Here is a 55420-nt window from a genome sequence, read left to right as displayed (position 1 = left end):
GACCAAGATGATGACGCTGTATCTGGCCTTCAACGCGATTGAGCGGGGCCAGGTCCGGCTGGACAGCAAGTTTCTGGTCTCCAGCAATGCCGCAGCGCAGCCGCCGTCGCGCCTTGGACTCAAGGCAGGCCAGCGGATCGAGCTGCGCTACCTGATCCGCGCGGCGGCGGTGAAATCCGCCAATGATGCCGCAACCGCGATCGGCGAGGGGCTTGCCGGGTCCGAGGCGAAATTCGCCGCCCAGATGACGCAGATGGCGCGCGCCTTGGGCATGAACAACACGCAGTTTCGCAATGCCAACGGGCTGACCGTTCAGGGGCATTATTCGACCGCGCGCGACATGTCGACGCTGGGGCGGCGGCTGTTTTACGATTTTCCGCAGTATTATTCCCTGTTTTCGCGCCGTTCGGCCGATGCGGGAATCGCCAAGGTCGCCAATACCAATCGCCGTTTCCTCGACAGTTACGAGGGCGCGGACGGGATCAAGACCGGCTACACGCGCGCCGCGGGTTTCAACCTGACCGCCTCGGCCAAGCGCGGATCAAAGCGCATCATCGCCACCGTCATGGGCGGCAAATCGACCGCTCATCGCAATGCCGTGATGGCGCAGCTTCTCGATGCCGGTTTCGGCAAGGCGCCGACCCGCGTTCGCGAAGTCAAACCCGCGCCGCCGCAATATGTCGCGCAGAAAAAGGTGCGGCGCTCGGTTCAGGTGTCGCGGCAACAGCCAAGCGCAGCCCAGCCACTGGTCCGGCTTTCACGTTCGGACCGGCCGCAGGCCCGCGCCTCGACCGTGGCGGTGGTCACGCCGGCGGCGATTACCGCCGCCGTCACGCGCGCCCAGGCGATGGCGGAGCGGGCACCTGCGACCGGGACCAGCTTGACCGCCAGCGCAAGGCCGATCCGCAAGCCCGGCTCTGACCGGCAGGTTGCCCGGGCCGAAATGCCGGACGCGGCTGCTTCATCCCTGCGCCCCGACTCCCGGCCCGAGGAAGGCGACATGTCGGAAACCACTGCGGCGCTGTCCGGCTCGGCCCGTCCGACGCCGGCGCCCCGCAACGATAAATCGGTCAGCCTTGCACCTTCGCAGGGTCCGGGCTCGCCGTCGCTTTTCGTCCAGACCGCCACGGCCCAACCCGAAACCGTCGCACTCCTGGCCTCGCCCGCGCCGGCGGGACGCTCGGACACCATCATCCTGACCTCGCTTCAGCCGGATCAGGGCGCCGCGCCCGAAGCTGTCGAAATCGTGACCCGGGACGGTTCGGGCAGCAAGAATTGGGGGGTTTCGCTGGGCCTCTATCGCTCGCAGCGCGAGGCTGAGCAGCTGCTTTTGCGCACCGCCTTGCAGGAAAGCGCGTCTCTGGACAGCGCGCTGAGCCGTGTCGCCAATACCAAACGCGGGTTCGAGGCGAATTTTGTTGGCATGAGCCGGGAAACGGCAGAGCTTGCCTGCAATCGTCTGACCGCCCGCCAGCAACCATGCAATGTGATCGGCCCCTGATCAGGCGACGCGCATGCGAACTCCGTGCCTTGCGGGATCGTCGATTTTGGGCGCCCTCAGCGCAGGGATTTGAAGCATTTCCTCTCAGCCCGCCTGTCGCGCCAGCGGCAGGCGCTCACTGCTACGCGGAAATGGATCAAACCTTGGCCCAAACGCTTGGGCCATGTCATTCCATCGCGGCAGCGGGTCCGCGGGTCCGGGCCTTACGATTTGGGACGGTCGTCCCATTCCTTGCTGAGAATGCGCTCGGCGTCACCCTTCGGGTCCTCGTACTGCCGGCCCTTGAGTGTCCAGATGAAGGCGGCAAGGCCGATCCCGCCAAGCGCGAGCGATACCGGGATCAGGATACCGAGGATCTCCATGCTGTCTCCTATCGCAGCCGCAGGGCGTTCAGCGTGACGCTGACCGAACTGGCCGACATGGCGAGCGCTGCCATCAGCGGCGTGGCGAAACCCGCGATGGCAAAAGGCACCGCGACGATATTGTAAAGCACTGAAATACCGAAATTCTCCTTGATCCGGGCGCGGGCGCGGCGGGCGATATGCAGCGCCTCGGCCACCGGTGACAGGTCATTTCCCATCAGCACCATATCCGATGCCGTCCGCGCCGCATCCAGCGCCGAGGCCGGCGAGATCGAGACATGCGCCCGCGCCAGCGCGGCCGTGTCGTTCAGACCGTCCCCGACCATCAATACCCGCGCCCCCGCCTGTCCAAGCTCCTGCACGGCATCCGCCTTTTCGGTCGGGGTAACGCCGGCGCGCCATTCCGCGACACCCAACCGCGCGGCCAGTTCCTCGACCACGGGCGCAGCGTCCCCCGACAGCAGGATGACCCGGCGCCCCGAGGCGATCAGCGCCCTGACACATTCGTCCGCGCCCGGCCGCAGCCGGTCGGTGAATTCCAGGCGGATCGGCATCCCCTGGCCCAGCGACAGCCAGCTTGCCGAAATGCGGCTGTCACCATGCCGCGCGCCCAGCCAGTCGGCGCGACCCAGCCGGATGCTCTGGCCCTGCCAGCTTGCCTCGACGCCATGGCCGGGCATTTCGCGAAGGCCATCCAGCGCGCAGGGGCGAACACCGGCATCGCTCAGCGCCTGCGCCAGAGATTGCGATAACGGATGCGCAGAACCCTGGGCCAGCGCCAGCGCCGCCGGCCGCGCGGCGGGCGGGATCGCCTCGATCGAGGCGATCTGCGGCACGCCCATGGTCAGGGTTCCGGTCTTGTCGAAGACCACGCAATCGACTTCGGCCAGACGCTCCAGCGCGGTGCCGTCCTTGATCAGCATGCCGCGCCGGAACAGCCGCCCCGAGGCGGCGGTGACCACCGCCGGAACCGCCAGCCCAAGGGCGCAGGGGCAGGTGATGATCAGCACCGCCGCCGCGACATTCACCGAAAGGCGCAGATCGCCCGTCGTCCAATACCAGCCGAGAAAGCTGGCAAAGGCCAGCAGATGAACCAGCGGCGAATAAAGGCGCGAGGCGCGCTCGGCCAGCGAGGTATAGCGCCCGCGCGCGGTTTCGGCGGCCTCGACCAGTGCCGTCAGACGGGCAAGCGAGCTGTCGCGACCGGCCGCCGTGACGCGCAGCACCAGCGCGCCGGTCAGGTTCACCTCGCCGGCGGACAGGGTAGTGCCGGCGCGCGCGGCGACCGGGATGCTTTCGCCGGTCAGCAGCGAGCGGTCGATTTCGCTGGCCCCGCTGACGATCTCGCCATCGGCCGGAATCCGGGCGCCGGGGCGGATGCGGATCAGGTCGCCCGGCAGCAGTTCGGCCACCGGCACGGGTTCATCGCCGCTGGCCGTCACGCGAAAGGCACGCGGCACCTCGAGCGCGGTCAGTTCCTCGGCGGCCGAGCGCGCGACCGCGCGCGTCCGGTAATCCAGATAGCGCCCCACCAGCAGAAAGAAGCACAGCATCACGGCCGCGTCGAAATAGGCATGCGCGCCGGAATGGATCGTCTCATAGACCGAAATCGCGCTGGCCAGGATCAGCGCCAGCGAGATCGGCACATCCATCCCCAGTCGGCCGTGGCTGATCGCCCGCCAGGCGCTGGCGAAAAAGGGCCGCCCGGCAAAGGCCACGGTGGGCAGGGCGATGGCGGCCGAAATCCAGTGGAACATGTCGCGCGTGGCATCCTGCGCGCCGGACCAGACGGCGACCGACAGGATCATGATGTTCATCATCGCGAAACCGGACACGCCGATGCGCATCAGGATGTCGCGGCCTTGGCGATCGGCGGCACTGGCGCTCAGCGCCGAGGGGTCGAGCTCATGCGCCTCATAGCCGATCCGCTCGATCACCGGGATCAGGTCATCGGCGCCGAGGCCCGGCGCGTCTACGGTCACGCGGCGCAGCGTCAGGTTCACCCGCGCGCGGCGCACCCCGGGATGGGCGTGCAGGACGCGTTCCACATCCGCGATGCAGGTCGCGCAATGGATGGTCGGCAGCGACAGGATCAGATCGTCGCGCCCCGCGCCGCCCTGCCCGGCGACGCGCTGCGCCAGCGGCGCGGCATCGCAGGCGGGACAGGCCGAAAGGCGCGAATCGTGATCGTGAAGCGTCACCTCGGCCATGTCACTTCACCCGGTTGCCGCTGAACTGGTCGATGCGCTGGCGAAAGACCGTGCCGTCCGGCGCGGTCGCGCTCAGGCGGATGTTCCACAGCCCCGGCGCCAGTTCCAGCGGCGCCCGGAACAGCCCGCCGGAATAGGTGAATTCGGGCGCCTGATCGTCGCGCTGATGGGTGGGCCGGCCGACGGTGACCTCAAGCGTCTGGACCGGCGCCGGATATCCCTGCGCGTCACGGATGATCAGCGTCATCACCCGGCCGTCATATTCCGGCACCACGGTCCAGTTCAGCGCCTGCTGCGCGGCGCGGTCCGCATCGAAGCTTTGCGAGGCGACATAGCTGTTCCTGACCTCGAGCCCCGGAAAGGTGCCGACCGCCATCACCGCCATGGTCACATTGACCGCGATGATGGTGCCAAAGGCGCCAAGGGTGATGTACAGGACATGCCGGCCGGTCAGTTCTCGGGCCATCATTCGCCTCTGCCGTAGAAAACGGTTTCGATGCTGGACTTGACTCCATCGGTCGCATCTTCGACCCACAAGGTCAATTCCGCCTGCCCGCCGGTGGCCAGCGCCGAATCCGGCGCGGCGGTCAGATAGAGGCGCTGCGTGAAGGTGCTGTCGGCCTCGACCGAGACGCTGTCCGAGGGCTGTCCCTCCAGCGCAAGCGCGACGGATTGCGCGATGCCGCCATCGCCGTCGGTGACCGAGATCGCGAATTCGCGCGAAGACCCCTGCTTGTTACGCAGGCGCAGCGCATAGGTATTGCGGATCGCGCCATCGGACATGGTGACAAAAAGCGGGTTCCTGACCGGCGTCACGTTCAGATCGAAGGGCGAGCGCATGAACAGCGCCACCAGCATCGCCACGCCGATGCCCGACCAGAGCGTGAAGTAAAGCAGGGTGCGCGGGCGCAGGATATGCCTGATCAGCGGCTTGGGCTCGGCGCCGGCGCGCTCGGCGTTCTCGTCCTTCAGCGCCATGTAGTCGATCAGCCCGCGCGGCTTGCCGATCCTGTCCATCACGTCGTCGCAGGCGTCGATGCACAGCGCGCAGGTGATGCATTCCAGCTGCTGGCCGTCGCGGATGTCGATGCCCATGGGGCAGACATTCACGCAGGCCATGCAATCGATGCAGTCGCCCTTGTCGCCGCCATCCGATCGCGTCGCCTCGTCCTTACGGATCTTGCCGCGCGGCTCGCCCCGCCAGTCGCGATAGGCGACGGTCAGCGTGTCCTCGTCCATCATCGCGGCCTGGATGCGCGGCCAGGGACAGGCATAGATGCAGATCTGTTCGCGCGCGAAACCGCCGAACAGGAATGTCGTCCCGGTCAGCACCGCCATGGTCATATAGGCCGCCGGATGCGCCTGCCCGGTCAGCAGATTGCCCAGAAGCGTCGGCGCATCGGTGAAATAGAATATCCAGGCGCCCCCGGTCATCACCGAGATCAGCAGCCATATCAGCCATTTCGTGACCCGAAGCCGGGCCTTGTGCGCGCTCCATGGCGCGTTCCACAGGCGCAGGCGGGCATTGCGGTCGCCCTCGACCCAGCGTTCGGTCAGGATGAAAAGATCGGTCCAGACGGTCTGCGGGCAGGCATAGCCGCACCAGACCCGGCCAAGCGCCGAGGTGAACAGGAACAGCCCCAGCCCCGCCATGACCAGAAGCCCGGCCACGAAATAGAATTCATGCGGCCAGATCTCGATCCAGAAAAAGAAAAAGCGCCGGTTGGCAAGATCCACCAGCACCGCCTGATCGGGCAGGCTGGGCCCGCGATCCCAGCGAATCCACGGGAAAATGTAATAGATCGCCAGGGTGACCGCCATGATGACCCATTTCAGGTTGCGATACCAACCCTGCACCCGGCGCGGAAAAATCGGCTCGCGGGCCGCATAGAGTTGTGGCGGGTCAATGTCGGATTGCGACATGATTGGCTCCTGTTGCGCGTCGGGACAGGCTAGGGCGAGGCGGGAAAACCCGCTTTGATCTGCGTCAAGACCAACGCCCGGGGATATATGGCCCGCACCGCCCGGAAACTATGGGCCCGATTGTCGCATCGCCATGCGGACAGGGATGGGTTGATCAGACCCGCCTGTTTCGGCCATCACTTGGTAACACTGGCCCCTCCAGGAAACGCGCGAACAGGACGGAGGGGCCAGTGCCATCCGTATCCGGTTGCCCGAATACGGAACCGGAGCCTTGGCGGCGCGCTATTCGCCGCCGCCAAGGCTGTGGACATAGGACGCGACGGCGCGGATATCGGCCTCGGAGAGGCGCGCGTTCCAGGCCGGCATCACGCCGAAGGGGCCGTCACGGACGATCCGGGTGATCGTCTCGGGATCAGTGCCGTAAAGCGAGATCGCATCCGTCAGGTCGGGTGCGCCCTGCATACGGTCGCCGGTGCCGTCCTCGGCATGGCAGGCCGAGCAGTTATCGGCATAGACCACCGCACCCTCGGCCGCCAAATCCGCATCATGCGGCTGGTCCGAGATCTGCAGCACATAGTTCACGACCTGATCGATCTGTTCGGATTCCAGCATTTCATCCGTGCCGAAACGCGGCATTTCCGAATAGCGGGTGTCGCCATCCTTGGGGTCGCGGATGCCGTGCTGGACCGTCATGTAGATGTCCTCCAGCGTGCCGCCCCACAACCAGTCATTGTCCAGAAGCGAGGGATAGCCCGGCGCCCCGCCCGCGCCCGAGCCATGGCACTGCGCGCACCAGGTCCGGAAGATCGCGCCGCCGGCATTGGTGGTGAAATTCGCAAGCTCGGGATCGGTCGCGATTTCGTCGAGCGGGGTCTCGACCAGCTTCGCCCTGATCGGGGCGTTCGCTTCGTTGAAGCGCTGGATCTCGGCCGCGACATTGCTGCGCATGGTCTCGCCCAGGACGCCGCGCGTCGCGCCATTGACCAGCGGGATGGCGGGATAGGCGATGACATAGCCGACCGACCAGACGATCGTGGCGTAAAAGGTCCACAGCCACCAGCGCGGCAGCGGGTTGTCATATTCCTCGATCCCGTCCCAGCTATGGCCGGTCGAGGGCACCTCGACCACCTTGCGCGCGCCCTTGCGGTCGCGCACCACGCGCGTCGCGCCGGGGCGCCGCCCGGCGGTTTCGGGCGCGGACGCGGCGATCTGCTGCTTGTGGGCCTGATCGGCGGCCTGGCGTTCCAGCCCGATCCGGTTGTCCGGGTTCTTGGGGCTGGTGTGCTCGTCGTCGGTATCGGCCATCACTCGACCTCCTTCTTGGCCGCCTGCTGCGGGCCTTTGTCGTCATGGCGAAAGATGCTTTTCGCCGCATCGTCATGCAGTTGCCGCGATCCGGGCCGGTAGGCGAAAAGCACCGTGCCCAGAAAGAACAGCACCAGCAGCACAAGCACCCAGCTGTCGGCCAGTTCGCGCAGAAAGGAATACATATCCATCGCGCACCTCAGCGGTTCGGGTCGGGAATGAAGGTCGAGAAATCGACCATCGTGCCCAGCACCTGCAGATAGGCGACCAGCGCATCCATCTCCGAAACGCCGGGACGGCGGTCGAAATTGCGCTGCTGCGCGCCGGGATAGCGCTCTTCCAGCCCCGAGGCATCGGCATCGGGATCGGCCTGGGCCAGGAAATCCTCTTGCGCGGCGGCGATCATCTCGTCGCTATAGGGCACGCCGACCATGGCATCCGTGCCGACCCGGTCACTCATGTTCGAGGGGTCGATCCGGCGATCCAGCAGGAAGCCATAGCTGGGCATGATCGATTCCGGCACCACCGCCTGCGGGTTGACCAGATGGTCCACATGCCATTCGTCCGAATAGCGCCCGCCGACGCGCGCCAGATCCGGGCCGGTGCGCTTGGAGCCCCACTGGAACGGATGGTCATACATCGATTCCGCCGCCAGGCTGTAGGGGCCGTAGCGCTCCACCTCGTCGCGCATCGGCCGGATCATCTGGCTGTGGCAGACATAGCAGCCCTCGCGGACATAGATGTCGCGGCCCTTCAGTTCCAAGGGCGTATAGGGGCGCATGCCCTCGACCTTCTCGATGGTGTTTTCCAGATAGAACAGCGGCGCGATCTGGACGATGCCGCCGATGGTGACGACCAGGAAGGAAAAGATCAGCAGCAGCGTGGCGTTCTTTTCCAGAACCTTGTGCTTTTCAAGAATTGCCATGATCGGTCCTTACTCGGCGGGGACCGCGACGGCGGTCTGTTGCGTCCTGGGCTGGCGCGCCACCGTGGCCCAGAGGTTGTAGCACATGATCAGCGCCCCGGTCAGGTAGAGCACGCCGCCAAGCGCACGAACCACGTTCATCGGGAATTTCGCAGCCACCGTGTCGGCGAAGGCATTGACCAGGAAGCCCTGGGCATCGACCTCGCGCCACATCAGCCCCTCCATGATGCCCGAGACCCACATCGAGGCCGCGTAAAGCACCAGCCCGATGGTCGCGAGCCAGAAGTGCCAGCTGACCAGCCCGGTGGAATACAGCCGCTCACGCCCCCAAAGCCGCGGCGTCAGATAGTAGAGCGCGCCGAAGGTGATCATGCCGTTCCAGCCAAGCGCGCCGGAATGGACGTGACCGATGGTCCAGTCGGTATAGTGGCTGAGCGAGTTGACCGCCTTGATCGACATCATCGGCCCCTCGAAGGTCGCCATGCCGTAGAAGCCGACGGCCACCACCATCATGCGGATGATCGGATCGGTGCGCAGCTTGTCCCAGGCGCCCGAGAGCGTCATCAGCCCGTTGATCATGCCGCCCCAGCTGGGCATCCACAGCATGACCGAAAAGACCATGCCCAGCGTCGCCGCCCATTCCGGCAGCGCCGTGTAATGGAGGTGGTGCGGACCGGCCCAGATATACAGGAAGATCAGCGCCCAGAAGTGGATGATCGACAGCTTGTAGCTATAGACCGGACGCTCGGCCTGCTTCGGGATGAAGTAATACATCATCCCCAGAAAACCGGCGGTCAGGAAAAAGCCCACCGCGTTATGGCCGTACCACCATTGCGTCATCGCATCCTGCACGCCGGCGAAAAGCTGCACGGATTTGCTGCCCGTCAGGCTGACCGGGATGGCCAGGTTGTTGATGACATGCAGCATGGCGATGGTGACGATGAAAGACAGGTAGAACCAGTTCGCCACATAGATATGCGGCTCCTTGCGCTTCATGATCGTGCCCAGATAGACGGCCAGATAGACCACCCAGACCACGGTCAGCCACCAGTCCACATACCATTCCGGCTCGGCATATTCCTTGGACTGCGTGGCACCCAGGATATAGCCGGTGGCGGCCAGCACGATGAACAGCTGATAGCCCCAGAACACGAACCAGGCGGCGTTGCCGCCCCACAGCCGCGCCGCGCAGGTCCGCTGCACCACATAGAACGAGGTCGCGATCAGCGCATTGCCGCCAAAGGCAAAGATCACCGCGCTGGTATGCAGCGGGCGCAGCTTGCCGAAATTCGTGTAGCCCTGGGCGAATTCGCTGAGATTCAGCGCCGGGAATGCCAGCTGAAAGGCGATGACCACGCCGACCAGAAAGCCCACCACGCCCCAGAAGGCGGTGGCGATGACGCCGGCGCGGACGACGTCGTCCATATAGCGGGTTTCGGGATGCGGCTCCAGCGAGGGTTGCTCGTTCCCCATCTGGCGCAGCACCCGGATGAACATGAAACCCGCGGCAAGCATCACGATCAGCGCGTTGACCATAAAGGCGGGGTCATCAGAGCGCGCGTAATTGGCCGCCATCGCGGTCATGACCGTGATGATGCCAAGCGCGATCAGCTTGATGGTGTCCAACATGAATGTCCTGTCCTTCATTCAGTGCCGGCGGCCGCGAATCGCATGGCGAAACGGGCCGTGACCGGCTTTGGTATCCGGCTTGTTACACGCATGCACAGTCGCGAAACTTTGATCTGTGTCAATCAAACGGCATTCCGCAGGTGTAAACTCTGTGCCACCATCAGAGCCGCTGCACGCCGCAGGCCGGCGCCCGCCGCGCCGGTCCCTCCGGTCAGGCACAGCACGCATGAACCCGAAAGGAGGCCCCCATGGGCTACAAGACCATCCTGACCGTTCTGACCGATGAGGAACGCCAGCGCAAACAGCTGGAATCGGCCATCGCCATGACCCGACGCGAAGACGCCCATCTGGACGTGTTCTGCATGGGCGTGGATCACACGCAAAGCGGCTATTACTATGCCGGCGCCTCGGCTTATGTGTTTCAGGAAACGATCGACAAGGCGATGGCCGCCGCCGGCGAGCTGGAAGCCAGGGTCCGCGAGCGTCTGAATCTCCAGGATATCCGCTGGTCGGTCGATTCGGCGGTGGCGCAGGTGGGCGGGCTTTCGACGCTGGTCGGCATGCATGCTCGCTACGCGGATCTGGTGGTGCTGAACCGGCCCTATGGCGACAACGCCACCCCCGATGCCGAGGCGGTGACCGAGGCGGCGCTGTTCGAGGGCGCCGCGCCGGTGCTGATCGTGCCCGAGCTGCTCGAGGAGCCCTTTGGCAAGAAGATCCTGATCGCCTGGAACCAGTCGAACGAGGCGATGGCCGCCGTGCGCCGCGCCATGCCGCTGCTTCGGGCCGCCGACAGCGTCGAGATCACCGTGATCGACCCTTCGCCCAACGGGCCGGAACGCTCGGATCCCGGCGGCGCGCTTGGCCAGATGCTGACCCGCCAGGGGGTGAATGCCGAGATTGCCGTGCTTGCCCGCACCCAGCCGATGATCAGCGACATGCTCAATCGCCGTGCCACCGAAATCGGTGCCGACATGATCGTGATGGGCGCCTATGGCCATTCGCGTTTCCGCCAGGCGATCCTGGGCGGCGCGACCCGCAACATGCTGGAAAAGGCGCTGGTGCCGGTGCTGATGGCGCGCTGACAGGCAGGGCGCCGCAGCGGCGGCGAGACAGGCGGCGGGTCAGCTCAGCGGCCCGCCATCCGCATCGTCGCCGCTTTCCGAGACCAGCCGCCCGAACAGCGGAATCACCACCCGGCGCTTGCCGTCCAGTTCGATGACGCCGTCGCGCTTCAGCGCGCTCATCTGCCGGCTCACGGTTTCCAGCGTCAGGCCCAGATAGTCGGCCATGGCCTCGCGGGTCAGCGGCAGATCGACGGCGATGCGCCCCTCGGGCTGGCGCAGGTTCAGCGCCGCCTCGCGCCGGGCCAGAATTGTCAGGAGCGAGGCGATCTTCTCGCGCGCCGATTTGCGGCCCAGCAGCAGCAGCCAGTCCCGCGCCGCGTCCAGCTCGTCCAGCGTCATCTCCAGCAGCCGGCCAGCGATGCGCGGGTTGCTGCGCAGCAGTTCCTCAAAGGGTTTGCGGCGGAAACAGCACAGCAGCAGTTCACTGGCCGCGGTCACCGTATAGGCCGCGACCTCGCGCCCCGGCCGGCCCAGGAAATCGCTGGGCAGCAGCAGGCCAACCATCTGCGTGCGCCCGTCCTCCATCTGCTGCGTCAGCGAGGCGACGCCGGAAACGACCGAGGCAACCATATCCATCCGGTCGCCCGCCCAGCTCACCGTCTGGCCGGCGGCATAGCGGCGATAGATCTTGACGCTTTCCAGCTCGGCAAGCTCGTCGCGCTCGCAACGCGCGCAAACCGCCCGATAGCGGATCGGGCAAATCTCGCACGACTGCGTCGCGAATATGGCGGCGTTGGCTGTCATCTTGATTTGGGTCAATGTCCTGGGCGCGTATTGCTGCCAAGGATAACCGCATGGGACAGCAATCGCAACTTGAGCGGCTGGGGCTTTTCGACGCGCGTGTGCCGCGTTACACCAGCTATCCGACCGCGCCGCATTTCACGCCCACGCTGGGCGAGGCGCGGTTTCGCCAATGGATCGCCGCGATTCCCGCCGGCGCGGCGATCTCGCTTTACATGCATGTGCCGTTTTGCCGCAGGTTGTGCTGGTTCTGCGCCTGCCGCACCCAGGGCACGCAATCGGACGATCCGGTGCGCGCCTATGCCCGGGTGCTCATGGACGAACTGGCCATGCTGCGCGCCGAACTGGCGCCCGGCGTCAAACTGTCGCGCCTGCACTGGGGCGGCGGTACGCCCACCCTGATGCCGCCCGAAATGATGCGCCGGGTCGCCGGCGCGGTCCTCGACGCCTTCCCGCTGGCCGAGGGGGCCGAATTCTCGGTCGAGATCGACCCGAACGAGATCGACGATGCCCGCATGGATGCGCTGGCCGAGGCGGGGCTGACCCGCGCCAGCATCGGCGTGCAGGATTTCGACCCCGAGATCCAGAAGACCATCGGCCGCGAACAGAGCTTTGAGCTGACCAGACGCGCCGTGGACATGATCCGCGACCGCGGAATCGCCAGCCTGAACGCCGATATCCTTTACGGTCTGCCGCATCAGGACCCGGTCCGCATCGCGCAATCGGTGCAGAAACTGCTGGCGCTTTCGCCCGACCGGGTGGCGCTTTACGGCTATGCCCATGTGCCATGGATGGCCAGGCGGCAGGTGATGATCCCCTCAGAAGCGCTTCCCGACCCGCAGGGCCGGCTGCGCCTGTTCGAGGTCGCGCGCGAGCTGTTCCTGGCCGATGGCTATGACGAAATCGGCATCGACCATTTCGCCCGCCCCGGCGACGGGCTGGCGCAGGCGCAGAAATCCGGGCTGCTGCGGCGCAATTTCCAGGGCTATACCGATGACCGGGCCGAGGTGCTGATCGGCCTCGGCGCCTCCTCGATCTCGCGCTTTCCCCAGGGATATGCGCAGAACGCCCCGGCCACCGGCGCCCATACCGGCGCCATCCGCGCGGGCCGCTTCTCGACCACGCGCGGCCATGCCTTCACCGCCGAGGATACATGGCGCGCGCGCATGATCGAGGCATTGATGTGCGATTTCCGCATCGATGCGCAGGAATTCATCCGCGATCACGGCTTCGACCAGTCCGCCCTCACCCGGCTCTTCGCGCCGGTGACCGAACGTTTCGGCCCCATGGTCGAGGCCGGCCCGCACGGCCTTCATATCCGCCCCGAGGGACGCTCGCTCACCCGCATGATCGCCCAGATGTTCGATGCCTATGACATGGCCGCCTCGGGCCATTCATCCGCGATCTAGAAAACCGCCCAGGCTTCTTCTTCACCCAAATATCCATGCGGCCCCGCCACCGGCGCGGACGCATGGATCAATGCGCCTCGGCCCAGCTTGCCCCCTGCCCGGCCTCGACGACCAGCGGCACATCCAGATGCACGGCCGGATCGGCGGCGCCCTCCATGACCGCGCGCGCCGCCGCGATCAGATCGTCCACCGCGCCCTCCTCGACCTCGAAGACCAGTTCGTCATGGACCTGTAGCAGCATGGTCGCCGGCAGGCCGGAAATCGCCTCGGGCATGCGGATCATGGCGCGGCGGATGATATCGGCCGCCGCCCCCTGGATCGGCGCGTTGATCGCCGCACGCCGCGCGCCGCCGGCCGCCGGCCCGGACTGGTTGATCCCGGGCGTCATGATGCGCCGCCCGAACAGCGTGCGCACGAAACCGTTCTCCTTGGCATCGGCGACGGTGCTGTCCATATAGGCGCGAATCTCCGGAAAACGCTCGAAATAGGTGTCGATGAAGGCCTGCGCCTCGCTCCTCGGGATGCGCAGGTTCCGCGCCAGCCCAAAGCCGGAAATCCCGTAGATCACCCCGAAATTGATCGCCTTGGCGCGACGGCGGATCATCGGATCCATCCCCTCGACCGGCACGCCGAACATCTGGCTGGCGGTCATCGCGTGAATGTCGATCCCCTCGCGAAAGGCCTGTTTCAGCGCCGGGATGGCGGCGACATGGGCCAGGATGCGCAGCTCGATCTGGCTGTAGTCCAGGCTGACCAGCCGCATCCCCGGCGCGGCGATGAACGCCTCGCGGATGCGTCGCCCCTCCTCGGTACGCACCGGAATGTTCTGCAGGTTCGGATCGGTCGAGGCCAGCCGCCCGGTCTGCGCGCCCGCGATGGAATAGCTGGTATGAACGCGCCCCGTCTCGGGATTGACGAAGGTCGGCAGCGCATCGGTATAGGTCGATTTCAGCTTGGAGAGCTGCCGCCAGTCCAGCACCCGGGCCGGCAGGTCATGGCCTTCGGCGGCCAGATCCTCCAGCACATCGGCGCTGGTCGAATAGGCGCCGGTCTTGCCCTGCTTGCCGCCCGTCAGGCCCATCTTGTCAAACAGGATCTCGCCGAGTTGCTTGGGGCTGCCCGGATTGAAGCTTTCCCCGGCCAGGCCGTGGATTTCATCCTCGAGCCCCGCCATCTTCTGCGCAAAGGCGTTGGACATCCGCTTCAGATGTTCGGCATCGATGCGGACGCCCGCCATCTCCATCGCGGCCAGCACCGGCACCATCGGCCGCTCCAGCCGCTCATAGGCGGTGGTCACGCGGTTCGGGGCCAGTTTCGGGCGGAAATGGTGCCACAGTCGCCAGGTCACCTCGGCATCCTCGGCGGCATATTCGCCGGCCTTGTCGATCGCCACCTGCGCGAAACCGATCTGCGCCTTGCCCGAGCCGATCAGCGCCTTGATCGGCACGCAGTCGTGACCCAGATATTCCCGGGCCAGCTCATCCATGCCATGATTATGGGCACCGGCGTTCAGCGCATAGGACAGCAGCATGGTGTCGTCGATGGGCGCCATGCGGATGCCGTGACGGGCCAGGATCTTCCAGTCATATTTGATGTTCTGGCCGATCTTCAGCACCGCCGCGTCTTCCAGCACCGGCTTCAGCATCTCCAGCGCGCGCGCCATCGGCATCTGCCCCGCCGCCCGCGCGCCCGAGCCGAACAGATCCGCCGCCCCATCGACATGACCCAGCGGCAGATAGGCCGCGCGCCCCGGCCCGGTGCATAGCGAGACACCGACCAGTTCCGCCTGCATCTCATCGAGCCCGGTCGTCTCGGTATCGATGGCGACGACGCCTTTCTCGGCGATCTCGGCCAGCCATTCGGCCAGGGCCTCCTCATCGCGGATGATGGTGTAAAGGCTGCGCTCGATGGCGGGCAGTTCGGCGCCCTCGGCCTGCGCGGGCGCGGCTTCGGGCGGCGGCGGCGCCTCGGCGCCGAAACGCTCGGCCACGCGATTGGTCAGCGTGCGGAATTCCATCCGGGTCAGGAAATCCAGCAGCGCCCCCGGCTCCGGCTCGCGGATCGACAGGGTGTCAAAGCCGAAATCCAGCGGCGTGGCGCAATCCAGCTGCACCAGCCGTTTCGAGATGCGGATCTGCTCGGCGTTCTCGATCAGGGTCTGGCGGCGCTTGGGCTGCCTGATCTCTTCGGCGCGCGCCAGCAGCGTCTCCAGATCGCCATATTCGCCGATCAGCTGCGCGGCGGTCTTGATGCCGATGCCGGGCGCACCGGGCACGTTATCGACGGAATCGCCGGCCAGCGCCTGCACATCCACCACCCGCTCGGGTCCGACGCCGAATTTCTCGCGCACCTCGTCTGGGCCGATGGCCTTGCCCTTGATCGGGTCCAGCATCTCGACGCCGCCGCCGACCAGCTGCATCAGATCCTTGTCCGAACTGATGATCGTCACCCGCCCGCCGGCCTCGCGCGCCTGACAGGAAAGCGTGGCGATGATGTCATCCGCCTCGTAGCCCTCGGTCTCGATACAGGCGATGTTGAAGGCCCGCGTCGCCTCGCGGGTCAGCGGAAATTGCGGCCGCAGATCCTCGGGCAGTTCCGGCCGGTTCGCCTTGTAGAGCGGATAGATATCGTTGCGGAACGTCTTGGCGGAATGGTCGAAGATCACCGCCGCATGGGTCGGCGCATCGCTGCCATTGCCGTCCTGGATATATTTCCACAGCATGTTGCAAAAGCCCGCCACCGCCCCGATCGGCAACCCGTCCGAGCGCCGCGTCAGCGGCGGCAAGGCATGATAGGCGCGAAAGATGAAGGCCGAGCCGTCGATCAGATGCAGATGATGGCCCTTGCCGAAACCTTCAACCATTTGCGCCCCCATGCCACAGCCTCGTTGCCGACCCTTCTGCCACGAAGGCGCCCGGCCGCCAACCCCGACCGCGGGGGCGCGGGCGCCGGTTCTCTTTCATGCAAATATCCCCGCCGGAGGCATCGCAACGGCGCCGCCGGCAGGACATGGACGCTTGCGCGCCCTAGTGATCCTCGTGGGCGCGCGCGCGATCAATCTCGAAACGCTTGTCGCAATAGCCGCAATCGATCCAGCCGGTATCGCGCGGAATGGCCAGCCAGACGCGCGGATGGCCAAGGCCGCGGGCGGGATCGCCGTCGCAGGCGACTTTCCACGAGGTCACGATCTGGGTCTCGGGGGCCGGAAGGGTCATGGCGGTTCCTTGAGCTCTGACGACAAACGCGGTTAAACCGTGCCGTAACATAATCACAGTGACACGCCGATGCCAGTCCCGGAAGCCAAGCCGATCGACACCCGCAACGCCATTGAAATCAAGGGCCTGACCAAGCTCTATGCCGCCGCCGGCGGCAATCCGGCCAAACCGGCGCTCAAGGGGCTGGACCTGGCGATTCCCGCCGGCGCGATCTTCGGGCTTCTGGGACCGAACGGCGCCGGAAAATCGACCACGATCAACATTCTAGCCGGGCTGGTGCGCAAGAGCTCGGGCCAGGTCACGATCTGGGGCTTCGACCAGGACGTGAACCCGCGCCAGTCCCGGGCCGCCATCGGCGTCATGCCGCAGGAGCTGAACATCGACCCGTTCCTGAGCCCGCGCGCCAGCCTCGAGGTGCAGGCCGGGCTTTACGGCGTGCCGAAATCCGAACGCTGGACGGATGAGCTTCTGGAACTGGTCGGCCTGACCGAACAGGCGGAAAGCTATTCGCGCCATCTTTCGGGGGGGATGAAACGGCGGCTCCTGCTGGCCAAGGCGCTGGTCCACCGGCCGCAGGTGCTGGTGCTCGACGAGCCGACGGCCGGGGTCGATATCCAGCTGCGCGAGATGCTGTGGCAGAACGTGCGGCGGCTGAACGAACAGGGCATGACCATCATCCTGACCACGCATTACCTCGAGGAGGCCGAGGAAATGTGCGACCATATCGCGATCATCGACCGGGGCGAGCTGATCCTGTCCGAGGATACCCGCAGCCTTCTGGGCCGCGCCGATGCCAAGACGCTGGTGATCGACACGGGCGAGTCGCGCGCCCTGCCCGCCCTGCCCGAAAGCGCCCGCGCCGAGCGGCGCGGGGATGGCCGGCTGGCGATCAGCTACGCCCCCTCGCGCGTCCCGACCGACAGCCTGATCGACGCGCTGCGCGCCGCCTCGCTGCCGATCCGCGATGTCGCGGTCGAGGCCCCGGATCTGGAGGATGTGTTTCTCCGGATGACCTCGCGCTGAGCGATCCCGCCGCCTCAGGCGGGGGCGACCATGCGTCCCATCACGCGGCCGCCAAGGATATGCATGTGGAAATGCGGCACCTCCTGCACACCATGCGCGCCGGCATTGGTGATGGCGCGAAACCCCTGGCCACCGTCCAGGTCCAGCTTCAGGTCGCGGGTGATCCTGGCCACGGCGCGGTGGAAATCGACGATCTCGGCGTCGCTGGCATTGCCGGCGAAATCCTCGTAGCTGACATAGGGGCCCTTGGGGATCACCAGAACATGTACCGGCGCCTGCGGCCGGATGTCGCGAAAGGCCAGCGTGTGCTCGGTCTCCAGCACGGTATCATTGGGGATTTCCTTGCGCAGGATGCGGGCAAAGATATTGCTGTCGTCATAGGCGGGCATGTCGCTGCTCCTCAGTCGGTGAAAAGATGTTCGGTCTTGGCAAGTCTTGTCGCGATCTCGGGCGAGACATCCAGGAAACGCCCAAGTTCGGCCGCATTATCGGCGGGTTCGCGCCAGGGGGCGATGGTGTGAAAGCCGGCATAGCCCATGTCGCGCAACCGCTCGGCCTCGTATTCCAGATCCGCCTTGACGGTGCGCATCAGCCGCTCGACCACCTCGGGCGCGGTCTGCGCCCCGGCCAGCCCGACCCGGCCGATATGGCCGCGCACATAGGCGCTGTCGAAATCCGATTCGATCAGCAGCAGCCGCGCCTCGGCCTTGTCGCCCATCAGATCCTCGATCAGATAAAGCGCCGAGGGGTCGAGACAAATCACCATGCGGCTGGCCTCGAACTGCTCGAAAAGCAGGCGCAGCAGCGCGCGGCGATGGCGGTCCCGCTTGCCCAGCGTGGTCTCGACGCCGCCCAGGTCGGGCAGATGCGCCTCCATTTCGTTGAACAGGTAATCCACGGCCGGGATGCCCGCCTCGGCCCGGATCGCTGCGGTCAGGCGCTTGGCGACATGCCATTTCTTGGCCACCACCAGCAGCAGCGTATTGTCGCGCCCCAGGCTGCTTTCGGTTTCCCAGAAGCGCTGGCCGAAGCGGCGGCCGATCCGTCCGCGGCCGGTCAGAAAGCGAAACAGCCCCGTCGCCTCGTTCGAGATCGGGAAATGCACGCCGCTGGCCGCCCATAATGCCCCCAGACGTTCGCGCAGGCGCAGCGCCTCGGGGCTGATCTTGCGCGCGAACAGATAATCCTGCCCGATCAGAAGATTGAAATGGTCGTTATAGAATGTCACCGGCATGCCGTAATCGGTGAACACCAGATAGGTCAGCGTACGACGCCGGATCTCCTTGCGGGGCACGACATGGGGCACCACGGTCTGGAAGAACGTCTCGTCCGGGATCCATGTGGTCGAAAAGAACTGCAGCACATCGGGCCGGGTGTCGCAGAATTCCAGCACCTTCTCGACGGTCTGGCGGCGCAGGCACCACCATTGCGAGCCGATCATCACCTGAATGTCGGCGGGAACCCGCCGCGTGATGCCAAGGCGCTTCTGGATCTCGAAGCTGGTATAGAACAGCTTCTTGCTCAGCCGTTCGTTGAACCAGTGGCGATAGATCAGCCGCTCTTCCTTGAAGCCGGTCTTGATCCAGTCGGATTCGAAGAAATCGAAGTTCTCGATGTAATCGCAATCCTCGGCGTCCAGAAAAGCATGGGCGTATTCGGCCGATTTGATCGGCATGCAATCGCCCGAGAGCATGTAGAAATGCGTCGCCAGCGGGAAGGCGCCGACCGCCGCCCGCACCGCTTCCAGCGTGGCGCCCACCAGCGACCATTCGCCCCAGCCGCATTTCCAGCGCCGCGCCGCGAAGGCGACCGAAGGATCGTCCGCCAAGGCCTTGCGCACGCGTTCGAAATCGCGGGCGGGGGCGCGGGCATCGTAATGGATCGACACGTAATCGCCGGACGCCGTAAGCCGCTGCGCCTGCGCGATCACCCCCATGGGATCCTTGTGACACAGCAGAATGAAGGCGATGCGCGACATCGTGGTGAAATCCCGTTCTGTCCCGGCCGCGCACCGCTTCTAGCAGGTTGAATCTCGGCCGGCGATTTGCTTTGTGTCCATAACGATTTTAGCCGGGCGGGCAACCCGGCGCCGATGAGAGTTCGGCCATGCCAGTTTGAATGAGGACAAGAAAATGGGTTTCCCCGGTACCTGGATGACCGAAAGCGCCAGCATGATCTATCGCGTGGTGCCCAAATGCGCCTGCTCGTCGATCGGGCAGATCATGTATTATTCCGATCACGGCAGGTATTTCGACGGCGATATCCACGATGCGACCAGCGGCATTCTCAAATGGAACCAGGCCGAGAACCAGGCCGGGATCGAGGAAAGCGTCAAGACGCACAGCGCGCTGACCTTTACCTGCGTGCGCAATCCCTATGGCCGGATCCTGTCCTCCTTTTTCGACAAGATCGCCGGCATCCAGCGCAACGGCAACCGCTATCGCGGCAATCTGGTGCCGCAGCTGATCCAGCGCTACGGCATCGAGGTCGGCGACCCCGGCAACGATTTCCAGTTCGACCAGATCAAGAGCTTTCGCCGCTTCCTGCTGTTCGCCCGCGACACCATCCGCTGGCGCCGCCCGATGGAGCCGGATATCCACTGGTCCTCGATGGCGGGCCATATCTCGACCTTCATCGTGAATGGCGGCCGCTACGACCAGATCTTTTTCACCGAGCGGTTCAACGAGGGCATGCAGAAGGTTCTGGATGCCGCGCCGACCCGCGTCAGGCTGGACGTGAACGACGCGCCCCGGTTCAACGAATCGGAAGGCCATGGTCCCAAGCGCGCCCATAAGGTCAGCGAATATTTCGACGACCTGTCGCGCCACCTGATCTGGGAAATCTACAAGAAGGATTTCCAGCTGTTCAAATACGACTTTGACGATCCGGACAACAAGCTGCCAAGGCAAGAGGTCGATCTGGACGAGGTTCACGCCAAGCTGGGCCGCTGAACCCGGTGCAGCCCCGGTTGCAGCCCCGCCCGCAGCCCCGTCTTGTCGGCCCGGCCACATCACCCGCGGCCCTGTCGCGCTAGGGCGAAAATTCCCCTTGCAACAGGCGAAATTCCGGCTATTTTCGCCCGTTCAATCGACCGGCGGGGGAATCCCGGACCGCGGCCCCCGCTCAGCGAAGATCGATTCGCGACTTGCGGCCAAGGTATTCGTGGCCTATGCCCGCCCAGATCCGAAACACTGAAATCCGGGGCCGCCCGAATGGGTCGCCCCCCGAACTGCTTGAGGTTGAGACATGGCCGTCCCTCAGAATCGCGTAACCCGGTCCCGCCGCAACATGCGCCGCGCGCATGATGCCCTGGTCGCCGGCAACCCGAACGAATGCCCCAGCTGCGGCGAATTGAAGCGTCCGCACCACGTCTGCCCGTCCTGCGGTCACTATGCCGACCGCGAAGTCGTGGCGCAGGCCAATGAGGTCGATCTGGACGACGACGCGGCATAAGCCGTCAGTCAGCCACCACCGATCATGGTTTCTTCCGAGACGAACTCCGCTGCGGGGCGCCCTTGCTCCGCGCCCGGTGTGGTGATTTCCGTTGACGCGATGGGCGGCGATCGCGGTCCCGCCGCGGTCGTGGCCGGGATCACCGCAAGCGCCGCGAAGAACCCGGATATCCGCTTCATCGTCCACGGCCCGCGGGCCGAACTGGAACAGCTGATCGCGCGCCGCAGCGGTCTGGCCGCGCGTTGCGACATCCGCGACGCGGCGGGCGTGGTCACCATGGACGACAAGCCCAGTCAGGTGCTGCGCAAGGGCGAGGGCACCTCGATGTGGTCGGCCGTCGAATCGGTTCGCCTGGGCGAGGCGACGGCGGCCGTTTCTTGCGGCAATACCGGCGCGCTGATGGCGCTGTCGATGATGCGGCTGCGTAAGCTGCCGGGCGTCAACCGCCCGGCCATCGCCTGCCTCTGGCCCTCGCGCAATCCGCAGGGGTTCAATGTCATGCTTGATTGCGGCGCCGATATCCGCGCCGATGCGCAGGATCTCGTGACCTTCGCGCTGATGGGCACATCCTATGCCCGCAACGGTCTGGGGCTGGCGCGTCCGCGTGTCGGCCTGCTGAATGTCGGGACCGAGGATCACAAGGGCCGCCCCGAGATGAAGCAGGCCCATGAGCTGATGCCGGCCACCGCCGAGGCGGCGAATTTCGACTATGTCGGTTTCGTCGAGGGAGGCGATCTGCCCTCGGCCCGGGTCGATGTCATCGTGACCGACGGCTTTACCGGCAATGTCGCGCTGAAAACCGGCGAGGGGACGGCCAAGCTGGTCGGCGATTTCCTGCGTGACGCCTTTGCCAATTCGATCATGTCGAAATTCGCGGCGCTTCTGGCGATGAGCTCGCTCAAGCGGCTGCAAAAGCGGATCGACCCGCGCCGGGTGAATGGCGGCGTGTTCCTGGGGCTGAACGGCACGGTGGTGAAATCGCATGGCTCGGCCGATTCCACCGGCATTTCGGCGGCGATCAAGCTGGCCTTCCGGCTCGCTGAATCGGGCTTTCAGGACCGGCTGGCGGCGCGCGTGGCGCAGACCGCGGCCCTTGGCGCGGCCGATGCGCCAGATGACAACGACAAGAACGAGATTGAGGGAACGGGCTGATGCGGCGCGCGATCATCCGGGGAACCGGGCATTATCTGCCTGAGCGTGTGGTCGAGAACAGCTGGTTCGAGGACAAGCTGGACACCTCCGACGAATGGATTCGCACGCGCACCGGGATCGAGCGGCGCCATTTCGCCGCCGAGGACGAGCGCACGAGCGATCTTGGCATCCGCGCCGGCCGCGCCGCGCTGCAGGATGCCGGCATCCCTGCCGAGCGTCTGGATGCGGTGATCGTCGCCACCTCGACCCCGGACCTGACCTTCCCTTCGGTCGCGACCATGGTGCAGGCCGGGCTGGGGATGAAAGGCGGCTTCGCCTATGATCTGCAGGCCGTCTGCGCGGGCTTTGTCTATGCGCTGGCCAATGCCGACGCGATGATCCGCGCCGGGCTTGCCGATCGCGTGCTGGTCATCGGCGCCGAGACCTTCAGCCGGATCATGGACTGGACCGATCGCGGCACCTGCGTGCTGTTCGGCGACGGCGCCGGCGCCGTGCTGCTGGAAGCCACCGAGGCCGAGGGCAGCTCGGCGGATCGCGGCATCCTGGCGACCGACCTGAACAGCGACGGCCAGTATCGCGATCTGCTTTATGTCGATGGTGGCGTGGCCTCGACCGGGACGGCCGGGCATCTGCGGATGCAGGGCAATCTGGTGTTCCGCCACGCCGTCGAGAAACTGGCCGAGACCGCGCATCGCGCCCTCGACAAGGCCGGGCTCGCCCCCGAGCAGGTGGACTGGCTGGTGCCGCATCAGGCCAATCTGCGCATCATCGAGGCCACCGCCCGACGCATGCACCTGCCGATGGAAAAGGTCGTGCTGACGGTCGCCGATCACGGCAATACCTCGGCCGCCTCGATCCCGCTGGCCCTGTCGGTCGCCAATGCCGAAGGCCGGTTCTCCCCCGGCCAGGTGCTGGTGGCCGAGGCCATCGGCGGCGGTCTGGCCTGGGGTTCGGTGGTTCTGCGCTGGTAGGCCCGGCCTCAGCGCAGCTGCGAATCCTTTGATCCGCGCCGGTTGATTCCCGCGCTTGGCCGCCATGCCCGGTCGCGCACCGACTGGCAGTTGACGCAACGCCGCACGCCGGGGATCGCGGCGCGGCGCGCCTGCGGGATCGGCTCATCGCATTCGTCGCAGAACTCGGCGCTCTCGCCGGCCGCGCCTTGCGCCCGGCGCAGCCGCATCCGCGCGATCGCCTCTTGCGTCGAGGCCTCGATCTGCTCGCTTACCGAATCGTCGCGGGCCCAGCCACCGGCCATCGGATCGCCCTTCCATTCCCGTTTTTTAACACGATAGCGGCGATTTCTGCCCCGTCAAATGCCCCGAATACGGGATTTGCGCGGGGTTTCGCCGGTAAGACGCGAATAATGTGGAACAAAATCGCCGTTCCGGGCTTAGGGAGCAAGCCGCGGTTGTTGACTCGGAACGCCAAAAAATACCATCCTCGCTAAATATCATGAGGTTACCACGATGAGCGACTCTACCCTGACCCGCATGGATCTGGCCGAAGCCGTATTCCGCGAGGTGGGCCTTTCCCGACATGAATCGGCGCAGCTTGTCGAAAGCGTACTTGGTCACATTTCCGACGCCCTTGTCCGCGGCGAGCAGGTCAAGATCTCATCCTTCGGCACGTTTTCGGTGCGCGAGAAGAACGAGCGGATCGGCCGCAATCCCAAGACCGGCGAAGAGGTTCCGATCACGCCGCGCCGGGTCCTGTCCTTTCGTCCCTCGCATCTGATGAAGGACAGGGTCTCGGCCGGAAACAAGCGCTGAACGAATGAACAAGTCGCCCGACGCTTTTCGTTCCATCGGAGAGGTATCCCGCCTCGTTGGCGTCGCGCCGCATGTCCTTCGCTATTGGGAAACCCAGTTTTCCCAGCTTTCGCCGGTCAAACGCGCAGATGGCCGACGATATTACCGCCCCGACGACGTGCGCCTTGCCGCCGGCCTGTGCCAGGTGCTGCGCGAGGAAGGGCTGAGCATCCGCGGCGCGAAACGGCTGATCTCGGCCGATCGCGGAGCCGGACTGCGCAAGATCGGCATGGCCCGGCTGGACGAGAATCTGGGCGAAACGGCCGAGGCGGCACAGGAACCCCGCGCCCCGGCCGTGCGACTTGCGGTGCCCGCCACACCGCCACCCGAGACGGTCGACAAGACCACTGGCGGCGGCGCGCAGCCCCGCGCGCCAGACCCTGCCCCCGCCGCGCCGCGCCGCCGCCCGGCCGCCGGGGCGCTGCCCCTCTTCCCCGAGATCGACCGCGCCCCCAGAGCGGAATGGCTGACCCGGCTGGTCGCCACCGCCGCCGCCCTGCGCCTTCGGGAAATGCAGGGCAAGCCCTTGCAGCCAAGGGCAAAAAAGCTGCGCGACAGCCTGAACGGCGCGCGCTAGACCGGCATGGCTGCGTTACCTTCATCGCCCGGCCCGGGGTCAAGCGCGGCAAATCCCGAACGGGTCGTTTTTTCCGCGCTTCGCCCCTTGTGCTGCCTGCCCGCTTGCCTCTATATGGCCGGCGTCGGGCCGTGGCGCAGCCTGGTTAGCGCGTCCGTCTGGGGGGCGGAAGGCCGCGAGTTCGAATCTCGCCGGCCCGACCATTCCGAAAACGCCCATCCCCATCCGGGGGTGGGCGTTTCCCTTTACGCCGGGAGGCAAGCGTGAACGGTGTCCTGCCCGATACCCGCCTGAAACAGCTGATCGCGGCCGGCGCCATCGCCGCCGAAACCCCGATCCTGCCGGAACAGATCCAGCCCGCCAGCCTGGACCTGCGCCTTGGCGCCAGCGCATGGCGGCTGCGCGCCTCGTTCCTGGCCGGGCGCGGGCGGAAGGTCAGCGAAAGGCTCGCCGATTTCGAGATGCACCGCATGGATCTGAGCGCCGGCGCGGTGCTGGAAAAGGGCTGCGTCTATCTGGTGCCGCTGCAGGAGCGGCTGGCCCTGCCACCGGGGCTGGACGCGGTCGCCAATGCCAAAAGCTCGACCGGGCGGCTGGATCTGCTGACCCGGCTGGTGACCGATGACGGCACCGAGTTCGACCGCCTGCCCGAAGGCTATGACGGCCCGCTTTACGCCGAAATCTGCCCGCGCAGTTTCTCGGTCCTGGTGCGGCCGGGGATGCGGCTGAACCAGTTGCGGCTGCGGCAGGGTCAGGCGGTGCTGTCGGATGCCGATCTGCGGGCGCTGCACGGGCGCGAGCCGCTGGTGAACGGCCCCGCCCTGATCGACGAGGGTTTGGGCTTTTCCGTCGATCTGCGGCCCGCATCCGGCGATCTGGTCGGCTATCGCGCGCGTCCCCATAGCGGCGTGATCGACCTCGACCGGATCGGCGCCTATGACGCCCGCGATTTCTGGGACGAATTGCGCACCAAGGACGGGCAGCTGATCCTCGACCCCGGCGCCTTCTATATCCTGGTCAGCCGCGAGGCGGTGGCGATCCCGCCCGATTACGCCGCCGAAATGGCCCCCTATCTGGCCATGGTGGGCGAGTTCCGGGTGCATTATGCCGGGTTTTTCGACCCCGGTTTCGGGCATGGCGCATCGGGACATGGCGCGCGCGGCGTGCTCGAGGTGCGCTGTCACGAGGCCCCCTTTGCGCTGGAACACGGGCAGGTCGTCGGGCGGCTGGTCTATGAACGCATGTCGGCGCGGCCCGAGCGGTTATATGGCAGCGACATCGCCTCGAACTATCAGGGTCAGGGGCTGAAGCTGGCCAAGCAGTTCCGTAACTGAGTTTGTTTCTGAATATTTACGCTTTCATTCAGCAACTTACGAAAATATTCTTATTCACTTTCGAATAGGTCATCCGCCGGGATATCGCTGTCACCGTCATCGGCCTCGTCCTGCCCGGCTTCGAACATGTTCGGCACCATTCCTTCGCCCGGCGGGCGCGATTCCAGCAGCCCGGCGGCGCGAAGCTCGGCCAGTCCCGGCAGGTCGCGGGCGCTTTCCAGCCCGAAATGATCCAGAAATGTCTCGGTCACGACGAATGTCACCGGGCGGCCAGGCGTCTGGCGGCGGCGGCCGATACGCACCCATTCCATTTCGATCAGCTGGTCCAGCGTGCCGCGGCTGACGGCGACGCCGCGGATTTCCTCGATCTCGGTGCGGGTGACGGGCTGGTGATAGGCGATGATCGCCAGCGTCTCGGTCGCGGCGCGCGACAGGCGGCGCGTCTCGACCACGCTTTCCTGCATCAGGAATGCCAGATCGCCCGCCGTGCGAAAGGCCCAGGCATCGCCCACGCGGGTCAGTTGCACGCCCCGCCCCTCGTAACGGCTGCGCAGCGCCTGCACGGCCTCGGCCGCGTCGCAGCCCATGGGCAGACGGGCGGCGATCTCGCGCAGGCTCATCGGCTGGGCCGAGGCGAAAAGCACCGCCTCGACCATGCGCTCCTGTTCGGCGAGCGGCGGCGGCGGGAAACGCTGGGGGTCGGTCTCCGGAGCGCTCTCCTGCGCGGTTTCTGGCAGGTCGGTCGAGTCGAAGTCGGAGTTCATTGCGGGCGCCTGCGGATGGTGATCGGGGCAAAGCTTTCGGTCTGGCGCAGCTCCAGCGCGCCCTGCCGCGCCAGTTCCAGCGTCGCGGCGAATGTCGCGGCAGTGGCCGAGCGGCGGCGCCTGGGGTCGCTCTCCCAGCCATCGGGCAGGAAATCGGCAAGCTGCGTCCAGTCGCCGGCGAAACCGATCAGACCGCGCACGCGCTCAAGCGCCTGTTCCATGGTGAACACATCGCGCCGGTCATAGGCATAGGGGCGGAACTCGTCCTTGGTGCGCAGCCGGGCATAGGCGCGCATCAGGTCGATCAGCCCGGCCTGCCACGAGACCTGACGCGCCCGGGTCACGGTTTCGGGCGCGCCGCGCACAAAGCGATCCTGCCCCAGCCGGTCGCGCGCCATCAGCCGCGCCGCCGCCTCGCGCATGGCCTGCAGCCGCTCAAGCTGAAAGGCCAGATGCGCGGCCATATCCTCGGCCGAGGGGCCTTCGGCCTCGGGGTCGGGGGGCAGCAGCAGGCGCGATTTCAGAAAGGCCAGCCAGGCCGCCATCACCAGATAATCGGCGGCCAGTTCGATGCGCAGCGCGCGGGCCTGTTCGACAAAGGCCAGATACTGGTCGGCCAGTTCAAGGACCGAGATCTGCATCAGATCGACCTTCTGCGTGCGCGACAGCGTGAGCAGCAGGTCCAGAGGCCCCTCGAAGCCCGAGACATCGACCACCAGCACCTCTTCGGCGCGGCGCTCATCGACGCTTTGCGGCGCGGCCGCCTGTTCGGCGGGTTCCGGCGCGGGGTCGGGCACGGGGGTCAGATAAGGGACTTTGGTCATAGGCCGTCAGGCGCCCGGTTGAACAGCTTGGATCGGCGCAGAATCCGCCATGCGCCGGCCATAGTCAACCGATCAGGCCGCCAGCCCGCCCAGCCGGCCCAGTTCCGCCCGCAATTCCGCCACCTCCGCCGGTTGCGGCGCGCGGCGCAGGGCCAGCGCGGATGCGGCGCGGGCGGCAGCGCGCGGGGTCATCGCGCCTGCGGCGGCGACGATCTCCTCCATCTCGGGGCGAGTCTCGTTGCAGGACAGGACCAGATCGCAGCCGGCGGCGATGATCGCCCCGGCGCGTTCCGCCATGCCGCCCGACAGCGCCTGCATGCCGATATCGTCCGACATGAGCAGGCCGTCAAAGCCGATGCGGTTGCGGATCAGGTCGATCACCGGGCGCGAGGCCGTGGCGGGCGCGTCGTCGATGGCGGCAAAGCGGATATGCGCGGTCATCGCCATGGGCAGATCGGCCAGCGCGGCAAAGGGCGCGAAATCCGTGGCCAGCAATTCGACCAGCGGCGCCTCGACCAGCGGCAGGTCCTTGTGGCTGTCCACCCGCGCCCGGCCATGGCCCGGCATGTGCTTGACCACCGGCAGCACCCCCGCCGCCAGCAGCGCATCGGCGGCGATCCGGCCCAGCCGCGCCACGGTCGCGGCGTCGCTGCCAAGGCAGCGGTTGCGCAGAAAGGGATGCGTGTCGTCGCGCGCGATGTCCAGAACCGGCGCGCAATCGGCATCGATCCCCATCGCCCGGAGTTCCAGCGCCATCAGGTGATGGTGCAGCCAGATCGCGCGTTCGCCATTCGCGGCCTGATCCAGCGGCGCCGGCCAGTCGGTCCAGTGCGGCGCGCGCATGCGCTGGACGCGCCCGCCCTCCTGGTCGATCAGCACCGGGGCATCGCGGCCGACCGCCTCGCGCAATTCGGCGGTCAGGCGGCGCAGGCGGTCGGGCGTGTCGATATTGCGCCCGAACAGGATAAAGCCCCAGGGATCGGCCGCGCGAAAGAAATCCCGCTCGGCCGCAGTCAGATCGGGTCCGGCGATACCGCCAAGGATGGTCGCGCCGGTCATGCCGGGATCACTTTGCGGTGGCCGGGATGCAGTCGGTGCCCCCGGCGATCAGCGCCGCGCAGAAGCGCCGCGCCTCGTCGCGCGAGGCAAAGCCCGAGGCCCGCAGCCGCCAGAAGGTGCGGCCGTTGGTCTCGTGGCGCTGCACCACCATGCCCTTGCCCGAGAAGAGGCCGCCGAACTTGCCCGACACCCGCTTCCATTCGCCGGTGGCCAGCGCCTCGCTGTCGAAAGCCCCGATCTGGGCCAGCGCCGCACCCGCGGCGGCCGGAGCCGGGGCCGGGGTCTGGGCTGCCGGAGCGGGTGCGGACGCGGTTGCCGGACGGCTGCTTTCCGTTGCGGCAACCGGCGCGGCGGCGGCCAGCCGGCGCGGGCGCGGTGCCGGACGCGCGGAACTGGCCACTGCCGGAGGGGTCGCGATATCGGCCGCAGCCTGAGCGAGCGCGGTGTTGATCGCCACGTCGAGCGCCTCGTTCCCGGCCAGATCGGTCACCACGTCGTTCACCGCCGCCTCGACGGCCGGCACGTCCGAGATCACCGCATCCTCGACGGCGCTGGCCATGTCCTCCGCCGCGGCCTCGCCATCGGGACGCGCGATCACCCGCGCGGAATCGTCGGGCAAGGGCAGTTCCACCGGATGCGAGGGTTCTTGCGCGATCGAGCCCAACTCGCCCATCGCGACGTCCTGATCCTGCAGCCGCGCCGATTGCGGCGCCAGCGCGACCCGGTCCGTCGATGCCGGCTCGGCGCCGGCGGCGACCTCGTTCACGGCAAGGCCGGTCCGGGCGGTCAGCGCGCCGCCCGGATCTTCGGGGGCGGTACGGGCATCGCCTTCGACGGCGCGAATCACCGGCACGCCCGAGACATCGCGCATGACCAGCTCGAAGCCCCAGACCGCCAGAATGACGATCAGCCCGACCGAGACCAGCGCACCGACATAATGGGTCAGCCGCGTTAGCCGCCTGCCCAGGGACAGCGGCTCGGGCGAATCGGCATAGCCGTAGCGTTCGTCCCAGCCGTCATCCTGAAATTCGTCCTGGTAATCCTGCTGCGCGTCCTGCGCATAGGGATAGTCCTGCGACAGCCGGTTGGGCTGCGACCCCTCAAACCCGCCCGAAGAGCGGAAATCTACCACCGTCATACCTGCCTGCCTGCCGGTTGTTCCAGCGCTGCTCGTTTATCTGCTCGCCCCGGCAGGCACGCCTTGTTCAGCGCATTTCTCTGGCCGGAGTCACGCCAAGGATACCAAGACCGGCCGAAATGACAACGCCGACCGCGCGAACCAGTGCGATTTTCGCGGCCGTCGTGGCAGCCTCGCCCTCCTGGACAAAGCGCAGGGCGGGCTCGTCATTGCCGCGGTTCCACAGCGAATGCAGGTCCGAGGCGATATCGTAAAGGAAAAACGCGATCCGGTGCGGCTCGTGCGCGCGGGCGGAGATTTCGACGATGCGTGGCCATTCTGCAACTTTCCGGGCCAGATCCAGCTCGGCCGGATGGTCCAGACGCGCCAGATCGGCCGCCGCCAACGCCGCGTCCGAGGTCTCGACGCCCTGCCCGGCCGCCTTGCCCAGGACCGAATTCACCCGCGCGCTGGCATATTGCACATACCAGACCGGGTTGTCCTTGGACTGTTCCAGCACACGCGCGAAATCGAAATCCAGCGCCGCATCGTTCTTGCGGGTCAGCATATGAAAGCGGGTCACATCGGCGCCCGCCTGTTCGACCACATCGCGCAGGGTGACGAAGGTCCCTGCCCGCTTGGACATCTTGAAGGGCTCGCCATTCCTGAACAGCCTGACCAGCTGGATCAGCTTGGCATCCAGCGGCACGCGGCCGTTGGACAGTGCCTTGACGACCGCCTGCAGGCGCTTGACATAGCCGCCGTGATCGGCGCCCAGCACGTCGATCAGCTGGTCGAAACCGCGTTCGATCTTGTCCCAGTGATAGGCGATATCGGGGGCGAAATAGGTCCAGCTGCCATCGGATTTCTGGATCGGCCGGTCCTGATCGTCGCCAAAGGCGGTGGATTTGAACAGGAGTTGCTCGCGCGCCTCCCAATCCTCGGGCAGCTTGCCCTTGGGCGGCTCGAGCGTGCCGCGATAGATCAGGCCGGCGGCGCGCAGGCGTTCGATCGCGGCCTCGATCCGGCCGGTGCCGTAAAGCGCCTTTTCGCTGGAGAACACGTCCATCCGGACACCCAGCAGCGCCAGATCGTCGCGGATCATCGCCATCATCGCATCGGTGGCAAAGACGCGGATCTCGGCCAGCCATTCCTCTTCGGGCCGGTCGATCAGGCTGTCGCCGTATTTTTCCTTGAGCGCCTGCCCGACCGGGATCAGGTAATCGCCGGGATAAAGCCCCTCGGCGATCTGCGGCTCGAGCCCGTTCGCCTCGCGATAGCGTTCATAGGCCGAGCGCGCCAGCACATCGACCTGCGCGCCGCCATCGTTGATGTAATATTCGCGCGTGACCTCATGGCCCGCGAAATCCAGCAGCGCCGCCAGCGCATCGCCGAAGACCGCGCCGCGCGTATGGCCGACATGCATCGGCCCGGTCGGGTTGGCGCTGACGAATTCGACGTTGATTTTCGTGCCGTTGCCCATGGTCGAGCGGCCGTAATCCGCCCCCGCCAGCAAGGCCGCACGGATCACGCCCTGCCATTCGGCGGGCGCAAGGCGCAGGTTCAGAAAGCCCGGCCCCGCCACCTCGGCCGCGGTGATACGCGGATCGGCGGCCAGCCGCGCGGCCAGCGTCTCGGCAATCTCGCGGGGTTTCCGGCCGGCGGGCTTGGCCAGCACCATCGCCGCATTGGTCGCCATATCGCCATGGGCCGGGTCTCGCGGCGGCTCGACCGTGACATTCGCGGTGTCGAGTCCGGCGGGCAGTTCGCCCGCCTGTTCCATCTGCGCCAGCGCGTCCGTCACCAGCGCGCGGATATCCGAAAAGAGGTTCATGGCATCCATCCTGAAGATCGCCCGGGGGATAGACCCTGCCATGTGGGGACGTCAACCATGGCCGCGCGGCGGCGCAAGGAAACAGACCGCCCGGCCGCGCCCGGACCTAGCCGGTCTTGCCGTCCTTGGCCTTGCCCCGGGGTTTTGCCTTGCCCCCGGTCTTGCCCTTGGCAGCGGACTTGCCCTTGGCAGCGGCATCAGCCTTGGGCTTGCCCTTTCCTGTTCCGGCCGTCGCGCCATCCTCCAGCCCCTCGCGGGCGACGGCGCGGCCGGCGTCATCGCTGGCGGCGGCATCCTCCTCTCCGGGATGTTCGACTGCGCCCGAACCCTCGCCGCGCTTGACGGCCCGGGCCTCGGCCTTGGCGACTTCGCGGGCTTGCTGCGCGGCTTCGCTTTCCTGGCGGATGCGCTCGGCGGTCTCGGGCGGGATCAGGCTGATGATATGCATGTCGGCGCGGCCCTCCATGCGGTCGGGATCGCCGACGAATTGCAGCTTGCCACGGTCCACCACGGCCAGTGGAATGACCTCGGGCCGGGATTGGCGCCAGTCGTCCAGCGTATATTCCTCGGTCAGGCGGGTGGCGCGGAAGATCCAGCCCTCGGCCAGGAGGTCCAGATATTGCGCCAGCGTGCGGTTGCCGTTCACCGTCCGGCCGCCCAGCTGGCTGGGCAGGGCATGGCGGGGCCGGTCCTCCTTGTGGCGGGCCAGTTGCCAGATCGCCTCGCGCCCGAATTCGGGGGCCAGGTCGGTGGCGACCAGCGTGTTGTAGGCATCGTTGTCCGACGCGACGAGGATCGCGTGATAGGCCAGGAACTCGACGCTGTTCTCGGCCGCCTCGGACAGGATATCGCCGTAGAAATGCGGCACGCCGGCGCTGCGCGCGGTCTGAAGATGGCCGCGATTGGGGTCGGTGATCAGCACGTTCACATCGGCCTTTTCCAGCGCCTTGGCCAGCCCTGTGGCGAAAAGCGAGCCGCCGACGATAAGCAGCCCCGGACGGTCGCCCGAGGTCAGCCCCAGGGCCCGCGCCAGCGGCGCCAGGGTAAAGCCGTGCAGCACCACCGTCGCCACCACCAGCACGAAGGCCAGCGGCGTCAGCAGCGCGCCGTCCGGGATGCCCTCGGCCACCAGCCTTTCGCCGAACACGCCCGAGACCGCGACCAGCACCACGCCGCGCGGCCCGGTCAGCGCGATCAGCAGCTTTTCGCGCCAGGGCAGATCGGTGCCGATCAGCGAGATCATCACGGTCAGCGGCCGCACCAGCAGCACCACCGCCACGATAAAGGCCACCGCGCGCCAGTCGAGCGCGCCCAGATCCTGGAATTTCACCCCCGCCGCCAGCAGGATGAACACGCCCGAGACCAGCAGGATGGTGGCGCTTTCCTTGAAACGGTAGATCTCGGAATAGCTGGGCAGATCGGCATTGGCGATCAAAAGGCCCATGACCGTGACCGCCAGCAGCCCGCTTTCATGCAGCACCATGTCGGCACCGGCGAATACCGCGATGACGGTGACGAACAGCAGCGGCACCTTCATGTATTCGGGCACCAGATTGCGGCGAAAGGCAGCCGCGACGCCATAGCCCGCCGCAACCCCCAGAAGGGTGGCGAAGCCGATGCCGCGAAGCAGTTCCCAGATCGCCTGGACCTCGCCCAGATCCTGCTTGCGCGTCAGCACGACCAGCAGCGCGATCACCGCCGCCAGCGCGCCAAGCGCGTCGTTGACGATCGCCTCCCATTGCAGGACCTGGGCGGGGCGCGTGCGCAGCCGCGCCTGCCGCAGAAGCGGCGCGATCACCGTCGGCCCGGTCACGATCATGATGCCGCCAAAGACGATCGAGGCCTGCCATTCCAGCCCGGCGATCAGGTTCAGCGCCAGCGCCGAAAGCAGCCAGCCCAGCGGTGCCCCCAGATAGACCAGCCGCCGGACCGCGCTGCGCGCATCGGCCAACTGGTGCAGGTTCAGGGTCAGGCCGCCCTCGAACAGGATCACCGCGACGGCCAGCGCGATCATCGGCTGCAGCAGATCGCCGATATCGCGCTCGGGCAGGAAGATGCCGGTGACCGGCCCGAGGATCAGCCCCGCGGCCAGCATCAGAACGATCGCCGGCAGGCGAAAACGCCAGGCCAGCCACTGCGCACCGACCCCGGCGATCCCGATTATGGCAAAGGCCTCCATGGGGCTCAGCCCCGCTGTTTCCGCTGCCATATTGCCCCGCATATATGTTTCCGATGCTGCGGCATAACGGCGCCGCGCGCCCAGACGTTCCCGCAAACAGGTCCCGCGTCAATGAAAACCCGCATCTGATTGACGCAGAGCGGGTTTTCAGTTAGTCCGCCCATGTCTGCATCCGGCAGACAAGGCGAGGGGCGTGCGGAAATTGCGTCCCGACCCGCCGCAATACCCGGCTTCCGGCATATGTCGGGCATCAGGCAGGGCGGCGATGGACGCAAGAACTGCGCGGGGGGAACCCGCGCATTGATACGAAAGCCCCGAATGACGAAATTTTCCGATCTCAAACTTGACCCCAAGGTCCTGAAGGCCATTGCCGATGCGGGCTACGAAGCCCCCACGCCGATTCAGGCCGGGGCCATCCCGCCGGCGCTGGAAGGCCGCGACGTGCTGGGCATCGCCCAGACCGGCACCGGCAAGACCGCCAGCTTCACGCTGCCGATGATCACGCTCCTGGGTCGCGGCCGCGCCCGCGCCCGCATGCCGCGCTCGCTGGTGCTGTGTCCGACCCGCGAACTGGCGGCGCAGGTGGCGGAGAACTTCGACACCTATGCAAAGAACACCCGTCTGACCAAGGCGCTGCTGATTGGCGGCGTCAGCTTCGGCGAACAGGACAAGCTGATCGACCGCGGCGTCGATGTGCTGATCGCCACGCCGGGCCGGCTGCTGGATCATTTCGAACGCGGCAAGCTGTTGCTGACCGGCGTCCAGATCATGGTCGTGGACGAGGCCGACCGGATGCTCGACATGGGCTTCATCCCGGATATCGAGCGGATCTTCCAGCTGACGCCCTTTACCCGCCAGACGCTGTTCTTCAGCGCCACCATGGCGCCGGAGATCGAGCGCATCACCGACACTTTCCTGCACAGCCCCGAACGCATCGAGGTCGCCCGCCAGGCCACCACCAGCGAGACGATCACCCAGAAACTGGTCGAGATCGCGCCCACCCGGCGCGACCAGAGCGCCAAGCAAAAGCGCGAATTGCTGCGCGCGCTGATCCGTGCCGAAGGCGAGGGGCTGAAGAACGCGATCATCTTCTGCAACCGCAAGACCGAAGTCGATATCGTCGCCAAATCGCTCAAGGCGCATGAATTCGATGCCGCTCCGATCCATGGCGATCTGGACCAGCGCCATCGCATGGCGACGCTGGACGACTTCCGCGAAGGCAAGCTGCGCTTTCTGGTGGCCTCGGACGTGGCGGCGCGCGGGCTGGACATCCCGGCGGTCAGCCATGTCTTCAACTTCGACCTGCCCTCGCATGCCGAGGATTACGTCCACCGCATCGGCCGCACCGGCCGCGCCGGACGTCAGGGCACCGCGATCTCGATCGGAACCCCGGCTGACGAGAAATACCTGACCGCCATCGAGGCACTGGTCAAGCAGACCCTGCCCCGCGCCGCGCAGCCCGAAGGCTTCACGCTGTCGGCCGCCGCGCAGGCCCCGGCACGCGCGCAGCGCGACACCCCCCGCCGCGACCGTACCGGCCGCCGTGGCGGCCGCCGCCACGAGGACGAGCAGGACCGCCAGCCCGCGCCGCGCGAGGAGGCCGCGCCCGAGCCGCGCGCCGAAACGCAGGATCGGCGCCACCGCGACCATCGCAACGACCGGCGCGAGGATCGGCGCGAGGATCGCAGGGGCGACCGCCACCCGATCCTGGGCATGGGCGATCACGTACCGGAATTCATGACCCGCAGTTTCCGGCCGGCGATCAATCCCGCCGCCGTAGGCGATGCAGAAACCGACTCCGGCCCGAGCACGACCGACAAGGCCGAGAACGCCGCCAGGGCCGAAAAGCCCGTGCAGGCCAGCGAAGCCCCGGCGCCGGCGCCCGAGGCCCGGCAGGACGAAAAGCCCGAAGCACAGCCCGAAGCCGACGCGCCTGCCGAAGCTCAGGCGCCCGCCGCCGAAGCCGCGACCGAATCCGCCCCCGCGCCCGCCGCCGAACAGGCCGAAGCGCCCAAGGAAAAGCCGGTGCGCAAACGCAAGCCGCGCGTGGCCAAGCCCAAGCCCGAAGAGACAAGCGCCGCCGATGCCGAAATTCCGGCCGAGGCCGCGCCCGAAGTGGCTGACGATGCGGCATCCGAAACCGGCGACAAGCCCAAGGCCGCGCGCAAGCCGGCCAAGCCGCGCGCCCCGCGCAAGCCTCGCGCCAAGGCGGCAGCAAAACCCGATTCCGGCGAACAATCCGCGCCCGACGAAAGCGCGGCGCAGCCGGCCGCCGATACCGCCGATGGCGGCGGTTCCGCGACCGAAGGCTGACCCATGGACGCCGCCGCCCCGATGCTTGGCAGCTCAGGGCGGGCGCGCCGCCCCTCATGGCTGATCCTGCTGGGATGCGCGGGGCTTGGCGCATTCGCGGCGCTCGGACAGGCGCCCTGGGATCTGTGGTTCCTGGCCCTGCCCGCCCTGGCCGTCCTGTGCTGGCAGATCGCCCGCGCCGTCTCGCCGGCGCAGGCGGCATGGTCGGCATTCGCCGCCGGCCTCGGGCATTTCGCGCTGGCCATGTCATGGATCGTCGAGCCGTTCCTGGTCCAGCCCGAGATCTATGGCTGGATGGCGCCCTTTGCCCTCGCGCTGATGGCGGCGGGCGGGGCGCTGTTCTGGACCCTGCCGGCATGGCTCGCGGCACGTCTGCTGCCCGGCTTTCCGCGCCAGGGCCTTGCATTCGCCGCGCTGATGATCCTGTCGGACTGGCTGCGCGGCTGGATCTTCACCGGCCTTCCCTGGGCGCTGGCCGGGCATATCTGGACGGACACGCCCGCGAGCCAGCTGGCGGCCCATCTGGGCGCGTTGGGGCTGTCGGCGCTGACCATGCTGGCCGCCGCCCTGCCGCTGGCCTGCTGGCGCGGCCCGGCCGGGCGGTGGCGCGGCGCCCTGCCCGGGGCGATCCTCGCGGCCCTTGTCGTCGCCATGGCCTGGAGCGCCGGCATGGCGCGCCTTGCCCGCCCGCTGCCCGACGATACGCCGATCAAGCTGCGGCTCGTCCAGCCCAATGCCAAACAGGCGCTGAAATGGGACCCCTACTGGTCCGAGGTGTTCTTTCGCCGGCTGCTCGACCTGTCGGCCGAGCGTGATGCGGACCGCGCCGCGCCCGATGTCGTCATCTGGCCCGAAACGGCGGTCAATTTCCTGCTCGACCAGTCCGGCACCGCGCCCCGCGACATTGCCGCCTATGCCGGCGCGCCGGTCATCCTGGGCATCCAGCGGTCCGAGGGCGCGCGTTATTTCAACAGCCTGAGCAGTTTCTCGGCCGAGGGCATCGGTCCGGTCTATGACAAGTTCCATCTGGTTCCGTTCGGCGAATACACGCCCTGGGGCGATGTGCTGGCGCAGTTCGGAATCCGCGCCTTTGCCGCGCAGCAGGGCTACGGCTATTCGCCGGGCGCCGCCCCTGCCGTGCTGCGCTTTCCCGGCCTGCCGCCGGTGCAGCCGCTCATCTGCTACGAGGCGATCTTTTCGCGCCATCTGATCACCGGCGCGGACCGGCCGGGCTGGCTGCTGCAGGTGACCAATGACGCCTGGTTCGGCAATCTTTCGGGGCCCTATCAGCATCTGGCGCAGGCGCGGCTGCGGGCGATCGAAAGCGGGCTGCCGCTGATGCGGGCGGCGAATACCGGCGTCTCGGCGGTGATCGGCGCGCGGGGCGAATTGCACGCGACGCTGGAGCTGAACCGGACCGGGCGGATCGACGCGCGCCTTCCCGGCGCGCTGCCCCCGACGCTCTGGTCGCGTTGGGGCGACTGGCCGGTGCTGCTGCTGACGCTCGCCGCGCTTGGCCTGCTGTGGCGATATCGCAGGTTGACTGTCCCGAGGCCTTAATCTATCGCGGGCATACCGTCACAACGGCTTCCTGGCGTGACGGCCTGGTATGAACGGAGCACGCCCCATGAACAGACAGAACTACGTGTTCACCTCGGAATCGGTTTCCGAGGGGCACCCGGATAAACTATGCGACCAGATCTCGGACGCGGTGCTGGACGCATTGCTGACCGAGGACCCGGCGGCGCGCGTCGCCTGCGAAACCTTCGCCACCACCGGCACGGTCATCATTGGCGGCGAGATCGGCCTGAGCGACCAGGACAGGCTGGCCGAGTACATGGGCCGGATCAGCGAGATCGCGCGCAATACCATCCGCGACATCGGCTACGAGCAGGAGAAGTTCCACTGGAACACCTGCCATGTCCACAATTACCTGCATGAGCAATCCTGCCATATCAGCCAGGGCGTCGACCGCGACGGCGCCGGCGATCAGGGCATCATGTTCGGCTATGCCGTGGACGAGACGCCGGAACTGATGCCCGCGCCGATCCAGTATGCGCATGCCATCCTGCGCCGCCTGGCCGAGGCCCGCAAATCCGGCGCCGAGCCGACATTGGGGCCGGACGCGAAATCGCAGCTCAGCCTGCGCTATGAGGACGGCCGCCCGGTCGAGGTCACCAGCCTCGTCATCTCGCATCAGCACCATGACGAGGGGCAAAGCTCGGACGATATCCGCGCCATTGTCGAACCCTATATCCGCGAGGTCCTGCCCGAGGGCTGGCTGACCGAGAATACCGAATGGTGGGTGAACCCGACCGGCACCTTTGTCATTGGCGGTCCTGACGGCGATGCCGGGCTGACCGGGCGCAAGATCATCGTGGATACCTATGGCGGAGCCGCGGCGCATGGCGGCGGCGCGTTCTCGGGCAAGGATCCGACCAAGGTGGACCGCTCGGCGGCCTATGCCGCGCGCTATCTGGCCAAGAACGTGGTGGCGGCCGGTCTGGCGCGGCGCTGCCTGATCCAGCTGAGCTATGCGATCGGCGTGGCCAAGCCCCTGTCGATCTATGCGGACACGTTCGGCACCGGCGAGGTTCCCGAGGCCGAGATCGAAAACGCGATCGCGCGGGTGATGGATCTGACGCCGCGCGGCATTCGCGACCATCTCGATCTTCGTCGGCCGATCTATCGCCGCACGGCGGCCTACGGGCATTTCGGTCGCGCCCCAGAGGCGGATGGCGGCTTTTCCTGGGAACGGACGGATCTGGTCGAAGCGCTCAGGCGCGAGCTGTAATCGCGGCGCGGGCGATGGGGGCTTTGCCCCCGCGCGTTCCGCGCTCCCCCAGGATATTTGACATGAAAGAGAAGGGCCGGGGCGGCACTGCCCGCGGCCCTTTCTGCATAGCTGGGGTCCGGGGCGCGGAACCCCGCCGCGGTCAGTCCTTGAAGCTGCGGCTGTCCTTGATCTGATCCCAGGCCCAGACGACTTCCTGCAGGCGATCCTCGTCCGAGCGGTCGCCGCCATTCATGTCCGGGTGAAGATCCTTGACCAGCGACTTGTATTGCTTGCGGATTTCGGAGCGCGTCCAGTGGTCCCTGGCCTCAAGTATCTCAAGCGCCTTGCGTTCCGTCGGTGGCAGTTTCCGGGCAGCGCGGTTGCGCAATTCGGGATTCGTGCCGTTCGCGCCCAGGATTTCCAGCGGGTCGTCGATGCCGTGGCGGGCCCATTTCTGTTCCTTGGTGGTCCGGCCAAAGGGTTTGGTCGGCCGCTCCCACACCGTGGCATTGTCCAGAAATTCCTGGAACTCCGCCTCGGACTGGCCCTGGAAATAGTTCCAGTTGGCATTGTATTCGCGCACGTGATCCTTGCAGAACCAGTAATAGTCGTCGAGGTTGCGCGGATTCTTCGGCGCGCGGTACTGGCCCGGCGCATCGCAGCCCTCCTTGTCGCAGCGGCGCGTCGAGGTCTCGAAGGCGCCGGACATGCCGCGTCGGCCCTTGGACCGGCGTTTCTTGTCCGAGGCTGCGGAAATATCGAATCCGAACGGGTCGCTGTTGCTCATCTGCCTGCCTTGTCCTGAACGGGACAGGCAGTTTAGGCTATTTCCCGAGACATGAAAGGGGGGATGCGGATGATTGCCGACGAGATGCGCGAAAGATTGGCGGAGCTTGAGCCTTCGCGGCTGGAAATTCTTGATGAAAGTGAAAGCCATCGGGGGCATGGCGGCTGGCGCGAGGGCGGTCAGACACATTTTCGCATCCGCATTGCCAGCGCGCGGTTTTCGGGCCTGAACCATGTCGCCCGGCACCGGCTGGTGCATCGCGCGCTTGGCGATATCGTCCCGCGCATCCACGCGCTGGCGCTGGAGCTTTCCGAGAACTGAGGCGTTAGCGCCGTCAGGCTTGCCGGTGCGACCCGCCCCGCGTAGAAACCGGGAAAGCGGAAAACACGAAGGATGTTGACGATGAGTTCGCCCAAGGATTTCAACGACCGGATGCTGTCTCTGGGCCTCGCACGCGTGAGCGAAGCCGCCGCCCATGCCTCGGCCCGGCTGATCGGCCGCGGCGACGAAAAGGCCGCCGATCAGGCCGCCGTCAACGCCATGCGCGAGCAGCTGAACCTGCTGGACATCAGGGGCGTCGTCGTCATCGGCGAGGGCGAGCGGGACGAGGCGCCGATGCTCTATATCGGCGAAGAGGTCGGCAGCGGCGACGGCCCCGAGGTGGATATCGCGCTGGACCCGCTGGAGGGCACCACGCTGACCGCCAAGGACATGCCCAACGCGCTGACCGTGATCGCCATGGCGCCGCGCGGCACGCTCCTGCACGCGCCCGACGTCTACATGGACAAGCTGGCGATCGGGCCGGGCTATCCCGTCGATGTGGTCAGTCTGGACATGTCGCCGTCCGAGCGTGTGCGGGCGCTGGCCAGGGCGCGCGGCTGCAAGGACAGCGATATCACCGTCTGCGTTCTGGAACGCCCCCGGCACGAGGATCTGGTGGCCGAGATCCGCTCGACCGGGGCGGCGATCCGGCTGATCACCGATGGCGATGTGGCCGGCGTGATCCACTGTGCCGAGGCCGAGCTGACCGGCATCGACATGTATATGGGTTCGGGCGGCGCGCCCGAGGGCGTGCTGGCGGCCAGCGCGCTGAAATGCATGGGCGGGCAGATGTGGGGCCGGCTGCTGTTTCGCAACGATGACGAAAGGGGCCGCGCGGCCAAGGCCGGCATCTCCGATCTGGACCGCATCTATTCCCGCGACGAGCTGGTCACCGCCGATGTGATCTTTGCCGCGACCGGCGTGACAAACGGCTCGATCGTGGCCGGCGTCAAGCGCGAGCCGCATTACCTGCAGACCGAGACCATCCTGATGCGCTCCAAGACCGGCTCGGTGCGGCGGATGATCTACCGCAATCCGATCAGGTAAGCCTCGCCGGGCTTGATCCGCGGGCGGTCATGCGGGAATAAGCCTCATGACCGCCTTTCTCGACGTATCCTCATCCCTGACCGGACGCCTGTGGCGCGGCCCCGAACCGGCGCTGGAACGCGCAGCCGAGGCGCTGGCGCAGGACAGCCGCCTGCCCCTGCCCGTCGCCCGTGTGCTTGCCGCCCGTGGCGTGCCCGCGCATGAGGCCGCCGCCTATCTTGAACCCAGGCTGCGCGACCTGCTGCCCGATCCGCTGAGCCTGCGCGACATGGGTGCGGCCGCCGCGCGCATCGTCGCGGCGACACGGGCCGGTCAGCGAATCGCCATATTCGCCGATTACGATGTCGATGGCGGCGCCTCGGCGGCCTTGCTGCTGGACTGGCTGCGTCAGCAGGGGCGCGACGCGACATTATACATTCCCGACCGCATCGACGAAGGCTATGGCCCCAACGCCCCCGCCATCGCGGCGCTGGCGCGCGATCACGATCTGATCGTCTGCGTCGATTGCGGCACGCTCAGCCATGGCGCGCTAGCCGCTGCCGCACCGCGCGACGTGATCGTGCTGGACCACCATCAGGGGGGCGAGACCCTGCCCCCGGCGCTGGCGGTGGTGAACCCCAACCGCGCCGATGAGGATGGCGCGCTTGGTCATCTGTGCGCCGCGGGGGTGGTGTTTCTGACACTGGTGCAATGCAACCGGCTGTTGCGCGAATCGGGCGAGCCACAGCCCGACCTGATCGGGCTTCTGGATCTTGTGGCGCTGGCGACGGTGGCGGATGTCGCGCCGCTGACCGGCGTCAACCGCGCCTTTGTGCGGCAGGGTCTGGTCATCATGGCCCGGCGCGAAAGGCCCGGCCTGGTGGCGCTTTCGGACGTGGCGCGGCTCGATTCGGCGCCCAACGCCTTTCATCTGGGCTTTCTGCTCGGGCCGCGCATCAATGCCGGCGGCCGCGTGGGCCGGGCCGATCTGGGCGCGCAATGCCTGTCCTGCACCGACCCCGCCAGGGCCGCGAAATATGCCGCCGAGCTGGACGAGCTTAACCGCGACCGCCGCGCCATCGAGGCCGCCGTCCGCGAAGAAGCCCTGGCCCAGGTCGAGGCGCGCGAGTCCTCGCTGGTGGCCTGGGCCGCCGGCGATGGCTGGCATCCCGGCGTCGTCGGCATCGTCGCCGCGCGGGTGAAAGAGGCGACCGGCCTGCCCTCGGTCGTGATCGGGGTCGAGCGCGGCATCGGCAAGGGTTCGGCCCGTTCGGTCCCCGGCGTCGATCTGGGCCGCGCCATCCAGCGCCTCGCCGCCGAGGGGCTGCTGCTGAAAGGCGGCGGCCACGCCATGGCCGCCGGCCTGACCGTCGAGGAAGCGCGCATCCCCGCCGCCATGGCCCGCCTGTCCGAACTGCTGGCGCGCGAGATGGCCGCGCGGACCGGCGCGGGCGAGCTGCGCATCTCGGGGCTGATGGATCCGGCGGGCGCGACGGTCGAACTGATGCAGATGCTCGAGCGCGCCGGCCCCTTCGGTCAGGCGGCCCCTGCCCCGCGATTCGCCTTTGCCGATCAGTTGATCGAGAGCGCCGGAACCATGGGCGACAGTCATCTGCGCCTGCGTTTCCGCAGCCCCGGAAGCGCCACGGTCGAGGCCGTCGCCTGGGGCGCCATGGCCGGCCCGCTGGGACCCGCGCTTCTGGGCGCCAAGGGCCGGCGCTTTCATCTGGCCGGCAAGCTGGAGCTGTCCCAATGGGGCGGGCGCGAACGGGTGCGCCTGCGTCTGGACGACGCCGCGCCCGCGCGGTAATCGCCCCGTCCTGCGCGGCGGAAAAACTTCGTCACGAGGTGATTTTTCCGCTTGCAGCCTTTGGATAGCTGGCCTAAACACCGCTCCACGCTGCGAGGCGCAAGATCGCAGCGGTCCAAAGTGGCCCGTTCGTCTATCGGTTAGGACGCCAGGTTTTCAACCTGGAAAGAGGGGTTCGATTCCCCTACGGGCTGCCACTTACCCCAATTTTATATTGATTTTCCTGTATTTTTTCGGGATTATGGACCGCGCCGCCGAGGCCGTGATCCATGTTGCTCATCTTGATGCGCCCAGACGCGGCCAGCTTCCGGCGGTTGACTTGCTCGACATAGACCTGCGTGGTCTTCATCTCGCTGTGTCCGAGAAGAGCCATGATCTCGATGACCGTCGCGTCGTTCGACGCCATCGCGACCGCGACGGACTTCCGAATGCCGTGCTGCGATCGAGTCGCCTTCTTCACCTTCGTCCTGGGATCCTCGACGCACAGGCCGGCTTCGATGATCCAATCCCGGACTTTATTGCCCATCGCGGCAGGCAATGCGAACGGGCGGCCGTATTCGTTGACGAGGAAGGTGTCTCGCGCGCTCAGATCGTGATGCGCCAGTTCGGCTCGGAGAAGATCCTGGACGGGCACAGACACAAGCTTCGACCCGCGCTTCTGCTGCTGGTATGCCACATATTCGCCGCCCTGATCGGACTCGAGGTTGTCCGTGCCCAGCCAGTTCATGTCACCTACTCGTCCCGCGGTGGTATCGGCAACCCACACCACATCGCTTATGCGACCGGCATCCTGCTCGGCCTGAAGCCAGCCGTTCATGCGACGCAAGCTCCGGCAGCCCAGGCCGGTGGCATGAGCAACCCGGAAATGGACACGATGAACCGGATCCTGCTGGCCTTGTGCGCAGCTTTTCCCGGTCGATCAGTGTTCTGGCGGCAGAACGCAGGTATCCTGCCACAGCCCGGCGATCTGGCCCGGTTCGCGCCGTGAGCCGTTAACGATCACGTTGATGCCGCGCCCCAGATCGTCGCGCAGGTCGCGCGGCAGGCCATGGCGCAGACCATGCGCCTGCCAGTGATGGAAAAACTCGCCGCGCGCCAGCATCTGGCCAAAGACCTCTTCGCTGACGGGCAGGTAGTCCTCGCCACTCGCCTCGGGATCGCGGGTGATGTAGCGTTGACAGAACCGTTAGAACTCATACCGTCCAAAAAAATTCCCTGACCCCGTCTAGCCATGTGTCCTTGCCGACCCCGCTGGGGCCGACGACCAGAAAGAGGGTTCCCTTGAATGACATGACAAGCTCCGGATCTGTCGTTGTCGAGGCCAGGCGGTCAGATGTCGTCCAGACCGATATCGACGCAGGCCGCGGACTGGGTGATGCGCCCGACCGAGACGAAATCGACGCCGGTTTCGGCCTTGCCGCGGATCGTCTCCAGGCGAACCCCGCCCGAGCATTCCAGCGGCACCCGGCCGGCCACCCATTTCACGCATTCGCGCATGGCGTCATTGGTCATGTTGTCCAGCATGATGACGTCGGCGCCGGCCTCCAGCGCTTCCTTGACCTGCTCGATCCGGTCGCATTCGACCTCGATCTTGGTCAGGATCGGCGCATTCGCCTTGGCGCGCGCGACGGCGGCCGCGATCGAACCGGCGACCGCAATATGGTTGTCCTTGAGCATGATGCCATTGTCGAGGCCAAGCCGGTGGTTGCGGCCGCCGCCGCAGAACACGGCGTATTTCTCCAGCATGCGCAGGCCGGGGGTGGTCTTGCGGGTATCGACCAGGAAGGCGCCGGTGCCATCGATCTCCTTGACGTATTCGGCGGTCAGGCCGGCGATGCCGCTCATCCGCTGTATCAGGTTCAGCGCCACGCGCTCTGCGGTCAGCAGAGCCTGGGCATTACCGCTGACATTGGCGAAGGTGGTGCCGGCGGGGACCCTGTCGCCATCCTTGAACAGCGCCTCGAAGGTGCAGCCCGGATCGAGCTTCTTGAAGATCAGTTCGACCATGGGCAGGCCGGACAGAACGATATCCTCGCGGGCGTTCATCCCGAAGGTGGCCACCGCGTCGTCGTCCACCATGATTTTAGTGGTCAGGTCGAAATAGTTGGAGTCCTCGTCAAACCAAAGTTCGATGAGTTGCTCCACTTTACGCATATCGATCAGCATGGTGTTCCTTTCTGGCTATCTGAAAGCGAGTTGGACAGGTTGGCAACGGCAGCCTCACGAGGCAGCCGGCCCGTCGCGCTGCCGGCGCAGCTTGATCAGGGCAAAGGCTACTAGCCCAGGATCTAGGTTTCGGTCCATGGCAGAAGCAGGTACAGCCCCGCCGCGATACAGGTCCAGCCCCGGAGCCTGGTGACCCAGCGGGCCGCTTCGGCGCCCGCGGCGATGGCGATACATCCGACGATCACGGCGACGACCTGCAGAGCGTCCCCGACCGAAACCCAGGGCTGCCGGCGACCCCGATCATGCGGATCGCCGTTTCGCCCAGCACCTAGATGGTGGCGATCAGCTTGAGGCGGGTCCCGGGGCAGAAGAAGGCCACGATCTACACGAGGCCGCGACGGCGACAAGCGTCGGCGAATAATGCAGCACCAGCATCACGCTCAGCCCAATCAGCGGGATAAGATAGGGCCAGCCCAAGATCATCACCTCGCGCAATTTTGGCACCTCGGCACGGTCGAGCGGTTCGAGACGCATCATCTCGACCTCCCCGAGCATCGCGCCCGCGATCGTGACCTTTTCCTTGATTTCCTGCGTCGGCAGCATCCGCGCCAGCTGCTCCGGCGGCTCGACCGCGGTCACACTCGCACCACCGGCGCTGGACAGCCTGCGCGGGCTTTTCGATCTTGGGAATGTCCTGGTGGATATCGTCGGTGTGGAAGCCGTCGAATGCCTGACGGATCGCGCCCCAGTTGCAGGTATGCAGCCATTCGGCGCGCAGGGCCAGTTGCTCATCGCTCCCGCTGGGGCAATAGGCGCGCATGCCCTCGACCGAGCATCCCGCGCGGCCGTCACGATGATGTCGCCGTACCACGGCCATTTCGCCGGATAGGCGCGGTCCCCGGGCTCGTCCCGGCGGATCAGGTGCTGCCGAATGCCGCTGGCACGGATATTGTAGCCCAGGCTCATTTATCGTCCTCCTTCTCGTCGAACTGCCAGGTCGCGCGATCATTAGGCTCCCGAGAGCGGCCCGCCGCCGGGCACCCTGGTCGCCAGGTCCAGCGCCCTGAGCATCGCCCCGGCGGTGGCGATGGCCGCGGTCAGACCGGCTTGCCGGTCTGCGCCTCGACCGTCGAAACGGCAGGCAGGGACGGCATCTGCAGGCAGGCGGACAGCACGATGACATCGACATCGGCATCCGACATTTCCAGTGCGCAGCTGTCGCTGTCGGCATCCATCGCCGCAAGTTCTTCCTTGGGCAGATGCTTCATGCGCATCCGTGACGAGTGGAATGTAAAGCGTTCGAGTGCGACCATTTCGCGCGCGCGCAGCAGCGCCGGAAGCTCGGTTTCCATGGTGACATTGGAACTCGGGACAATCTGCCCGACGCGGTAAGTCTTCATGATGCGCACGCTGATTGCAATGCGATCCAGATGGTCTTTGTCAGAGTCACGGCAGAGATTATTGTTTGTATGGAAACATCTTTCGAGGACCGAGAATGTTTCGGCAAGATTCTGTTTTTATGATATTTTCGAACACAACAGCCAAGCAACAACACCTGTTAGACATCTGATTCGATGCCAACTGTCACCACCCGGCGGCAGACTCCATCCCTTGGGGCGCGATCCTTTGCGGGTGGTGACCAGCAGCCCATTCAGCCCGCCGCACACCGGCATGCAATCAGGAAGAACAACCGAGAAGGGCTATCGTCATCACGCGCAACCGCGTGGAAAGCCGCCGCATGGATGCAGGCCGGCAACCCGCCGAAGGCTGCGGAAAGGCAAACCCTTCTCAGCCCGGCCGATCGCGGCGGCCCGGGGCGGCGTCAGGCATGGGCCAGCCGATACTGTACCACATCCGTCCGCGCCACCGAGAACGAGGCGATGCAGGCCGCTAGATAAAAACGCCAGACGCGGATGAAGGCGTCATCGAACCCCAGGGCCCGCACCTCGGCCCGGCGCGCATCGAACCTGTCGAGCCATTGCGCCAGAGTGCGGGCATAGTCGCGGCCAAAGCCAAAGGCGTCCTCGACCCGCAGACCGGCGCGCTCCGCCCCGGCGCGGAATCGCGCGGGCGAGGGCAGCATTCCACCCGGAAAGATGAAGGTGCGAATCATGTCGCCGCCCCTGCGGTAACGGTCGAAATACCGGTCGGCGACGGTGATGGTCTGGATCATCGCGCGGCCGTTGCGGGTCAGTGCCCCGGCCAGCTTGCCGAAATAATCCGGCCAGAACTTCTCTCCCACCGCCTCGAACATCTCGATGGACACGATGTGATCGAACTGGCTTTCCTCGTCGCGGTAATCCTGCAGCGCGATTTCGGCACCCTGCCCCAGCCGCGCGCGCGCATAGGTCGCCTGCTCGCGCGACAGCGTCAGCCCTCTGGGCGCGAAATCGCCGCGCTGCAGGGCGCGTTCGGCAAAGCCGCCCCAGCCGCAGCCGATTTCAAGCAGCCGCCCAGACCTGCCCGCCAGACCGTCGATGATCCGGTCGTATTTGCACCGCTGCGCCGCCGCCAGATCGTCCATGCCGGTTGCCGCCGGCCCGCCGAACAGCGCCGAGGAATAGGTCATCGTCTCGTCCAGCCACAGCTGGTAGAAGTCATTGCCCAGATCGTAATGGGCCGAGATATTGCGTCGCGATCCGGCCCGCGTGTTGCGGTTCAGCAGATACAGCAGCCGCATGGCCAGGGCCTGCATCGGCTTGCCATAAATATAGCGGTCCAGCACCTCTTCGTTCATCAATCCCAGCGTCAGCAACGCGGCCAGATCGGGCGAGTCGCACCAGCCGTCACGATAGGCCTCGGTCAGGCCGATATCGCCCCTGGCGGCCAGCGCGGGCACCATGCGCCAGTCGCGGATGATCAGCTCCGCTTCCGGGCCGGGGCGGTCGCCCGCGAACACGCGGGTCACGCCGTCGGGCATGGTCAGGTCGAGCTTGCCGAAGCGCAAGCCGTCAAGGCTGCGCAGAAACTCTGATCTGAGACGCCGCTCGAACATCGCCATTCCTCCTCGTCGTGGCCTCCGACGCGCCGGGCGCAAGCTGGGCGGCCTGGTGCGGCACCTGACAGTGCCCGAGAAAGACCTGACCGCCCGGTTCGCGCGCGCAGACCGGCTAAACGGCGTGGCGCGTCGCGGCCAGCAGGCCTGCCGGTCCAGCCATCGAGGTCTGCAGCCGCAGCACCCCTTCACCGCGCGTCCAGTCCGCCCATGCACCGAATCTGCCCTGTCCGGCATCGAAACAAAAGATATAACGCCCTTCACGCGGCATAAAGGAAAAGACACCGAACAGCTTGTCGCCGGCCAGCCGGTCACCGCAGTCTTTCACCCGGCCTTTTCCAGAGCGACCATGCGATGATTTGAGCTGGGATGGATGCCGCTGTGCCATGCGGTCGGCGATGCGGCGGATTTCTTGCATGGACCGGCGGATCAGCAAGCCCCGTCACTTGGCATCGAGACCACCCGTCTCGCGTCGCAACTTGATCATGTCGTTCACAAAGCGCGGCGAGAGCCGGAAATGCCGCGCCGCCTCCCGGTGCGAATTGCCCTCGTCAACGAACGCCGCGACCCGTTTGCGCAGTTCCACAGGATGTGGCTTGCGCATCTGGCGTCCCCATATCTGCCTCGGAAACAGCGAATCTCGGATCAAGTTATGTGGGAATCCTGAATCAAGTCAGTGACGGCACGATCTGACTTGCGACATATCCTGCAGTTTTGAGGTAGTTCCAGAATTCCTGGGATGAGTAGAGATCGCAGACTTCCGCGATGGCGTCGGATATGCCGATGAACGCGCGCGTACCGATCTGCCGGAAGTGGGCCTTGAGCTTTGAGAATGCCATTTCGATAGGGTTGAGATCGGGGCTGCGTGGCGGCAAGAACAGAAACCAGCACCCGGCATCTCGCATCGCCTTGGCGGCGGTGTGATGTCGTCGCCCTTCGCGATGATCCCCGCGAAACAGGACCGGTACGGGTCGAGCTTGCCCTTGCCTTTGGGACGGCTCTGAGGGGCTATGCCAGTCCGCCGGATCGCCAGCGCCCAACGCGCTCCCGTCGCGGGCGAGAGCTTCAGGCGCAACTCAGTCGCGCGTCTGCTTAACCCTTGTTCAAGATACTTCTGAAACCGCGCCCGAAGCGCTGGTGGCAAAGATGCTGAGATGATCCATCCTTCCAAACAGGATGAATCACAAACTCAGTCAGATGGGAACCCCAGCGATTCAGGTTTTCGGCGGGGTGCTTCAGGTCCAGAGCCGCGCGGTTTGCGTGCCGCCCTTCGCCAGCAGCGGCACCGTCGTGTCATCGCCTTTCAGGCGCTCGGCCCCGAGAACATGGCCCGGATCAGCGCATGGATCGGCTCAAGCGCAGCGGCGCTGGCCCCGACCTGGTCAGCCAGCGTCGAGAGGCTGATCTCGACGCCTTCCTTGACATAGCGCTCGGCCTGACGGTTCAAAGCTTGATGCTGGCCGAACTTCTCGCGGAGGGTCTGGATCACCTTCCATTGTCGCGGGATGACATCGAGCGTCTCGGTATTCGCCATCGGTCTCGAACGCATGGCGACGCGATGGCCCACTCTTTGCCCATCTTCACGATGCCATCCGAGCGGCAGCAGGAACAGGTCGTGGGCGCCGCGATCACCCCACGTCTGCGCGGCAAATGCTCCGGGAACAGCTTGCGCGCCGGGCGGCGGCGCTGGAACTCCGCAACGGTCGTGGCTTTCATCAGCCGCGCTGCCGCGATCTCGGAAGCGGCATCCGACATGGCCGAGACCCATCACGCGAGCGCTCATCGGCCCGATGAACTTTCCGGCCTCGAGGCGCTTGGTGTAGAGCGACATGCCAACCCCGTCGTGCCAGAGCAATTTTACCAGGTACCCTTGCGCCCGCGGAAGCAGAAGATCTCGCCGGCATGGGGATCGCGCCCGAGCCCCTGCTGCACCGTCGGCGCAGGGTGTTCATGCCGCGCCGCATGTCGGTGACCCCGCCTGCGCTCCACACGCAACCCCCGTCGGGAAGACGATCATCGGCCCTCCAGCGTCGGAAGCAGCCGCGCCAAAACGTCCAGGTCCACCGACGAGGGGACAAGGAGCCGCCTCCCGTTCCTGAGCACGATCTCAAGCTGGACATCAGGCACGCCTAGGGGCGCTGGATAATCGATGCAGCGCCCAGCACCCAAAGGGAAAATCGTGCCCCGATAAGGCAAATGCCCTGATGATCGACACCCAGGTGCTGGTCGGGGCGAGAGGATTCGAACCTCCGACCTACGGTACCCAAAACCGTCGCGCTACCAGGCTGCGCTACGCCCCGAACTTCGGGCTGTCTAGCGGCTGTCGCGGCAAGGGGAAAGGGGAATCTGGCGCGCTCGCGAAAACCGCGCCTCATTGGCAGGGGGCAAGCGCCGTGTCCTGCGGCAGGCGCGGATGGGACAGGACCATGCCCGGCTCGATCCCCAGACGCGCGGCCTCGCCGCCGGCAATTTCCAGCACCATCAGACGGTCAGGCGCCGGGTCATCGCCGGTGGCGCCGGGAATCGGCGTCTCGTCCAGAGGTTGCGCCATGGGATGGACGCGGCGCACCTCGCCCCGCGCATCGATAAAGATCATGTCCAGCGGAATCAGCGTGTTGCGCATCCAGAAACTGACGGGCTGCGGCTCGTCATAGATGAACAGCATCCCCTGCCCGGCCGGCAATTCGCGCCGGAACATCAGGCCCCGCGCCCGCTCGGACACGTCATCGGCGATTTCCACCGTGATTTCGACCAGTCGATCTCGCCCTGTAAACTGGGCGAGATTGTCCTGGCAAGCGGCCGCAAGGGCCGAGGAATTCGCGACAAGAGCCGAAGCCAGCGCGACGGCTGCTGCGGCCCTGAATTTCATACCGCGCCCGCGACCAGCCGCAGTTTAGCGAGCGCGGCCGCTCCCCCCGACTGGACCGTGCGCGACTCGATCATCGCCCTTTCCCAGGAGAGGATCTGCGCCGCCATCTTGCCCCTGCGCCCATCCACCACGCGCAGCGCGATGGCTTCGCCAACGGCCAGATCCGCGAAGCCGGAATGGCGCAGAACCTCGATATGCAGGAACACATCGGCCTTTTCCCCAAAGACATTGGCGAAACCGAAGCCCTTGGCCTTGTCGAACCATTTGACCCGCGCCGGCAGAAGCGGCAGCAATGCCACCTCTGCGGGAGTCGCCGAACACAGATCGGCGATGGCCGGCATCGGCTCGCTTGCCGGCGGCTCGATCGAAAGCACCTCGACCGCCTGCATTCCCCGCGGCGTCTGCTGGACAATGGCAGTTACGTGCGACCCCTCGGCAACCGAGCTCTGGCCGAAGTTACGTAACACGTTGGCGTGCAGCAGAATATCGGCTCCACCATCGGGATCGGTCAGGAAACCGAAGCCCTTGCTACCATCGAACCATTTTACGACGCCCGCGACCTTGCGCTGCTGCTCGTCGTTTTCTTGCATCTCTTCCTGTCGCCCTGTCTAAAACCAAAAACACCCGCGCACCGCACCCGTCGTCCCACGCTTTCAACTGAACGAAGGCCACACGAGAGGGGTCAGGTTTTCCTTACCATGAATAAATAGATTACCCGCATCAAGGGCTAAGACGCTCGACAATCCACAAACCTTCGGCGGAATCCGGCTGATGTACGGGCATTGCCCTGTTTTTAATCAAATAATCGCGTTTCAACCAACGAAATCGGTCGTGCAATCGAAAGGCACCATCGGCCCAGAATTCGATCTGGACCGGCTTGACGCGATAGCCGCCCCAATGCGGCGGCCGCGCGGGGTTCAACCCGAGATTGATTCCCTGCCGCGCCACCTCGGCCATCAGCGCCGCCCGGCTTTCCAGCGGCCGGCTCTGGCGCGAGGCCCAGGCGCCGATCCGCGATTGCAGCGGGCGCGAGCGATAATATTCATCTGCCTGCGCATCCTCGACCCGGCTGACATGGCCGCGCACACGGATCTGGCGACGCAGGGATTTCCAGTGCATGACAAAGGCCGCCACCCCCGTCGCCTCGATCTCGACCCCCTTGGCGCTTTCGAAATTCGTGTAGAAAACGAAAGCCCCGTCCTCGCCCCGGCCCTCGACCTCCTTCAGCAGTACCATGCGGACATCGGGCAGGCCATCGGCATCGACGGTCGCCAGCGCCATGGCATTGGGATCGTTCGGCTCGGTCGCGCCGGCTTCGTCCAGCCAGGCGCGCACGATGTCGAAAGGGTCGCCGCCGGCAAAGATTCCGCTGCGCTCGTTCATGCCCAAACCGTCACCGACACTTGATGCCTCCCTACAGTTGTCCTAATCCTGCTGCAAAGCGAAGAAGCGCAAGGGGCAGCATCATGTCAAGTAACGCCGGTATGGGGCTGATGAAAGGTCGGCGCGGCCTGATCATGGGGCTGGCCAATGACAAGTCGATTGCCTGGGGAATTGCAAGGGCGCTGGCGGATCAGGGCGCCGAGCTGGCCTTTTCCTATCAGGGCGAGGCGCTGAAGCGCCGCGTCGAGCCGCTGGCCGCGCAGGTCGGGTCGGATTTCCTGGCCGAATGCGACGTTGCCGATGAGTCCTCGATCGACGCGCTGTTCCAGACCATCGCGACGCGTTGGGACAGCATGGATTTCATCGTCCACGCCATCGGCTTTTCCGACAAGGAGCAGTTGCGCGGCCGCTATGCCGACACCACGCGCGAGAATTTTCTCATGACGATGGATATCTCGGTCTATTCATTCACCGCCGTCGCCCGCCGCGCGGCGGCGATGATGTCCCGGGGCGGCTCGATCCTGACGCTGACCTATTACGGGGCCGAGCGCGTGATGCCGCATTACAACGTCATGGGCGTGGCCAAGGCCGCGCTCGAGGCCAGCGTGCGCTATCTGGCCGAGGATCTGGGCAAGGACGGCATCCGCGTCAACGCGATCTCGGCCGGGCCGATCAAGACGCTGGCGGCATCGGGCATCGGCGATTTCCGCTATATCCTGAAATGGAACGAGCTGAACTCCCCACTGCGCCGCAATGTCAGCCAGGAAGAGGTCGGCAAATCCGCGCTTTATCTTCTGTCGGATCTGGGATCGGGCGTGACCGGCGAAACCCATCACGTCGATTCGGGCTATCACATCGTCGGCATGAAGGCCGTCGACGCCCCCGATATCGCGACAACGAAAAAGGAATAACCCCCGACCGTGGGCGCCGAACAGCTCATCGCGCTGATCTCGGCGCTGTCGCTGGCGATCCTGACGCCGGGCCCGTCGATCATCGCCACGGTGCAGACGGCCTTCGCGCATGGCCGGGAACGCGCCCTGCCCTATGCCCTGGGGCTGGCGGTCGGGGCATCGCTGTGGTGCATCTTTGCCCTGATGGGGCTGGCCGTTCTGTTCCAGCTGAACCCCGCGCTTTATGTCGGCTTCAAGATTTTCGGCGGGTTCTACCTGCTGTGGTTCGCGTGGCGGCTCTGGGCGGCCTCGACGCAGCCGCTGCCGCAGGCGGCGGGCGGGGCCAAGGGCTTTGCCGGCGGCATCGTTCTGAACCTGTCCAACCCCAAGCCCGCGCTGTTCTATGCCGCGCTGATCCTGTCGGTCTTTCCCGAACCGATGGGATTGTCGCGGCAGGGCCTGATCTATGCCATCTGCGTCGCGACCGAGATATTCTGGTATTCCACGGTCGCCGTTCTGATGTCGACAGCGACCATGCGCGCGCGCTATTTTGCCGCGAAGTTCTGGATCGACCGGGCGGCGGCGCTGGCCATGGCCGCGCTTGGCCTGCTGTTGATCCTCAAGCACTGAGACACAGCCAAAGGAGCCAGCCACGAATGAACGATCGCCTGCCGCATGAAAAGGGTTTCCACATCAGCTGGGATCAGATCCACCGCGATTCCCGTGCCCTGGCCTGGCGGCTCGAGGACAGGCAATGGCGCGCTATCCTGGCCATCACCCGGGGCGGGCTGGTCCCGGCCATGATCGTCGCCCGCGAACTGGACGTCCGCACCATCGACACGATCTCGGTCAAGTCCTATCGCGGCAAGGGCGGGCAGGAACAGGGCGCGGTCGAGGTGCTCAAGGCCCCCGATCCTTCGGTCATGCAGGACGGAGACGGCATTCTGGTGGTCGACGATCTGGTCGATTCCGGACGCACCCTGGAGCATGTCCGCAGCATGTATCCCAAGGCCCATTTCGCCACCGTCTATGCCAAGCCCAAGGGCCGGCCGATGGTGCAGACCTATGTCACCGAGGTCAGTCAGGACACCTGGATCTTCTTTCCCTGGGACATGGCGCTGCAATATGTCCAGCCCTATCGCGGCGAGGATTGACGCGTTTCACCTCGGACCTGAAACGCCACGGGCCCGCCGCCGAAAGCTTCGGCGCCGGTTGCGGCCACACGATCACCCATCGCGGCCGGTACAGAGGCATCCCGCAACGGCAGCGGCAAGATCGCGGCGGATGATGGCCAGGATCGCCTCGGCGTCGCGGGCTTCCAGATCCAGCGCCCGGGCCGCGGCGGCCAGGCTCTCGCCGTCGATATCGACCCGACGAAACAGCTCGCAAGCCAGGGTGGCGACATGGTGGCGCAACTCCTGCTCGCAGGCGCAATAGACGCTTGCCAGAAGGTTCGCGATCTCGGGGATCGCATCGGTCGCCGTGAAGGCTCCGCCCGGTTGCACCAGGGTCGAACGTGTCATGAAAGGCCCCCTCTTGCCCATGCGCCAGCGCGCATCGACAGAAAGACGCCCGGCCAGGGGAAAGGTTACATGATCGCGATCAGTGCGACGGGCGGTTCACGCAATCGGTGCCCTCGACCGGGTGTTCGCAACCTGCCGGGGGGCAGGAGCAATCCTCGAAACCATGGCGGCAGCATGGCCCGCAATGGGCCAGCAGGGCCTCGCCCAATGCCGCGCGGGCACGGTGCAGGCGGACATTCAGCGTGCCGGGCCGCAGCCCCAGATCCGCGGCCACCGTCGCGCGATCGTCCTCGTCTATATCGATGCGCCGGATCAGATCGGCATCCGAGGGACGCAGTTCGCCGACCAGCCCGTTGACGCATCTGCAGATCACCGCCATATCCTCGGCCGGTTCCTCGGCCTGTTCGGCGGATTTCATCTCCAGCGCGACGGCATCGCTGAGGCGCCGCCTGCGGCCCGCCTTGCGATAATGGTCGTTCAGCGCCGATCGCAGCACCGCATAGAGCCAGGCGTCCATCCGCTCGGCATCGCGCAACTGGTCCTTGCGGGCCAGAACGCGGATGCAGAATTCCTGCAGCACATCCTCGGCATCCGCCCGGTTGCCGAGCCGCTTCATCAGAAAACCCAGAAAGGCGCCGCGGCCAATCCGCAATGTCCGGTCCAGCGCCGGGCCGCTGCCGGGCGCGCTCGCGTCCTTCGATGCGCCTGTCATCGTCGTTCCTTCCTCACGCGGCTGCCCGCCATTGGCCCGAAGCGAACAGGGCCGGACATATGCGCGCGCATGTCTTGCGCACGATGATATCAATCAGATTTGACGTTCCCATTCCCGCCCGAAGGCAGAAGAACGAGAGGCAAGCATAGCGCCGGAAAAGGGTGCCGACAACGACCCCGCGCCCAATACCTGCGCGAAGAAGCGCATGTGATAGCGGGTCGGGATCGCCGGCGGCTTACATCTCGCCTGCCCGCTGCGGCTCATCCCCGGCATGGGGTCGATTCGCGGGGATGGAGGATGAGGGCGTGCCGATGGGCGAGGAGCGGGTGGCCTCGGTGGTGTTGAAGGCGGAGTTGGAGGGGCGGAGGGGCAGTTAGG

The 55420-nt window shown here is 66.1% G+C and carries 55 protein-coding genes, 3 tRNA genes, 3 pseudogenes and 1 riboswitch (1 of these 62 cut by a window edge); of the genes and pseudogenes, 22 read left to right on the top strand and 39 right to left on the bottom strand.

The genetic code is table 11. The features are described 5' to 3' along the window. On the top strand, positions 1 to 1501 hold the 3' portion of the coding sequence (locus IT41_RS07830; RefSeq protein ID WP_052081350.1) for a D-alanyl-D-alanine carboxypeptidase family protein. The gene continues 104 nt to the left of window position 1, outside the view; 1501 of the gene's 1605 nt are visible here — the last part of the coding sequence; its start codon lies beyond the left edge, outside the window; the stop codon is at positions 1499 to 1501. Between the two features lie 203 nt (positions 1502 to 1704). Here IT41_RS07830 and ccoS read toward each other — a convergent pair whose 3' ends face one another. The 8 genes from ccoS to ccoN all read right to left on the bottom strand — a co-directional run bounded on the left by ccoS (position 1705) and on the right by ccoN (position 9855). Beyond that, entirely contained in the window at positions 1705 to 1863 is a 159-nt protein-coding gene (gene ccoS, locus IT41_RS07825; RefSeq protein ID WP_036740107.1) for a cbb3-type cytochrome oxidase assembly protein CcoS, read from the bottom strand. A gap of 8 nt (positions 1864 to 1871) precedes the next feature. Beyond that, the gene (locus IT41_RS07820) at positions 1872 to 4073 is read right to left on the bottom strand and encodes a heavy metal translocating P-type ATPase (protein WP_036740106.1); all 2202 of its coding nucleotides are present in this window, start codon (positions 4071 to 4073) and stop codon (positions 1872 to 1874) included. A 1-nt stretch (position 4074) separates the two neighbouring features. Then, the gene (locus IT41_RS07815) at positions 4075 to 4539 is read right to left on the bottom strand and encodes a FixH family protein (RefSeq protein ID WP_036740215.1); all 465 of its coding nucleotides are present in this window, start codon (positions 4537 to 4539) and stop codon (positions 4075 to 4077) included. Further along, positions 4539 to 5996: a cytochrome c oxidase accessory protein CcoG gene (ccoG, locus tag IT41_RS07810; protein WP_036740105.1), complete on the bottom strand. Its 1458-nt coding sequence runs from the start codon at positions 5994 to 5996 to the stop codon at positions 4539 to 4541. The genes IT41_RS07815 and ccoG overlap by 1 nt, the downstream gene beginning before the upstream one ends. A gap of 282 nt (positions 5997 to 6278) precedes the next feature. Next, positions 6279 to 7301 (bottom strand): cytochrome-c oxidase, cbb3-type subunit III, encoded by a 1023-nt coding sequence (gene ccoP, locus IT41_RS07805; protein WP_081967491.1) that lies wholly within the window; start codon positions 7299 to 7301, stop codon positions 6279 to 6281. Then, the gene (locus IT41_RS07800; protein ID WP_036740104.1) at positions 7301 to 7492 is read right to left on the bottom strand and encodes a CcoQ/FixQ family Cbb3-type cytochrome c oxidase assembly chaperone; all 192 of its coding nucleotides are present in this window, start codon (positions 7490 to 7492) and stop codon (positions 7301 to 7303) included. The genes ccoP and IT41_RS07800 overlap by 1 nt, the downstream gene beginning before the upstream one ends. A gap of 8 nt (positions 7493 to 7500) precedes the next feature. Further along, positions 7501 to 8226 carry a cytochrome-c oxidase, cbb3-type subunit II gene (ccoO, locus tag IT41_RS07795; RefSeq protein ID WP_036740103.1) on the bottom strand — a complete coding sequence of 242 codons (726 nt, stop codon included), beginning with the start codon at positions 8224 to 8226 and terminating at the stop codon, positions 7501 to 7503. Between the two features lie 9 nt (positions 8227 to 8235). Further along, positions 8236 to 9855, bottom strand: coding sequence for a cytochrome-c oxidase, cbb3-type subunit I (gene ccoN / locus IT41_RS07790; protein ID WP_036740213.1), 1620 nt, complete (start codon positions 9853 to 9855; stop codon positions 8236 to 8238). 248 nt (positions 9856 to 10103) lie between these two features. Here ccoN and IT41_RS07785 point away from each other — a divergent pair, with 248 nt between their 5' ends. Continuing rightward, positions 10104 to 10940 (top strand): universal stress protein, encoded by an 837-nt coding sequence (locus IT41_RS07785; RefSeq protein WP_036740102.1) that lies wholly within the window; start codon positions 10104 to 10106, stop codon positions 10938 to 10940. 39 nt (positions 10941 to 10979) lie between these two features. Here IT41_RS07785 and fnrL read toward each other — a convergent pair whose 3' ends face one another. Then, the gene (gene fnrL, locus IT41_RS07780; protein WP_036740212.1) at positions 10980 to 11726 is read right to left on the bottom strand and encodes a transcriptional regulator FnrL; all 747 of its coding nucleotides are present in this window, start codon (positions 11724 to 11726) and stop codon (positions 10980 to 10982) included. A 50-nt stretch (positions 11727 to 11776) separates the two neighbouring features. On the opposite strand from fnrL, the gene hemN reads away from it, so the two are divergent. Beyond that, positions 11777 to 13132, top strand: a complete 1356-nt coding sequence (gene hemN / locus IT41_RS07775) for an oxygen-independent coproporphyrinogen III oxidase (RefSeq protein ID WP_036740101.1) — start codon at positions 11777 to 11779, stop codon at positions 13130 to 13132. A gap of 67 nt (positions 13133 to 13199) precedes the next feature. On the opposite strand, the gene polA is transcribed toward hemN, so the two are convergent. After that, the gene (polA, locus tag IT41_RS07770) at positions 13200 to 15995 is read right to left on the bottom strand and encodes a DNA polymerase I (protein ID WP_036740100.1); all 2796 of its coding nucleotides are present in this window, start codon (positions 15993 to 15995) and stop codon (positions 13200 to 13202) included. A gap of 163 nt (positions 15996 to 16158) precedes the next feature. Further along, positions 16159 to 16347, bottom strand: a complete 189-nt coding sequence (locus IT41_RS07765) for a zinc-finger domain-containing protein (RefSeq protein ID WP_036740099.1) — start codon at positions 16345 to 16347, stop codon at positions 16159 to 16161. A 69-nt stretch (positions 16348 to 16416) separates the two neighbouring features. Here IT41_RS07765 and IT41_RS07760 point away from each other — a divergent pair, with 69 nt between their 5' ends. Further along, on the top strand, positions 16417 to 17370 hold the full coding sequence (locus IT41_RS07760) for an ABC transporter ATP-binding protein (RefSeq protein ID WP_036740098.1): 954 nt from the start codon (positions 16417 to 16419) through the stop codon (positions 17368 to 17370). 14 nt (positions 17371 to 17384) lie between these two features. On the opposite strand, the gene IT41_RS07755 is transcribed toward IT41_RS07760, so the two are convergent. Further along, entirely contained in the window at positions 17385 to 17759 is a 375-nt protein-coding gene (locus IT41_RS07755; RefSeq protein ID WP_036740097.1) for a histidine triad nucleotide-binding protein, read from the bottom strand. 11 nt (positions 17760 to 17770) lie between these two features. Further along, positions 17771 to 19348, bottom strand: a complete 1578-nt coding sequence (locus IT41_RS07750; protein ID WP_036740096.1) for a DUF5928 domain-containing protein — start codon at positions 19346 to 19348, stop codon at positions 17771 to 17773. A gap of 154 nt (positions 19349 to 19502) precedes the next feature. Between IT41_RS07750 and IT41_RS07745 the strand changes: the two genes are divergently transcribed. From IT41_RS07745 to IT41_RS07730, 4 genes are all read left to right on the top strand, one after another. Then, positions 19503 to 20321 carry a sulfotransferase family protein gene (locus IT41_RS07745; protein WP_036740095.1) on the top strand — a complete coding sequence of 273 codons (819 nt, stop codon included), beginning with the start codon at positions 19503 to 19505 and terminating at the stop codon, positions 20319 to 20321. Between the two features lie 295 nt (positions 20322 to 20616). Continuing rightward, positions 20617 to 20823: a 50S ribosomal protein L32 gene (rpmF, locus tag IT41_RS07740; protein ID WP_036740094.1), complete on the top strand. Its 207-nt coding sequence runs from the start codon at positions 20617 to 20619 to the stop codon at positions 20821 to 20823. A 24-nt stretch (positions 20824 to 20847) separates the two neighbouring features. Continuing rightward, entirely contained in the window at positions 20848 to 21975 is a 1128-nt protein-coding gene (plsX, locus tag IT41_RS07735) for a phosphate acyltransferase PlsX (RefSeq protein ID WP_036740093.1), read from the top strand. Then, positions 21975 to 22946: a beta-ketoacyl-ACP synthase III gene (locus IT41_RS07730; RefSeq protein WP_036740092.1), complete on the top strand. Its 972-nt coding sequence runs from the start codon at positions 21975 to 21977 to the stop codon at positions 22944 to 22946. Before plsX ends, IT41_RS07730 begins: the two co-directional genes overlap by 1 nt. A gap of 8 nt (positions 22947 to 22954) precedes the next feature. On the opposite strand, the gene IT41_RS07725 is transcribed toward IT41_RS07730, so the two are convergent. Then, positions 22955 to 23230, bottom strand: coding sequence for a DksA/TraR family C4-type zinc finger protein (locus IT41_RS07725; protein WP_036740091.1), 276 nt, complete (start codon positions 23228 to 23230; stop codon positions 22955 to 22957). A gap of 211 nt (positions 23231 to 23441) precedes the next feature. Here IT41_RS07725 and ihfA point away from each other — a divergent pair, with 211 nt between their 5' ends. The 4 genes from ihfA to IT41_RS07705 all read left to right on the top strand — a co-directional run bounded on the left by ihfA (position 23442) and on the right by IT41_RS07705 (position 25694). Continuing rightward, positions 23442 to 23744: an integration host factor subunit alpha gene (ihfA, locus tag IT41_RS07720; protein WP_036740090.1), complete on the top strand. Its 303-nt coding sequence runs from the start codon at positions 23442 to 23444 to the stop codon at positions 23742 to 23744. A gap of 4 nt (positions 23745 to 23748) precedes the next feature. Continuing rightward, entirely contained in the window at positions 23749 to 24360 is a 612-nt protein-coding gene (locus IT41_RS07715; RefSeq protein ID WP_036740089.1) for a MerR family transcriptional regulator, read from the top strand. A 125-nt stretch (positions 24361 to 24485) separates the two neighbouring features. Beyond that, a tRNA-Pro gene (locus IT41_RS07710) sits at positions 24486 to 24563 on the top strand. A 60-nt stretch (positions 24564 to 24623) separates the two neighbouring features. After that, the gene (locus IT41_RS07705; RefSeq protein WP_036740088.1) at positions 24624 to 25694 is read left to right on the top strand and encodes a 2'-deoxycytidine 5'-triphosphate deaminase; all 1071 of its coding nucleotides are present in this window, start codon (positions 24624 to 24626) and stop codon (positions 25692 to 25694) included. Between the two features lie 50 nt (positions 25695 to 25744). On the opposite strand, the gene scpB is transcribed toward IT41_RS07705, so the two are convergent. The 6 genes from scpB to IT41_RS07675 all read right to left on the bottom strand — a co-directional run bounded on the left by scpB (position 25745) and on the right by IT41_RS07675 (position 33501). Beyond that, positions 25745 to 26458: an SMC-Scp complex subunit ScpB gene (scpB, locus tag IT41_RS07700; protein WP_231564714.1), complete on the bottom strand. Its 714-nt coding sequence runs from the start codon at positions 26456 to 26458 to the stop codon at positions 25745 to 25747. Then, positions 26455 to 27282 (bottom strand): segregation and condensation protein A, encoded by an 828-nt coding sequence (locus IT41_RS07695; protein ID WP_036740087.1) that lies wholly within the window; start codon positions 27280 to 27282, stop codon positions 26455 to 26457. Before IT41_RS07695 ends, scpB begins: the two co-directional genes overlap by 4 nt. Before the next feature lie 72 nt (positions 27283 to 27354). Then, positions 27355 to 28341 (bottom strand): beta-N-acetylhexosaminidase, encoded by a 987-nt coding sequence (nagZ, locus tag IT41_RS07690; RefSeq protein WP_036740086.1) that lies wholly within the window; start codon positions 28339 to 28341, stop codon positions 27355 to 27357. A 7-nt stretch (positions 28342 to 28348) separates the two neighbouring features. Continuing rightward, positions 28349 to 29479: an SPOR domain-containing protein gene (locus IT41_RS07685; RefSeq protein ID WP_036740085.1), complete on the bottom strand. Its 1131-nt coding sequence runs from the start codon at positions 29477 to 29479 to the stop codon at positions 28349 to 28351. A gap of 67 nt (positions 29480 to 29546) precedes the next feature. After that, a complete protein-coding gene (argS, locus tag IT41_RS07680; RefSeq protein WP_036740209.1) occupies positions 29547 to 31292 on the bottom strand; it encodes an arginine--tRNA ligase in 1746 nt (581 codons plus the stop codon). A gap of 106 nt (positions 31293 to 31398) precedes the next feature. Further along, on the bottom strand, positions 31399 to 33501 hold the full coding sequence (locus IT41_RS07675) for a sodium:proton antiporter (RefSeq protein WP_081967500.1): 2103 nt from the start codon (positions 33499 to 33501) through the stop codon (positions 31399 to 31401). A gap of 288 nt (positions 33502 to 33789) precedes the next feature. On the opposite strand from IT41_RS07675, the gene IT41_RS07670 reads away from it, so the two are divergent. The 3 genes from IT41_RS07670 to metK all read left to right on the top strand — a co-directional run bounded on the left by IT41_RS07670 (position 33790) and on the right by metK (position 38578). Continuing rightward, a complete protein-coding gene (locus IT41_RS07670) occupies positions 33790 to 35784 on the top strand; it encodes a DEAD/DEAH box helicase (RefSeq protein WP_036740084.1) in 1995 nt (664 codons plus the stop codon). A gap of 3 nt (positions 35785 to 35787) precedes the next feature. Then, entirely contained in the window at positions 35788 to 37344 is a 1557-nt protein-coding gene (lnt, locus tag IT41_RS07665) for an apolipoprotein N-acyltransferase (protein WP_231564713.1), read from the top strand. A gap of 12 nt (positions 37345 to 37356) precedes the next feature. Next, a riboswitch (SAM-SAH riboswitch) is annotated at positions 37357 to 37405 on the top strand. A 6-nt stretch (positions 37406 to 37411) separates the two neighbouring features. After that, positions 37412 to 38578 (top strand): methionine adenosyltransferase, encoded by a 1167-nt coding sequence (gene metK / locus IT41_RS07660; RefSeq protein ID WP_036740083.1) that lies wholly within the window; start codon positions 37412 to 37414, stop codon positions 38576 to 38578. A 142-nt stretch (positions 38579 to 38720) separates the two neighbouring features. Here metK and IT41_RS07655 read toward each other — a convergent pair whose 3' ends face one another. Further along, entirely contained in the window at positions 38721 to 39347 is a 627-nt protein-coding gene (locus IT41_RS07655) for a J domain-containing protein (RefSeq protein ID WP_036740082.1), read from the bottom strand. Between the two features lie 69 nt (positions 39348 to 39416). On the opposite strand from IT41_RS07655, the gene IT41_RS07650 reads away from it, so the two are divergent. The 4 genes from IT41_RS07650 (at position 39417) to IT41_RS07635 (ending at position 42701) form a co-directional block, all read left to right on the top strand. Continuing rightward, entirely contained in the window at positions 39417 to 39668 is a 252-nt protein-coding gene (locus IT41_RS07650; protein WP_036740205.1) for a BolA family protein, read from the top strand. 81 nt (positions 39669 to 39749) lie between these two features. Further along, complete coding sequence (glpX, locus tag IT41_RS07645) at positions 39750 to 40715, top strand: class II fructose-bisphosphatase (protein ID WP_036740081.1); 966 nt, start codon at positions 39750 to 39752, stop codon at positions 40713 to 40715. 46 nt (positions 40716 to 40761) lie between these two features. Next, on the top strand, positions 40762 to 42504 hold the full coding sequence (gene recJ / locus IT41_RS07640) for a single-stranded-DNA-specific exonuclease RecJ (protein ID WP_036740080.1): 1743 nt from the start codon (positions 40762 to 40764) through the stop codon (positions 42502 to 42504). Positions 42505 to 42626: 122 nt separating this feature from the next. Then, positions 42627 to 42701, top strand: a tRNA-Glu gene (locus tag IT41_RS07635). Here the strand turns inward: IT41_RS07635 and IT41_RS19865 are convergent. The 16 genes and pseudogenes from IT41_RS19865 to pdxH all read right to left on the bottom strand — a co-directional run bounded on the left by IT41_RS19865 (position 42689) and on the right by pdxH (position 51917). Next, positions 42689 to 43321, bottom strand: coding sequence for a tyrosine-type recombinase/integrase (locus tag IT41_RS19865; RefSeq protein ID WP_074947993.1), 633 nt, complete (start codon positions 43319 to 43321; stop codon positions 42689 to 42691). The genes IT41_RS07635 and IT41_RS19865 overlap by 13 nt on opposite strands. 102 nt (positions 43322 to 43423) lie before the next feature. Further along, positions 43424 to 43606, bottom strand: a complete 183-nt coding sequence (locus IT41_RS19860) for a nucleoside/nucleotide kinase family protein (protein ID WP_074947992.1) — start codon at positions 43604 to 43606, stop codon at positions 43424 to 43426. Between the two features lie 227 nt (positions 43607 to 43833). Further along, positions 43834 to 44670, bottom strand: a complete 837-nt coding sequence (gene nadC, locus IT41_RS07625; protein ID WP_036740078.1) for a carboxylating nicotinate-nucleotide diphosphorylase — start codon at positions 44668 to 44670, stop codon at positions 43834 to 43836. Positions 44671 to 44792: 122 nt separating this feature from the next. After that, positions 44793 to 44915 (bottom strand): hypothetical protein, encoded by a 123-nt coding sequence (locus IT41_RS21860; protein WP_269429302.1) that lies wholly within the window; start codon positions 44913 to 44915, stop codon positions 44793 to 44795. A 97-nt stretch (positions 44916 to 45012) separates the two neighbouring features. Further along, positions 45013 to 45636: a hypothetical protein gene (locus IT41_RS20650; RefSeq protein ID WP_139221581.1), complete on the bottom strand. Its 624-nt coding sequence runs from the start codon at positions 45634 to 45636 to the stop codon at positions 45013 to 45015. A gap of 42 nt (positions 45637 to 45678) precedes the next feature. Continuing rightward, positions 45679 to 46070: pseudogene (locus IT41_RS07615) on the bottom strand (hypothetical protein). Between the two features lie 422 nt (positions 46071 to 46492). Next, entirely contained in the window at positions 46493 to 47665 is a 1173-nt protein-coding gene (locus tag IT41_RS07610) for an SAM-dependent methyltransferase (protein WP_036740203.1), read from the bottom strand. Positions 47666 to 47780: 115 nt separating this feature from the next. Continuing rightward, positions 47781 to 48083, bottom strand: coding sequence for a hypothetical protein (locus IT41_RS07605; RefSeq protein ID WP_074947991.1), 303 nt, complete (start codon positions 48081 to 48083; stop codon positions 47781 to 47783). Positions 48084 to 48107: 24 nt separating this feature from the next. Then, entirely contained in the window at positions 48108 to 48269 is a 162-nt protein-coding gene (locus IT41_RS19855) for a helix-turn-helix domain-containing protein (RefSeq protein ID WP_036740202.1), read from the bottom strand. A 64-nt stretch (positions 48270 to 48333) separates the two neighbouring features. Next, entirely contained in the window at positions 48334 to 48705 is a 372-nt protein-coding gene (locus tag IT41_RS21855) for a transposase (RefSeq protein ID WP_036740074.1), read from the bottom strand. Between the two features lie 198 nt (positions 48706 to 48903). Continuing rightward, positions 48904 to 49402 (bottom strand): annotated as a pseudogene (locus IT41_RS19840) (IS66 family transposase); the annotation flags it as partial. 49 nt (positions 49403 to 49451) lie between these two features. Further along, positions 49452 to 49520, bottom strand: a pseudogene (locus tag IT41_RS21960) (IS66 family insertion sequence element accessory protein TnpB); the annotation flags it as partial. A 368-nt stretch (positions 49521 to 49888) separates the two neighbouring features. After that, positions 49889 to 49965 (bottom strand) — tRNA-Pro (locus tag IT41_RS07580). Between the two features lie 71 nt (positions 49966 to 50036). Further along, positions 50037 to 50534 carry a DUF192 domain-containing protein gene (locus IT41_RS07575; protein ID WP_036740071.1) on the bottom strand — a complete coding sequence of 166 codons (498 nt, stop codon included), beginning with the start codon at positions 50532 to 50534 and terminating at the stop codon, positions 50037 to 50039. After that, entirely contained in the window at positions 50531 to 51124 is a 594-nt protein-coding gene (locus tag IT41_RS07570; RefSeq protein ID WP_036740070.1) for a cold-shock protein, read from the bottom strand. Before IT41_RS07570 ends, IT41_RS07575 begins: the two co-directional genes overlap by 4 nt. Before the next feature lie 130 nt (positions 51125 to 51254). Then, positions 51255 to 51917 carry a pyridoxamine 5'-phosphate oxidase gene (gene pdxH / locus IT41_RS07565; protein ID WP_036740069.1) on the bottom strand — a complete coding sequence of 221 codons (663 nt, stop codon included), beginning with the start codon at positions 51915 to 51917 and terminating at the stop codon, positions 51255 to 51257. 83 nt (positions 51918 to 52000) lie between these two features. On the opposite strand from pdxH, the gene fabI reads away from it, so the two are divergent. Genes fabI through gpt form a run of 3 tightly spaced genes read left to right on the top strand, consistent with a single transcriptional unit; the run spans position 52001 to position 53961 of the window. Continuing rightward, the gene (fabI, locus tag IT41_RS07560) at positions 52001 to 52828 is read left to right on the top strand and encodes an enoyl-ACP reductase FabI (protein ID WP_036740068.1); all 828 of its coding nucleotides are present in this window, start codon (positions 52001 to 52003) and stop codon (positions 52826 to 52828) included. 9 nt (positions 52829 to 52837) lie between these two features. Beyond that, a complete protein-coding gene (locus tag IT41_RS07555) occupies positions 52838 to 53437 on the top strand; it encodes a LysE family translocator (protein WP_036740067.1) in 600 nt (199 codons plus the stop codon). 26 nt (positions 53438 to 53463) lie between these two features. Continuing rightward, entirely contained in the window at positions 53464 to 53961 is a 498-nt protein-coding gene (gene gpt / locus IT41_RS07550) for a xanthine phosphoribosyltransferase (RefSeq protein ID WP_036740066.1), read from the top strand. A gap of 72 nt (positions 53962 to 54033) precedes the next feature. Here gpt and IT41_RS07545 read toward each other — a convergent pair whose 3' ends face one another. Together IT41_RS07545 and IT41_RS07540 are read right to left on the bottom strand one after the other, a co-directional pair. Continuing rightward, a complete protein-coding gene (locus tag IT41_RS07545) occupies positions 54034 to 54330 on the bottom strand; it encodes a hypothetical protein (protein ID WP_036740065.1) in 297 nt (98 codons plus the stop codon). Between the two features lie 79 nt (positions 54331 to 54409). Then, positions 54410 to 55042, bottom strand: a complete 633-nt coding sequence (locus tag IT41_RS07540; RefSeq protein ID WP_036740064.1) for an RNA polymerase sigma factor — start codon at positions 55040 to 55042, stop codon at positions 54410 to 54412. Positions 55043 to 55420: the final 378 nt, after the last annotated feature.

This window comes from Paracoccus halophilus, from assembly GCF_000763905.1.
Taxonomy (GTDB): Bacteria; Pseudomonadota; Alphaproteobacteria; order Rhodobacterales; family Rhodobacteraceae; genus Paracoccus; species Paracoccus halophilus.
Note: the sequence above shows the minus strand (reverse complement) of the source record. Positions and strands in the feature narration are given on the sequence as shown.

Bases quoted from the DNA above. Each gene is read 5' to 3' on its own strand.
- ccoS (WP_036740107.1), bottom strand. From the start codon at position 1,863: ATGGAGATCCTCGGTATCCTGATCCCGGTATCGCTCGCGCTTGGCGGG.
- IT41_RS07820 (WP_036740106.1), bottom strand. From the start codon at position 4,073: ATGGCCGAGGTGACGCTTCACGATCACGATTCGCGCCTTTCGGCCTGT.
- IT41_RS07815 (WP_036740215.1), bottom strand. From the start codon at position 4,539: ATGGCCCGAGAACTGACCGGCCGGCATGTCCTGTACATCACCCTTGGC.
- ccoG (WP_036740105.1), bottom strand. From the start codon at position 5,996: ATGTCGCAATCCGACATTGACCCGCCACAACTCTATGCGGCCCGCGAG.
- ccoP (WP_081967491.1), bottom strand. From the start codon at position 7,301: ATGGCCGATACCGACGACGAGCACACCAGCCCCAAGAACCCGGACAAC.
- IT41_RS07800 (WP_036740104.1), bottom strand. From the start codon at position 7,492: ATGGATATGTATTCCTTTCTGCGCGAACTGGCCGACAGCTGGGTGCTT.
- ccoO (WP_036740103.1), bottom strand. From the start codon at position 8,226: ATGGCAATTCTTGAAAAGCACAAGGTTCTGGAAAAGAACGCCACGCTG.
- ccoN (WP_036740213.1), bottom strand. From the start codon at position 9,855: ATGTTGGACACCATCAAGCTGATCGCGCTTGGCATCATCACGGTCATG.
- IT41_RS07785 (WP_036740102.1), top strand. From the start codon at position 10,104: ATGGGCTACAAGACCATCCTGACCGTTCTGACCGATGAGGAACGCCAG.
- fnrL (WP_036740212.1), bottom strand. From the start codon at position 11,726: ATGACAGCCAACGCCGCCATATTCGCGACGCAGTCGTGCGAGATTTGC.
- hemN (WP_036740101.1), top strand. From the start codon at position 11,777: ATGGGACAGCAATCGCAACTTGAGCGGCTGGGGCTTTTCGACGCGCGT.
- polA (WP_036740100.1), bottom strand. From the start codon at position 15,995: ATGGTTGAAGGTTTCGGCAAGGGCCATCATCTGCATCTGATCGACGGC.
- IT41_RS07765 (WP_036740099.1), bottom strand. From the start codon at position 16,347: ATGACCCTTCCGGCCCCCGAGACCCAGATCGTGACCTCGTGGAAAGTC.
- IT41_RS07760 (WP_036740098.1), top strand. From the start codon at position 16,417: ATGCCAGTCCCGGAAGCCAAGCCGATCGACACCCGCAACGCCATTGAA.
- IT41_RS07755 (WP_036740097.1), bottom strand. From the start codon at position 17,759: ATGCCCGCCTATGACGACAGCAATATCTTTGCCCGCATCCTGCGCAAG.
- IT41_RS07750 (WP_036740096.1), bottom strand. From the start codon at position 19,348: ATGTCGCGCATCGCCTTCATTCTGCTGTGTCACAAGGATCCCATGGGG.
- IT41_RS07745 (WP_036740095.1), top strand. From the start codon at position 19,503: ATGGGTTTCCCCGGTACCTGGATGACCGAAAGCGCCAGCATGATCTAT.
- rpmF (WP_036740094.1), top strand. From the start codon at position 20,617: ATGGCCGTCCCTCAGAATCGCGTAACCCGGTCCCGCCGCAACATGCGC.
- plsX (WP_036740093.1), top strand. From the start codon at position 20,848: ATGGTTTCTTCCGAGACGAACTCCGCTGCGGGGCGCCCTTGCTCCGCG.
- IT41_RS07730 (WP_036740092.1), top strand. From the start codon at position 21,975: ATGCGGCGCGCGATCATCCGGGGAACCGGGCATTATCTGCCTGAGCGT.
- IT41_RS07725 (WP_036740091.1), bottom strand. From the start codon at position 23,230: ATGGCCGGTGGCTGGGCCCGCGACGATTCGGTAAGCGAGCAGATCGAG.
- ihfA (WP_036740090.1), top strand. From the start codon at position 23,442: ATGAGCGACTCTACCCTGACCCGCATGGATCTGGCCGAAGCCGTATTC.
- IT41_RS07715 (WP_036740089.1), top strand. From the start codon at position 23,749: ATGAACAAGTCGCCCGACGCTTTTCGTTCCATCGGAGAGGTATCCCGC.
- scpB (WP_231564714.1), bottom strand. From the start codon at position 26,458: ATGAACTCCGACTTCGACTCGACCGACCTGCCAGAAACCGCGCAGGAG.
- IT41_RS07695 (WP_036740087.1), bottom strand. From the start codon at position 27,282: ATGACCAAAGTCCCTTATCTGACCCCCGTGCCCGACCCCGCGCCGGAA.
- nagZ (WP_036740086.1), bottom strand. From the start codon at position 28,341: ATGACCGGCGCGACCATCCTTGGCGGTATCGCCGGACCCGATCTGACT.
- IT41_RS07685 (WP_036740085.1), bottom strand. From the start codon at position 29,479: ATGACGGTGGTAGATTTCCGCTCTTCGGGCGGGTTTGAGGGGTCGCAG.
- argS (WP_036740209.1), bottom strand. From the start codon at position 31,292: ATGAACCTCTTTTCGGATATCCGCGCGCTGGTGACGGACGCGCTGGCG.
- IT41_RS07675 (WP_081967500.1), bottom strand. From the start codon at position 33,501: ATGGCAGCGGAAACAGCGGGGCTGAGCCCCATGGAGGCCTTTGCCATA.
- IT41_RS07670 (WP_036740084.1), top strand. From the start codon at position 33,790: ATGACGAAATTTTCCGATCTCAAACTTGACCCCAAGGTCCTGAAGGCC.
- lnt (WP_231564713.1), top strand. From the start codon at position 35,788: ATGGACGCCGCCGCCCCGATGCTTGGCAGCTCAGGGCGGGCGCGCCGC.
- metK (WP_036740083.1), top strand. From the start codon at position 37,412: ATGAACAGACAGAACTACGTGTTCACCTCGGAATCGGTTTCCGAGGGG.
- IT41_RS07655 (WP_036740082.1), bottom strand. From the start codon at position 39,347: ATGAGCAACAGCGACCCGTTCGGATTCGATATTTCCGCAGCCTCGGAC.
- IT41_RS07650 (WP_036740205.1), top strand. From the start codon at position 39,417: ATGATTGCCGACGAGATGCGCGAAAGATTGGCGGAGCTTGAGCCTTCG.
- glpX (WP_036740081.1), top strand. From the start codon at position 39,750: ATGAGTTCGCCCAAGGATTTCAACGACCGGATGCTGTCTCTGGGCCTC.
- recJ (WP_036740080.1), top strand. From the start codon at position 40,762: ATGACCGCCTTTCTCGACGTATCCTCATCCCTGACCGGACGCCTGTGG.
- IT41_RS19865 (WP_074947993.1), bottom strand. From the start codon at position 43,321: ATGAACGGCTGGCTTCAGGCCGAGCAGGATGCCGGTCGCATAAGCGAT.
- IT41_RS19860 (WP_074947992.1), bottom strand. From the start codon at position 43,606: ATGCTGGCGCGCGGCGAGTTTTTCCATCACTGGCAGGCGCATGGTCTG.
- nadC (WP_036740078.1), bottom strand. From the start codon at position 44,670: ATGCTGATCGATATGCGTAAAGTGGAGCAACTCATCGAACTTTGGTTT.
- IT41_RS20650 (WP_139221581.1), bottom strand. From the start codon at position 45,636: ATGAGCCTGGGCTACAATATCCGTGCCAGCGGCATTCGGCAGCACCTG.
- IT41_RS07610 (WP_036740203.1), bottom strand. From the start codon at position 47,665: ATGTTCGAGCGGCGTCTCAGATCAGAGTTTCTGCGCAGCCTTGACGGC.
- IT41_RS07605 (WP_074947991.1), bottom strand. From the start codon at position 48,083: ATGCAAGAAATCCGCCGCATCGCCGACCGCATGGCACAGCGGCATCCA.
- IT41_RS19855 (WP_036740202.1), bottom strand. From the start codon at position 48,269: ATGCGCAAGCCACATCCTGTGGAACTGCGCAAACGGGTCGCGGCGTTC.
- IT41_RS07575 (WP_036740071.1), bottom strand. From the start codon at position 50,534: ATGAAATTCAGGGCCGCAGCAGCCGTCGCGCTGGCTTCGGCTCTTGTC.
- IT41_RS07570 (WP_036740070.1), bottom strand. From the start codon at position 51,124: ATGCAAGAAAACGACGAGCAGCAGCGCAAGGTCGCGGGCGTCGTAAAA.
- pdxH (WP_036740069.1), bottom strand. From the start codon at position 51,917: ATGAACGAGCGCAGCGGAATCTTTGCCGGCGGCGACCCTTTCGACATC.
- fabI (WP_036740068.1), top strand. From the start codon at position 52,001: ATGTCAAGTAACGCCGGTATGGGGCTGATGAAAGGTCGGCGCGGCCTG.
- gpt (WP_036740066.1), top strand. From the start codon at position 53,464: ATGAACGATCGCCTGCCGCATGAAAAGGGTTTCCACATCAGCTGGGAT.
- IT41_RS07545 (WP_036740065.1), bottom strand. From the start codon at position 54,330: ATGACACGTTCGACCCTGGTGCAACCGGGCGGAGCCTTCACGGCGACC.
- IT41_RS07540 (WP_036740064.1), bottom strand. From the start codon at position 55,042: ATGACAGGCGCATCGAAGGACGCGAGCGCGCCCGGCAGCGGCCCGGCG.